52 protein-coding genes and 1 tRNA gene (2 of these 53 only partly in view) are annotated in these 56,313 nt (G+C 65.0%); 30 read left to right on the forward strand and 23 right to left on the reverse strand.

Annotated elements, in window-relative coordinates; all coding sequences use genetic code 11:
* A protein-coding gene (locus ACRWQA_RS21640) for a tripartite tricarboxylate transporter TctB family protein (RefSeq protein WP_434229009.1) crosses the window boundary here: on the forward strand, positions 1 to 337 show its 3' portion. The gene continues 149 nt to the left of window position 1, outside the view; 337 of the gene's 486 nt are visible here — the last part of the coding sequence; the start codon falls outside the window, past its left edge; its stop codon occupies positions 335 to 337.
* Between the two features lie 5 nt (positions 338 to 342).
* Entirely contained in the window at positions 343 to 1,869 is a 1,527-nt protein-coding gene (locus ACRWQA_RS21645) for a tripartite tricarboxylate transporter permease (protein ID WP_434229007.1), read from the forward strand.
* A 99-nt stretch (positions 1,870 to 1,968) separates the two neighbouring features.
* Here the strand turns inward: ACRWQA_RS21645 and ACRWQA_RS21650 are convergent, their stop codons facing one another.
* Positions 1,969 to 2,706: a FadR/GntR family transcriptional regulator gene (locus ACRWQA_RS21650; protein ID WP_263581772.1), complete on the reverse strand. Its 738-nt coding sequence runs from the start codon at positions 2,704 to 2,706 to the stop codon at positions 1,969 to 1,971.
* A 161-nt stretch (positions 2,707 to 2,867) separates the two neighbouring features.
* Here ACRWQA_RS21650 and ACRWQA_RS21655 point away from each other — a divergent pair, with 161 nt between their 5' ends.
* Positions 2,868 to 3,092: an amphi-Trp domain-containing protein gene (locus tag ACRWQA_RS21655; RefSeq protein ID WP_263581773.1), complete on the forward strand. Its 225-nt coding sequence runs from the start codon at positions 2,868 to 2,870 to the stop codon at positions 3,090 to 3,092.
* Positions 3,093 to 3,097: 5 nt separating this feature from the next.
* Here the strand turns inward: ACRWQA_RS21655 and ACRWQA_RS21660 are convergent.
* The 4 genes from ACRWQA_RS21660 to lhgO all read right to left on the reverse strand — a co-directional run bounded on the left by ACRWQA_RS21660 (position 3,098) and on the right by lhgO (position 6,503).
* Positions 3,098 to 3,174: transfer RNA gene (locus ACRWQA_RS21660), tRNA-Arg, on the reverse strand.
* A 126-nt stretch (positions 3,175 to 3,300) separates the two neighbouring features.
* Positions 3,301 to 4,422 (reverse strand): hypothetical protein, encoded by a 1,122-nt coding sequence (locus tag ACRWQA_RS21665; RefSeq protein ID WP_263581774.1) that lies wholly within the window; start codon positions 4,420 to 4,422, stop codon positions 3,301 to 3,303.
* On the reverse strand, positions 4,419 to 5,246 hold the full coding sequence (locus ACRWQA_RS21670; RefSeq protein ID WP_434229005.1) for a hypothetical protein: 828 nt from the start codon (positions 5,244 to 5,246) through the stop codon (positions 4,419 to 4,421). The genes ACRWQA_RS21665 and ACRWQA_RS21670 overlap by 4 nt, the downstream gene beginning before the upstream one ends.
* Before the next feature lie 57 nt (positions 5,247 to 5,303).
* Positions 5,304 to 6,503: an L-2-hydroxyglutarate oxidase gene (gene lhgO, locus ACRWQA_RS21675; protein WP_434229026.1), complete on the reverse strand. Its 1,200-nt coding sequence runs from the start codon at positions 6,501 to 6,503 to the stop codon at positions 5,304 to 5,306.
* 243 nt (positions 6,504 to 6,746) lie between these two features.
* Between lhgO and ACRWQA_RS21680 the strand changes: the two genes are divergently transcribed.
* Positions 6,747 to 7,640, forward strand: a complete 894-nt coding sequence (locus tag ACRWQA_RS21680; RefSeq protein WP_434229003.1) for a c-type cytochrome — start codon at positions 6,747 to 6,749, stop codon at positions 7,638 to 7,640.
* A gap of 88 nt (positions 7,641 to 7,728) precedes the next feature.
* On the opposite strand, the gene rep is transcribed toward ACRWQA_RS21680, so the two are convergent.
* From rep to pyrE, 4 genes are read right to left on the reverse strand one after another with little or no spacing between them, the layout of a single operon-like run.
* Positions 7,729 to 9,792: a DNA helicase Rep gene (gene rep, locus ACRWQA_RS21685; protein WP_434229001.1), complete on the reverse strand. Its 2,064-nt coding sequence runs from the start codon at positions 9,790 to 9,792 to the stop codon at positions 7,729 to 7,731.
* A 4-nt stretch (positions 9,793 to 9,796) separates the two neighbouring features.
* Complete coding sequence (gene trmL / locus ACRWQA_RS21690) at positions 9,797 to 10,270, reverse strand: tRNA (uridine(34)/cytosine(34)/5-carboxymethylaminomethyluridine(34)-2'-O)-methyltransferase TrmL (protein ID WP_263581778.1); 474 nt, start codon at positions 10,268 to 10,270, stop codon at positions 9,797 to 9,799.
* A 59-nt stretch (positions 10,271 to 10,329) separates the two neighbouring features.
* Entirely contained in the window at positions 10,330 to 10,896 is a 567-nt protein-coding gene (locus ACRWQA_RS21695; RefSeq protein ID WP_263581779.1) for a YfaZ family protein, read from the reverse strand.
* A 41-nt stretch (positions 10,897 to 10,937) separates the two neighbouring features.
* Positions 10,938 to 11,609 (reverse strand): orotate phosphoribosyltransferase, encoded by a 672-nt coding sequence (gene pyrE, locus ACRWQA_RS21700; RefSeq protein WP_263584036.1) that lies wholly within the window; start codon positions 11,607 to 11,609, stop codon positions 10,938 to 10,940.
* 143 nt (positions 11,610 to 11,752) lie between these two features.
* Between pyrE and ACRWQA_RS21705 the strand changes: the two genes are divergently transcribed.
* On the forward strand, positions 11,753 to 12,520 hold the full coding sequence (locus tag ACRWQA_RS21705; RefSeq protein WP_263581780.1) for an exodeoxyribonuclease III: 768 nt from the start codon (positions 11,753 to 11,755) through the stop codon (positions 12,518 to 12,520).
* Positions 12,521 to 12,608: 88 nt separating this feature from the next.
* Here the strand turns inward: ACRWQA_RS21705 and rph are convergent, their stop codons facing one another.
* Complete coding sequence (gene rph / locus ACRWQA_RS21710; RefSeq protein ID WP_263581781.1) at positions 12,609 to 13,346, reverse strand: ribonuclease PH; 738 nt, start codon at positions 13,344 to 13,346, stop codon at positions 12,609 to 12,611.
* A 189-nt stretch (positions 13,347 to 13,535) separates the two neighbouring features.
* On the opposite strand from rph, the gene ACRWQA_RS21715 reads away from it, so the two are divergent.
* From ACRWQA_RS21715 to ACRWQA_RS21770, 12 genes are all read left to right on the forward strand, one after another.
* Positions 13,536 to 14,414 carry a YicC/YloC family endoribonuclease gene (locus tag ACRWQA_RS21715; protein ID WP_263581782.1) on the forward strand — a complete coding sequence of 293 codons (879 nt, stop codon included), beginning with the start codon at positions 13,536 to 13,538 and terminating at the stop codon, positions 14,412 to 14,414.
* Positions 14,415 to 14,671: 257 nt separating this feature from the next.
* The gene (locus ACRWQA_RS21720; RefSeq protein WP_434228999.1) at positions 14,672 to 15,964 is read left to right on the forward strand and encodes a cation:proton antiporter; all 1,293 of its coding nucleotides are present in this window, start codon (positions 14,672 to 14,674) and stop codon (positions 15,962 to 15,964) included.
* 237 nt (positions 15,965 to 16,201) lie between these two features.
* Complete coding sequence (locus tag ACRWQA_RS21725) at positions 16,202 to 17,998, forward strand: transporter substrate-binding domain-containing protein (protein WP_263581784.1); 1,797 nt, start codon at positions 16,202 to 16,204, stop codon at positions 17,996 to 17,998.
* Positions 17,995 to 19,413, forward strand: coding sequence for a sigma-54-dependent transcriptional regulator (locus ACRWQA_RS21730; RefSeq protein ID WP_263581785.1), 1,419 nt, complete (start codon positions 17,995 to 17,997; stop codon positions 19,411 to 19,413). The genes ACRWQA_RS21725 and ACRWQA_RS21730 overlap by 4 nt, the downstream gene beginning before the upstream one ends.
* Positions 19,414 to 19,746: 333 nt before the next feature.
* Positions 19,747 to 21,222, forward strand: a complete 1,476-nt coding sequence (locus ACRWQA_RS21735) for an alanine/glycine:cation symporter family protein (RefSeq protein WP_434228997.1) — start codon at positions 19,747 to 19,749, stop codon at positions 21,220 to 21,222.
* 91 nt (positions 21,223 to 21,313) lie between these two features.
* A complete protein-coding gene (glsB, locus tag ACRWQA_RS21740; protein ID WP_263581787.1) occupies positions 21,314 to 22,228 on the forward strand; it encodes a glutaminase B in 915 nt (304 codons plus the stop codon).
* A 142-nt stretch (positions 22,229 to 22,370) separates the two neighbouring features.
* Positions 22,371 to 22,985 (forward strand): guanylate kinase, encoded by a 615-nt coding sequence (gmk, locus tag ACRWQA_RS21745; RefSeq protein ID WP_263581788.1) that lies wholly within the window; start codon positions 22,371 to 22,373, stop codon positions 22,983 to 22,985.
* Positions 22,986 to 23,148: 163 nt separating this feature from the next.
* Positions 23,149 to 23,409, forward strand: coding sequence for a DNA-directed RNA polymerase subunit omega (rpoZ, locus tag ACRWQA_RS21750; RefSeq protein WP_167112868.1), 261 nt, complete (start codon positions 23,149 to 23,151; stop codon positions 23,407 to 23,409).
* 22 nt (positions 23,410 to 23,431) lie between these two features.
* A complete protein-coding gene (locus ACRWQA_RS21755; RefSeq protein WP_263581789.1) occupies positions 23,432 to 25,567 on the forward strand; it encodes a RelA/SpoT family protein in 2,136 nt (711 codons plus the stop codon).
* An 89-nt stretch (positions 25,568 to 25,656) separates the two neighbouring features.
* Complete coding sequence (locus ACRWQA_RS21760; RefSeq protein WP_263581790.1) at positions 25,657 to 26,046, forward strand: RidA family protein; 390 nt, start codon at positions 25,657 to 25,659, stop codon at positions 26,044 to 26,046.
* A 59-nt stretch (positions 26,047 to 26,105) separates the two neighbouring features.
* On the forward strand, positions 26,106 to 26,618 hold the full coding sequence (gene thpR / locus ACRWQA_RS21765) for an RNA 2',3'-cyclic phosphodiesterase (RefSeq protein WP_263581791.1): 513 nt from the start codon (positions 26,106 to 26,108) through the stop codon (positions 26,616 to 26,618).
* A gap of 70 nt (positions 26,619 to 26,688) precedes the next feature.
* Positions 26,689 to 27,195 carry an acyloxyacyl hydrolase gene (locus tag ACRWQA_RS21770; RefSeq protein WP_263581792.1) on the forward strand — a complete coding sequence of 169 codons (507 nt, stop codon included), beginning with the start codon at positions 26,689 to 26,691 and terminating at the stop codon, positions 27,193 to 27,195.
* A gap of 85 nt (positions 27,196 to 27,280) precedes the next feature.
* Here ACRWQA_RS21770 and ACRWQA_RS21775 read toward each other — a convergent pair whose 3' ends face one another.
* Positions 27,281 to 28,153, reverse strand: a complete 873-nt coding sequence (locus ACRWQA_RS21775) for an NAD(P)H-binding protein (protein WP_263581793.1) — start codon at positions 28,151 to 28,153, stop codon at positions 27,281 to 27,283.
* Between the two features lie 76 nt (positions 28,154 to 28,229).
* On the opposite strand from ACRWQA_RS21775, the gene ACRWQA_RS21780 reads away from it, so the two are divergent.
* Complete coding sequence (locus ACRWQA_RS21780) at positions 28,230 to 29,150, forward strand: hydrogen peroxide-inducible genes activator (protein WP_263581794.1); 921 nt, start codon at positions 28,230 to 28,232, stop codon at positions 29,148 to 29,150.
* Positions 29,151 to 29,158: 8 nt separating this feature from the next.
* Complete coding sequence (recG, locus tag ACRWQA_RS21785; RefSeq protein WP_434228993.1) at positions 29,159 to 31,240, forward strand: ATP-dependent DNA helicase RecG; 2,082 nt, start codon at positions 29,159 to 29,161, stop codon at positions 31,238 to 31,240.
* 7 nt (positions 31,241 to 31,247) lie between these two features.
* On the opposite strand, the gene yccS is transcribed toward recG, so the two are convergent.
* On the reverse strand, positions 31,248 to 33,461 hold the full coding sequence (gene yccS, locus ACRWQA_RS21790; protein WP_434228991.1) for a YccS family putative transporter: 2,214 nt from the start codon (positions 33,459 to 33,461) through the stop codon (positions 31,248 to 31,250).
* A gap of 200 nt (positions 33,462 to 33,661) precedes the next feature.
* On the opposite strand from yccS, the gene ACRWQA_RS21795 reads away from it, so the two are divergent.
* The 5 genes from ACRWQA_RS21795 to ACRWQA_RS21815 all read left to right on the forward strand — a co-directional run bounded on the left by ACRWQA_RS21795 (position 33,662) and on the right by ACRWQA_RS21815 (position 38,677).
* On the forward strand, positions 33,662 to 34,483 hold the full coding sequence (locus ACRWQA_RS21795) for a DUF3100 domain-containing protein (RefSeq protein WP_263581797.1): 822 nt from the start codon (positions 33,662 to 33,664) through the stop codon (positions 34,481 to 34,483).
* Positions 34,470 to 34,970: a hypothetical protein gene (locus tag ACRWQA_RS21800; RefSeq protein WP_263581798.1), complete on the forward strand. Its 501-nt coding sequence runs from the start codon at positions 34,470 to 34,472 to the stop codon at positions 34,968 to 34,970. The genes ACRWQA_RS21795 and ACRWQA_RS21800 overlap by 14 nt, the downstream gene beginning before the upstream one ends.
* Positions 34,971 to 34,981: 11 nt before the next feature.
* Positions 34,982 to 36,142, forward strand: coding sequence for an amidohydrolase (locus tag ACRWQA_RS21805; protein ID WP_434228989.1), 1,161 nt, complete (start codon positions 34,982 to 34,984; stop codon positions 36,140 to 36,142).
* 100 nt (positions 36,143 to 36,242) lie between these two features.
* Complete coding sequence (locus tag ACRWQA_RS21810) at positions 36,243 to 37,130, forward strand: NAD(P)-dependent oxidoreductase (protein WP_434228987.1); 888 nt, start codon at positions 36,243 to 36,245, stop codon at positions 37,128 to 37,130.
* The gene (locus tag ACRWQA_RS21815; RefSeq protein ID WP_434228986.1) at positions 37,127 to 38,677 is read left to right on the forward strand and encodes an aldehyde dehydrogenase family protein; all 1,551 of its coding nucleotides are present in this window, start codon (positions 37,127 to 37,129) and stop codon (positions 38,675 to 38,677) included. Before ACRWQA_RS21810 ends, ACRWQA_RS21815 begins: the two co-directional genes overlap by 4 nt.
* A gap of 3 nt (positions 38,678 to 38,680) precedes the next feature.
* On the opposite strand, the gene ACRWQA_RS21820 is transcribed toward ACRWQA_RS21815, so the two are convergent.
* From ACRWQA_RS21820 to ACRWQA_RS21835, 4 genes are all read right to left on the reverse strand, one after another.
* A complete protein-coding gene (locus ACRWQA_RS21820; RefSeq protein ID WP_434228984.1) occupies positions 38,681 to 39,613 on the reverse strand; it encodes a LysR family transcriptional regulator in 933 nt (310 codons plus the stop codon).
* 55 nt (positions 39,614 to 39,668) lie between these two features.
* Positions 39,669 to 40,025, reverse strand: a complete 357-nt coding sequence (locus ACRWQA_RS21825; RefSeq protein WP_263581803.1) for a hypothetical protein — start codon at positions 40,023 to 40,025, stop codon at positions 39,669 to 39,671.
* A gap of 81 nt (positions 40,026 to 40,106) precedes the next feature.
* On the reverse strand, positions 40,107 to 40,385 hold the full coding sequence (locus ACRWQA_RS21830) for an HU family DNA-binding protein (RefSeq protein WP_010625919.1): 279 nt from the start codon (positions 40,383 to 40,385) through the stop codon (positions 40,107 to 40,109).
* A gap of 198 nt (positions 40,386 to 40,583) precedes the next feature.
* Complete coding sequence (locus ACRWQA_RS21835) at positions 40,584 to 41,744, reverse strand: FAD-dependent oxidoreductase (RefSeq protein WP_434228982.1); 1,161 nt, start codon at positions 41,742 to 41,744, stop codon at positions 40,584 to 40,586.
* Between the two features lie 111 nt (positions 41,745 to 41,855).
* Here ACRWQA_RS21835 and ACRWQA_RS21840 point away from each other — a divergent pair, with 111 nt between their 5' ends.
* The 5 genes from ACRWQA_RS21840 to ACRWQA_RS21860 all read left to right on the forward strand — a co-directional run bounded on the left by ACRWQA_RS21840 (position 41,856) and on the right by ACRWQA_RS21860 (position 46,216).
* On the forward strand, positions 41,856 to 42,413 hold the full coding sequence (locus ACRWQA_RS21840) for a chorismate--pyruvate lyase family protein (RefSeq protein WP_263581805.1): 558 nt from the start codon (positions 41,856 to 41,858) through the stop codon (positions 42,411 to 42,413).
* Positions 42,414 to 42,442: 29 nt separating this feature from the next.
* Entirely contained in the window at positions 42,443 to 43,336 is an 894-nt protein-coding gene (gene ubiA, locus ACRWQA_RS21845) for a 4-hydroxybenzoate octaprenyltransferase (protein ID WP_263581806.1), read from the forward strand.
* An 83-nt stretch (positions 43,337 to 43,419) separates the two neighbouring features.
* A complete protein-coding gene (gene phoB, locus ACRWQA_RS21850) occupies positions 43,420 to 44,109 on the forward strand; it encodes a phosphate regulon transcriptional regulator PhoB (protein WP_263581807.1) in 690 nt (229 codons plus the stop codon).
* Between the two features lies 1 nt (position 44,110).
* Positions 44,111 to 45,415, forward strand: a complete 1,305-nt coding sequence (gene phoR / locus ACRWQA_RS21855) for a phosphate regulon sensor histidine kinase PhoR (RefSeq protein WP_263581808.1) — start codon at positions 44,111 to 44,113, stop codon at positions 45,413 to 45,415.
* 180 nt (positions 45,416 to 45,595) lie between these two features.
* Positions 45,596 to 46,216 (forward strand): TetR/AcrR family transcriptional regulator, encoded by a 621-nt coding sequence (locus ACRWQA_RS21860; protein ID WP_263581809.1) that lies wholly within the window; start codon positions 45,596 to 45,598, stop codon positions 46,214 to 46,216.
* Between the two features lie 47 nt (positions 46,217 to 46,263).
* Here ACRWQA_RS21860 and preA read toward each other — a convergent pair whose 3' ends face one another.
* The 4 genes from preA to ACRWQA_RS21880 all read right to left on the reverse strand — a co-directional run bounded on the left by preA (position 46,264) and on the right by ACRWQA_RS21880 (position 51,374).
* A complete protein-coding gene (gene preA, locus ACRWQA_RS21865) occupies positions 46,264 to 47,592 on the reverse strand; it encodes an NAD-dependent dihydropyrimidine dehydrogenase subunit PreA (protein WP_434228978.1) in 1,329 nt (442 codons plus the stop codon).
* Entirely contained in the window at positions 47,589 to 48,968 is a 1,380-nt protein-coding gene (locus ACRWQA_RS21870; protein ID WP_434228976.1) for an NAD(P)-dependent oxidoreductase, read from the reverse strand. The genes preA and ACRWQA_RS21870 overlap by 4 nt, the downstream gene beginning before the upstream one ends.
* Before the next feature lie 70 nt (positions 48,969 to 49,038).
* Positions 49,039 to 50,481 (reverse strand): dihydropyrimidinase, encoded by a 1,443-nt coding sequence (gene hydA / locus ACRWQA_RS21875; protein WP_434228974.1) that lies wholly within the window; start codon positions 50,479 to 50,481, stop codon positions 49,039 to 49,041.
* Between the two features lie 26 nt (positions 50,482 to 50,507).
* Positions 50,508 to 51,374, reverse strand: a complete 867-nt coding sequence (locus ACRWQA_RS21880) for a nitrilase-related carbon-nitrogen hydrolase (protein WP_434228972.1) — start codon at positions 51,372 to 51,374, stop codon at positions 50,508 to 50,510.
* A gap of 584 nt (positions 51,375 to 51,958) precedes the next feature.
* Here ACRWQA_RS21880 and ACRWQA_RS21885 point away from each other — a divergent pair.
* Positions 51,959 to 53,467, forward strand: coding sequence for an NCS1 family nucleobase:cation symporter-1 (locus ACRWQA_RS21885; RefSeq protein WP_263581814.1), 1,509 nt, complete (start codon positions 51,959 to 51,961; stop codon positions 53,465 to 53,467).
* A 657-nt stretch (positions 53,468 to 54,124) separates the two neighbouring features.
* Here the strand turns inward: ACRWQA_RS21885 and ACRWQA_RS21890 are convergent.
* The 3 genes from ACRWQA_RS21890 to phoU form a co-directional block, all read right to left on the reverse strand.
* Positions 54,125 to 55,000, reverse strand: coding sequence for a type VI secretion system PAAR protein (locus ACRWQA_RS21890; protein WP_434228970.1), 876 nt, complete (start codon positions 54,998 to 55,000; stop codon positions 54,125 to 54,127).
* Positions 55,001 to 55,333: 333 nt separating this feature from the next.
* Positions 55,334 to 56,077 carry a sulfate transporter CysZ gene (gene cysZ, locus ACRWQA_RS21895; protein ID WP_434228968.1) on the reverse strand — a complete coding sequence of 248 codons (744 nt, stop codon included), beginning with the start codon at positions 56,075 to 56,077 and terminating at the stop codon, positions 55,334 to 55,336.
* Positions 56,078 to 56,095: 18 nt separating this feature from the next.
* Positions 56,096 to 56,313: the 3' end of a phosphate signaling complex protein PhoU gene (gene phoU, locus ACRWQA_RS21900; RefSeq protein WP_263581816.1), read on the reverse strand. 511 nt of this gene lie beyond the right edge of the window; only the last 218 of its 729 coding nucleotides appear in the window; the start codon falls outside the window, past its right edge; its stop codon occupies positions 56,096 to 56,098.

Genomic DNA, 56,313 nt, shown 5'->3' on the forward strand with positions numbered 1-56,313 from the left:
GCAGGGGCGTAGCGAAACCGGCAAGAGCACCACGGTCGAAACGCCCGCGGCCGACGAGACGCAAGCCGAGGCCGGGGTGCCGGCCCTCAATCGCTTCGGCGCGCTGTGGGTCACCGTGGCGACCGGCGCGTACATCGGCATCTTCTCGGTCATCGGCTATTTCACCTCCACGTTCCTCTACGTGCTGCTGCTGACGTTCCTGTTCGGCAATCCCCATCCCGGCACGGGCGGGCGCGCCTGGGCCGTCAAGATCCTCGCCGCCCTGCTCATTACTCTGCTCGGCTACACCCTGTTCGAACTCATCTTCCAGGTTCGCTTGCCCACCCTAGGGACGTGACGGTCATGGATTACTTCAGAGAACTCCTCAACGGATTCGCCACCCTGCTACAGCCCGAGGTGTTCGCCTACATGGTGGGCGGCTACCTGATCGGCACCTTCTTCGGCGCCGTGCCGGGGTTGACCTCGATGCTGGCCATCGCCCTGCTGCTGCCCCTGACCTACAGCCTCGACGTGACCTCGGCGCTCGTGGCCTGCGCCAGCATCTTCATGGCGGGCATGTGCAGCGGCAGCATCACCGCCACCACGATCAACATTCCCGGCGCCCCGGCCTCGATGATGACCGCGATCGAGGGTTATCCAATGCAGCAGCGCGGCGAGGGGGCCAAGGCCCTGGGGCACGCGGCCCTGGCCTCCATGATCGGCGGTGCCCTGGGCGCCATCCTGCTGATGGTGGTGGCGCCCATGGCAGCCGAAGCCGCGCTGCTGATCCGCACGCCGGGGAAATTCTCGTTGATCGCCTTCGCGCTGATCGTCATCGTCATTTCCCAGCGCGACTCCATCCCCAAGGGTCTGGTCGCCACGACGCTGGGGGTCATGGTCGCCACGGTGGGCATCGACGTGATGCAACCCGTACCGCGCTTCACCTTCGGCACCAGCACGCTGATGCAGGGCATCGACATCATGCCTCTGGTCATCGGCGCCTTCGCCATCAGCGAACTATTGGTGCAGGCACGCAAAGCCGAACGGCGTACCGTCGATGCCGATGCCATCAAGGCCGCAAAAATCCGCCGTCGGGATTTCATTCCGCCGCTCAGCGAAGTGCGCGAGATCGGCGTTTACCGCTATCTCAAGTCCGCCGTCATCGGCTACGCCATCGGCGTCCTGCCCGGCGCGGGCGGCTCGATGGCCGCTTTCGTCTCCTATGCCGAAGCCATGCGCAGCTCCAAGCATCCCGAACGCTACGGCAAGGGTTCGTGCGAAGGCATCGCCGCAGCCGAAGGAGCCAATAACTCGATGTGCAGCGGCGCCTTCGTGCCCATGCTCTCGTTCGGCATCCCCGGCGACCCCACCACGGCCATCGTGCTCGGGGTACTGGTGATCAACGGCCTGCAGCCGGGCCCCCAGTTCCTCGACGCCCAACTGCACCTGGTGGCCCCGATGTTCGCAGCCCTGCTCGTCAGCGCCCTGGTCCTCGTGCCGCTGACGCTCTACCTGCTGGGTCCCTACTTCGTACGTATCGTGTCGATTCGCCGTGACGTGCTGTATTCCAGCATCGCCGTCATCGCGCTGGTCGGCAGCTACGTGGCCACCTATTCCACTTTCCAGATGGCGTTGGCGCTGCTGTTCGGCGTGCTGGCCTACGTCCTGCGCCAGCACAAGTACCCCATCGCCTGCCTGCTGCTCGGCTTCGTGTTGGGTCCTGGCCTGGAGGAGTACTGTCGTCGGGCCCTGTCCATCAGCGACGGCAACCCGATGATCTTCCTTACCAGCTTCGACAGCCTCTTCTTCCTGCTGCTGACTGGGGTGTTCTACTACTTCATGGTGGTCCGCAAGCCCAAGACACCGGTCATAAAAGGCGTCACCAGCTGACGGCTTCCCCTTCCTACAGCGCCGGCTCCCCGGCGCTGTCTTTTCCCGTCACCACAGCCACTCGGCTCGACCGAGCGGTCCCGAGGCTTTCGCCAAGGTCTAGCTCTCCAGATAATTCCGGTAGAGATTCCACGAGCGGTTGAGATGCTGATACATGGTCTCCCTGGCCGCTTCCTCATCGCGAGACAGGATGGCCTCGAGAATGTAGCCGTGCTCCTCCTTGACCCGTCCGATGTAGCGCTCCGCAGCGGCCCGGTTGATGTCGACGGCCATCAGCTTGGCGCGAGGGATCATGCTCTGGCTGAGCTGGGCGTAGAGTTGCAGGAAAAAGGGGTTCTTCGCGGCCTTGAAGATGGCGTAGTGAAATTCGTAATCCTCCACGCGCGCCTGGGATTTCTCGGCATGCGCCTTGATGAAAGCGGCATGCTTGGCTTCCAGGTTGCGGCGGTCCTCTTCGTCGTAGCGCAAGGCGGCCAGCTCAGCTGCCGCCGGCTCCAGCGACAACCGGAGTTCGAGCACATGCAGAATGTCCTCGATCGTGGTGGGACTGATCCTCTCGGCCGGGCGAGCTTCGATGGCGGTGGCCCGCAGTACCGTCGTGCCCACTCCCCTTCGCGTCTCCACCAGACCCAGCGACTTCAGGTGCGTCACGGCTTCGCGAATTACCGTACGGCTGACACCGAACGAGTCGCACAGGCGCGCTTCGGTCGGCAGCTTGTCGCCGACCTTTATCTTTCCTTCCAGAATCAATGCTTCCAGCTTATCGGCGACATGCGTCGGGAGGCTTCCCTGCTTCGAGACCTTCTGTACGTTCAGATCTGAAATGTCGATTGTCATATGGTTACCCTGAGCATGGCCCCCTCTTTTCTTCCTCTATTTCTTTATACTACGCCAGCTTGGGCGCTAGGATGAGTCGAACGTATCGTGTGTCGATACTTGGTCATACATCATATTATTTTCCCTATTGCCATGCCATGCCCACGAGGCGAGAGGACCTCATGCCAACCAAGACAGAACGGGACGTCGAAAAGGGTTATTCCAAAGCCGAGTTCGTCGCGAAACTCAGGCGCCTGGCAGATACCATCGAAAAAGGCGGGCGCTTCGATATCCAGATAGCCGGTGAACGAATATACGTGCCAGCACGAGCCGAATTCACCATCGAACACGAGCGTTCGGATGACGAAGAGGAGATCGAGTTTCAGATCAAATGGAGGAGGGAATAATTTCTTGGCGCGCCCGGCAGGATTCGAACCTGCGACCTTTGGCTTCGGAGGCCAACACTCTATCCAACTGAGCTACGGGCGCTTATGCAAGATGACGCTGGAAGCCTTGCTGGCTCCCGTCTAGTGGCAGCACATGGCCACCGAGAAACGGCCAACATCGTAACCGTCAGCGCCCGCGCTGTCCAGCCTGGCAGCCTTCCCGCGAGACTCAGCGGCCAGGGTAGAAGATACGGTACGTCTGCGGCACCTCACCGACCGTCTCGGCGTCACGTGCCGCCTGCGCCAGGTAGCGCTCGAGCGCTTCGGCCCGGCGGGCCGTATCGGCTTCGAGCACATGGCGCACCTCGGCCCGGGCACGCGCCACTTCGCCGGTCAGTTCGGCTTCCATGGCGTCACGAAAGCGATGCTCTTCGGCCTTGAGCAAGGCGTATTCCGTGCCGACGAAGCCGGCCAGGGCCACTGCCGTGGCGGTGGCACCGGCCAGCAGTGCTGCGGGGCCGGTCGGGGAAGTGGCCACCGTGGCCGTCGCTCCGCTACCCAGCGAGCGCGTCGCATGACCGCCCAAGCGCGCCACGACCCGGCCGGCCACGGCTCTCGACCCCTGCATCGCCGCGCCCGCCATCAGCCGCTGGGCAAGCGCCCGGCTGACAGTCAAACCAAGAGCGCCCCCCGCAGCAGCCGTTCCCCAGCGCATCTCTTCCCGGCGGTCATGGAACGCATGCTGCAGAGCCAGATCGAGATCGATCTCGTGTATCTCCCGTGATGGGGTAACGTTCGCCTGCCGCTCGCCGTAGCGAGCATGGAGGGTCAGGGCGATGCCCTGCCCCAATCGCTGCTGGGCCTGCTCGAGACGCGTGGCGTAATCGGCTTCGAGCTCTTTCAGCGCGGCCTCGAAACCGCTGCGCTCGGCCAATCGCTCGGCCAGTTGCACCTCCAGCCATTCATCCACCCCACCCGTCAGCGTCATCGCCAGGCGCAGGTAGCTGCCTCGCGGCGAGAAGTGCCAATCGAGGTATTCCGGCACCGCGGCCTCGAGCGGAGCGAAGGCGGCGTCCAGGTGCGCATCGAGCCAGAGCTGCATCTCTTGGCGCAGCCTCAGGTCCAGGCCAGCGGCAAGCTCGCCCAGTTCCCGCCCCAGAGCGGCGTGGGTCTCGGCGTCAAGAGTCAGGGTCTCACCGTCGACCACGACCCGGAAGAGCGGTGCCTCACTGCGTGCCTGCAGCAGGTAGTAGGCCAGGACAAGGCCCAGCAGCAAAAGCGCTGCCAGCAGCGGACCCAGGATCCAGGCCACTACCGGCAGGCGCCTCAAGGTGTCGGTGCGTATCGTCATGTGGACTCCTCCCGCCCGCTCTCAGGCCGCTGCGTCAGCCGGCCACACAGGGCGTCGACGCCCACCAACAGCCTGACGAATGCCCAGGCGAAGGCGCTCTGCGACAGCAACAGAACCAGCCAGCCGATCAGCACCATCCAGTCATCGATCCCGGCGCGGGTGACGGCATTCTGCATGGCCCAGTACTGGGTCAGCTCCACGGCCTGGGCCAGGCGCTCGAAGAAGCCGAGCAACGTGCCACCCGAGGCGGTGGAGACATGCCGCAACAGGGCCTCTTCCCAGGCTAGCCCGACCAGATAGGGCTGTGGCAACCACAGCGCCAAAAACATCAGCAACAGTGCCAGCAGGCCACCGACGGGCCAGACCAGCAGGCGTCGGGTCAATGACGGGATGTAGGCGGCGACCACGTGCCGGGCCATGCGCCGGCGCAGGATGGCCTGAAGCCATCCCAGCGTCAGCGTCGCCAGCAGCAGTGCCAGCCAGGCGACCGGCGAGAGCAGGCGGAGCTGCACCAGCAGCAGTAGCGCCAGCAGCAGGCCCAGCAGTTGATGGCTCAAGATCATGAATAGCCCGCCCCGCAACCGACGGTGCCAGGGCGACGACGCATGCAGGTACTGACCCAGCCAGGCACCGCGCCGCAGTCGCGCGGCCTCGAAGCTGCCGGCGAAGATCAACTGACCGGCGAACGCCCAGGCCGGCAGCAACAGTACGCTGGCCAGCCCCGGTCCCAGCCGGGACCACGCCAGCAGCCCGACGACCGCCAGCGCGATGTGACCATGGCGATACAAGATGCCGCGCCAGGCGGCGTAACGCCGCTCGCTCATGGCCCCCTCATGCGCCTGGTGGGTGAACGCCACGGCCGTGACTACCGCCCGCGGTAATCACGTCTCCTGGATCATCTCGCCGACCTTCCCCAGGATGTGCCGGCCGATGGGCAGCGCCGAGGTGGCGGCCGGCGACGGCGCGTTGCAGACGTTGACCGTGCGCCGGGTATTGACGAACAGAAAGTCGTCGATCAGCCGGCCATCGCGGGAGACGGCCTGGGCGCGCACGCCGGCGGGCCACGGCTCGAGGTCGTCCAGCGTCAGGCTGGGGCAGTATTTGCGCACCTCTTCCAGATAGCCGCGACGCCACAGCGAATTCTTCATCTCGTGCAGGCCGGGTCGCAAATTGCGCCCCAGCACCTTGAGGATGCCGGGGTTGCTGAACATGCGCGCCATGTCGAGCAGTGAAGCGTCGCCCTTGCGATACCCCTCGCGCTTGAACGCCAGCACCGCATTGGGCCCCACGGTCACCGAACCGTCGATCATGCGCGTCAGATGCACCCCAAGGAACGGCATGGAAGGGTCGGGGATGGGATAGATGAGGTGCTTGACGATATCGCTGAGCCGGTCGGGCAGGCGGTAGTATTCGCCGCGGAAGGGGCAGATGGAGAAGCCGGGGTTTCGCCCCAGCAGGCGCACGACGCGGTCGGCCATCAGTCCCGAGCAGGTCACCAGGTAGCGGCTGTTGAACTCACCCTGGGAGGTATCGACGAGGACCTCCCCGGTACGCTCGGCGATCCCGGTGACCTCGTGGTCGTAGCGGATCTGGCCACCATGACGCTGGAACTCCTCGGCCATCGCCTCGGCCACCCGGGCATAGCTGACGATACCGCTGGAGGGGACGAAGATGGCACCGAGCCCGGTGATGTGGGGCTCGCGCTCTATCAGCTCCCCGGCAGAAAGCCACTCCCGCTCCAGTCCGTTGGCAGCGGTGCGCTCCCATAGCGCTTCCATGCGCTGCATCTCCTGCGGGTTGGTTGCCACCAATAGCTTGCCGCAGGCCTCGTAGGGAATGGCATGGCGGTCACAGAACTCCTTGGTAGCGCGATTACCCTCCAGGCAGAAGCGTGCCTTGAGGCTGCCGGGCGTATAGTAGACACCGGCATGAATCACGCCGCTGTTGTGGCCGCTCTGGTGCTGCGCGGGGCCGCTCTCCTTCTCAAGCAGCAGCATTTTCTTGTCGGGATAGCGCTCGATGAGTTGCATCGCGGTGGAAAGGCCGAGAATGCCGCCACCCAGAATGATGAAATCGTACACGCAGGCCTCGCGTCGCCAGTGGAACACACCGAAGTCAGCTACCACGATACTCGTCGGTCGCTGCGCTGGCCAGCCGGCCAGGGCCGCTGCGTTGACTCATGCCAAAGGCGTGGGCTGCGGCGTTTTCCAGCGCTTTGCTATATCGGTATACTAGCGCCCATTGTGTGTATCATGGCGCTCCGGCTGTCGCGTGCCGTCGTCGCCAACAGATTACGATTACAGGACCGTCGAGAGGTGGTGAGAGTGAAATCCAGCAAGCTGATCATGGGGTGTCTGGCCACCCTGGGCCTGGTCGCGGGCGCCGCGTCCGTTCAGGCCGAAGTGGACCGCGATGCCATTGCCGAGCGCCTGAAGCCGGTGGGTGAACTCTGCCTGCAGGGCGATGAGTGTGGCACGGCAGCAACCGCTGCGAGCGATTCGGGTAGCGGTGGCGAAGGCGCCGATGGCGAGGGCATCTACGGCCAGGTGTGCAGCGCATGCCATGACAGCGGCGCCGCCGGTGCGCCGGTACGCGGCGAGGAGGACGCCTGGGCCGACCGCGTCGACAAGGGCTGGGACACGCTGCTGGATCACGCCATCAACGGTTTCAACGCCATGCCGGCCCGCGGCGGCAACCCCAACCTCTCCGACGAGGAAGTCGCCGCCGCTACTGCGCACCTGGTGGATCCTGTGATGGACGTGCCGGAGCTGGGCGGTGATGAAGAAGCCGCATCCGACGAAGCCGCATCCGAGGACGAGGCTGCCGCCGATGGAGAGGCCGTGACCGAAGAAGGCGCCGTCGAAGAGGATGCCGAAGCCGCCGCGGTGGCGACCGAAGACGGAGCCGCGGATGAAGAGGCCGTCGAGGAAGCGTCTGCCGACGAAGAGGCCGCTGGCGACGAGCCGGCCCACGCCGGCATCGACGGCGAGGCGATCTACAACCAGGCCTGCATGGCATGCCACATGACCGGTGCCGCCGGTGCGCCGCGCCGCGGCGAAGCCGGCGAGTGGGAAGGGCGCATCGATCAGGATATCGAGACACTGTACGACCACGCCATCAACGGTGTCGGCGCCATGCCGCCCAAGGGTGGCAACATGGGTCTCTCGGACGACGAGGTGCGTGCCGCCGTGGACTTCCTGGTCGAGCCCGTCAAGTAACCCGTACGCGGGTCTGTAACCAAAGACGGGGCGCCTTTTGGCGCCCCGTCGGCGTTCATGTCTCATCCACCCGACACTCCGTCGGGATTTAACCCAGCAACGAGCGCAGCCCGGCGATGGCATCCTGCCCCCGCGCCTGCTTCTTCTCCGGATCCTCCTTGTCGGCGCGGCCTTCCCACTCCAGATCGTCCGGCGGCAGCTCGTCGAGGAAACGGCTCGGCGTGCAATCCATCAACTCGCCGAAGGCCTTGCGCTGGCGCGCCAGGGTCAGGGTCAGGGTCTGGCGCGCGCGGGTGATGCCGACATAGGCCAGGCGCCGCTCCTCCTCCACCGTGCCGGCCTCGATGGCGTTGCGGTGGGGCAGCAGCTCCTCCTCGAGGCCCATCAGGTAGACATGCGGGAACTCCAGCCCCTTGGAGGCATGCATGGTCAGCAGCTGCACCTTGTCGGTATCGTCCTCCTCGGCCTGCTGTTCCAGGATGTCGCGCAGCACCAGCCGCGAGATGGCCGCCTCCACATCGCCGGTCTCGGCGGCGTCTTCCGCTTCGATCTCCGCAGCTCTTTCCTCAGGATCATGTCTCATCGACTTCTCGAGCTGGTCGATCAGCGTCCAGACGTTGGCCATGCGCCGCTCGGCGATGGTGGGTGCGCTGGCGTTCTGGTAGAGCCACGCCTCGTAGTCCATCTCGTGCAGCATGCCGCGTATCGCGGCCAGCGAATTCCCCTCGTCCATGCGGCGGCGCACACCGTCGATGAAGTGGGTGAAGCGCCCCAGGCGCTCCACCGCCCGCGCCGGCAGCTGCTGCTCCAGGCCCAGCTCGTGGCAGGCGTCGAACAGCGAGGCGCCCCGCTCGGTGGCATAGTTGGCCAGCTTCTCCAGGGTGCCGGGGCCGATCTCGCGGCGCGGCACGTTGACGATGCGCAGGAAGGCGTTGTCGTCTGCCGGATTGATCAGCAGGCGCAGGTAGGCCATGGCGTCCTTGATCTCGTTACGCGAGAAGAAGGAGGTGCCGCCGGAGAGCTTGTAGGGGATCTGGTAGTGCTGGAGTTTCAACTCGAGCAGCCGGGCCTGGAAATTGCCACGGTAGAGCACGGCGAAGTCGCGCCACTCCGCGCGCTCCTTGATGCGCCGGGTGAGGATCTCGCTGGCCACCCGTTCGGCCTCGGCCTCCTCGTGGCGGTTGACCACCACACGGATCGGCGCGCCCCGCCCCATCTCCGACCACAGCGTTTTTTCATAGACGTGGGGATTGTTGGCGATCAGGGTATTGGCGGCGCGCAGGATGGTGCCGGTGGAGCGGTAGTTCTGCTCCAGCTTGATCACGTTGAGGCGCGGAAAGTCCTCGCCCAGGGTCACCAGGTTCTCGGGCCGCGCCCCACGCCAGGCGTAGATCGACTGGTCGTCGTCACCCACCACGGTGAACGTCTTGCGCTCCTCCATCAGCAGCTTGACCAGCAGGTACTGGGAAACGTTGGTGTCCTGGTACTCGTCGACCAGCATGTAGTGGATCTTGCGTCGCCAGCGCGCCAGCACTTCGGGATTGTCCTTGAGCAGCACCACCGGCAGCAGGATCAGGTCGTCGAAGTCCACCGCGTTGTAGGCCTTGAGGTGGCGCACGTAGGCCTCGTAGACCCGTGCGGCGTACTGCTCGTCCTCGTCCACGGCGTGGGACAGCGCCTGGCCCGGCAGCACCAGGTCGTTCTTCCATTCAGAGATCTGGTGCTGCACGGCGTTGATCTGCTCGGCGTCGACCTGGGCGTCCTTGTTCATCAGGTCGCGCAGCAGCGCCTTGGCGTCCTCGGGGTCGAACAGCGAGAAGCCCGGCTTGTAGCCCAGCGCCTTGAGTTCGCCGCGAATGATGTTGAGCCCCAGGGTGTGGAAGGTCGAGACGGTCAGCCCGTGCCCCTCCTTGCCCTTGAGCATCTGCCCCACGCGCTCCTTCATCTCGCGAGCGGCCTTGTTGGTGAAGGTGACGGCGGCGATACGGCGTGCGCTCATGCCGCACACCTGGACCAGGTAGGCGATCTTGGTGGTGATCACACTGGTCTTGCCCGAACCGGCGCCGGCCAGCACCAGGCAGGGGCCGTCGATATAGCGCACGGCTTCCTGCTGGCGCGGATTGAGCTTGGCGAGGCGTTGCTGAATGCTCATGGAATCACTCGGGCTGCGCCGCGCCGGCGAAGCCTAGCTGGCGCCAGGCCTCGAACACCAGGATGGCACAGGCGTTGGAGAGGTTGAGACTTCGGCTGTCCGCCAGCATGGGAATGCGCAGGCACTGCTCTGGCGGCAAGGCATCCAGCATGGCCTGAGGTAGGCCGCGAGTCTCGGGGCCGAACAGCAGGGCATCGCCGGGGCGATAGCTCGGCTCATGGTAGCCCGTTCGGCCTCGGGTCGATACGGCGAATACCCGCGAGGGTGTGACCGCATCGACGAAAGCCGGCCAACCGCGATGTACGCTGACGGCAGCCCACTCGTGATAGTCGAGCCCGGCGCGGCGCAGGCGTTTGTCGTCGAGCACGAAGCCCAGCGGCTCGATCAGGTGCAGGCGAAAGCCGCTGTTGGCACACAGGCGGATCAGGTTGCCGGTATTGGGCGGGATCTCGGGTTCGAAGAGTACGACATCGAGCATGGCGGCCTGCCTGGAAGCGCTGGCGGGCCCGCCAGGGCCCGCCGGTACAGCGAGGACGATCAGAAGCTCAGACGAACCCCGACCTGGGCGCCACGATCCAGGGTGCGGTTGCCGTGGCGGTTGTCGAAGTCGGCCGCCGCTTGACGCAGGCCGACGTAGCCGTCGACGTTGGGGGTAAAGGCATAGCGCGCGCGCACGCCTACCTCGTAGCCGTCGTCCAGATCACCGCTGGTCACCACGCCGGGGGTGTAGAAACCGTAGCCCCCCAGCGAGACGGCGGGTGCCTGCGGCAGGTAGACATAGCCGTAGCCGCCCAAGCCCAGGCCGCCGCCATCACCGTAGTCGGTGTCGAACTGGGTCCAGCGTGCGCCAATGCCCACATCGCGATCGCGGTTGCGCTGAACGCCCAGCAACTGGGCATGGTAGAGGGTGGCGTCCTCGCGATACTCGCTGTTGATCACGCCACCACCCAGGGCAACGCCCTGGGTGATCTCGCCGGCGGCTTCGAACTGCATGGCATCGGCGCCGAGGTTGAGATCCAGGCTGCCGGCGGCGTGGGCGCCGCTGGCGGCAAATACGATACCCGAAACCAGGGCGGCCCTGGCGAACTGTCCGAGCGGATTCATCGATGTCTCCTTGCTCACTGCGCGCATTACGTGACTGAACATCAATCGGCTGCGACGCCATAGCGCGCGCGATAGTCGCGAATGGCGGCCGCATGTCCTCGAAGCTCTTGGTTGGCTTGCTGCTCGAGGTAGGCCAGCACCATGTCCAGCGTGACGATGCTGATGACGGGCATGCCGTAGCGCGATTCGACCTCCTGAATGGCGCTCTGGCTTTTGATCTCACCCCCTTCCTGGCCGCGCTCCTGGCGATCCAGTGCGATCACCACACCTGCCGCCTCGGCGCCGGCGGCGTCGATCAGCGCCATCACCTCGCGAATGGCGGTACCCGCGGTGATCACGTCATCGATGATCAGGATGCGCCCGGCCAGCTCGGCACCGACGATGTTGCCGCCCTCGCCGTGGTCCTTCGCCTCCTTGCGATTGAAGGCAAACGGCAGGTCGCGGCCGTGATGTTCGGCCAGCGCCACCGCTGTCGTTGCCGCCAGCGGGATGCCCTTGTAGGCAGGGCCGAACAGCACGTCGCACGCCACACCGCTGGCTTCGATGGCATTGGCGTAGAAGCGCCCCAGCCGCGCCAGGGCGCCGCCGCTGCGAAACAGGCCGGCATTGAAGAAGTAGGGGCTGACACGACCCGACTTGAGGGTGAACTCGCCGAACTTCAGCACGCCTTGCTCGATGGCGAACTCGATGAACTCACGCTGATAGGCATGCATGCTGGCCGACACGGCGCTCCCCCTGCTATTCATAGGCTCCATGGAAGGAAATTGCGTGTAATACCACGAATATCCATGCGGGCCATTTACCCAAACGTCGAAACGTCGGGTATCATACACGCGCGACGTCAAAGGGACCATGTATGAAAATTGCCACCATCAATGTCAACGGAATCCGCGAGGCCGTCGGACGAGGTTTCCTCGACTGGCTGGCCGAGCAGGACGCCGATGTCGTCTGTGTCCAGAACCTCAAGGCCAAGAGCTTCGAGCTGGATGACAGCATTCTGTACCCGGAAGGCTACGAAGGCTACTTCCTCGATGCCGAGGAGGACGGCTTCTCCGGCGTGGGTATTTACTGCCGCAAGATCCCCAAGGCGATCATGTACGGTCTCGGCTTTCCGCAGTGCGATCACGAGGCGCGCTTCCTGCAGGCCGACTACGACCGCTTCAGCATCGCCAGCTTCCTGATGCCCGACGGCAGCGACTACGCCGCCAAGCAGGCCTTCATGGGCCAGTACCAGGAATACCTGAACAAGATGGCGCGCAAGCGGCGCGAGTACATCATCTGCGGCACCTGGCACATCGCCCACAAGACCGTCGATCTGGAGAACTGGGCCGACAACCAGACCACGCCGGGCTTCAAGCCCGAAGAGCGTGCCTGGATGGACCAGGTGTTCGGCCCCACCGGCTTCATCGACACCTTCCGCGAGATCAACCGCGACGCCGGCGAGTACACCTGGTGGCCCAAGCTCGACCAGGAAGTGCCGCGCTCACGCCAGGAAGGCTGGCGTATCGATTACCAGATCGTCGGGCCCAACCTGCGCCGCCACGTGGTCGACGCCTGGATCGACTACGACGCCACCTTCAGCGAGTTCGCCCCGCTGTTCGTCGAGTACGACCTGACGCTGTAAGCACACCCTTACGTCGCGGCCGGGCTTTGCCCGGAACGCACTGCGCCGGCCTAGTGCCGGCGCAATGCTTTAGGAATACTACGAGTGTTCAGCGACGAATGCCCAGCGCCTCGCGCTGGTGCTCGAAGAGCTGGGCGCCGGCATTTTCGGCCAGTTCCAGCATGGCGTTGAGCTGTTCCCGCGAGAACACACCCGCCTCGGCGGTGCCCTGCACCTCGATCAGTCCGCCCGATTCGGCCATGACCACGTTCATGTCGGTGTCGGCGCCGCTGTCCTCGGGGTAGTCGAGGTCGACCACCGCCATGCCCTTGTAGAGCCCCACCGAGACCGAGCTGACCAGCTGCACGAAGGGGTCGCCCTTGATCATCTTCTTGCGCTGCAGGTAACGGATGGCATCCACCAGAGCCACGCAGCCGCCGGTGATAGAGGCGGTGCGGGTGCCGCCGTCGGCCTGAATCACGTCGCAATCCACGGTAATGGTGAATTCGCCCAGCTTCTTGAGGTTGATCGAAGCGCGCAGCGAACGGCCGATAAGACGCTGGATCTCAAGCGTGCGCCCGCCCTGCTTGCCGCGGGCCGCCTCGCGGCCGCCGCGGGTGTGGGTGGCGCGCGGCAGCATGCCGTACTCGGCGGTGACCCAGCCCTGGCCCTTGCCACGCAGCCAGCGCGGCACGCCGGCCTCGACGCTGGCGTTGCACAGCACCTTGGTATCGCCGAACTCCACCAGCACCGAGCCTTCGGCATGACGGGTGTAATCGCGGGTCAGGCGAATCTCGCGGGACTGGTCGGGGCGACGCCCGCTGGGGCGCTTGAGTTCGGAAGCCATGGTACCTCTCGGATGCAGAAACGAACTGAATGACGCCCCGACACGACAAGCCGAGCCGGCCATGCGCGTCCCTGGCGTCGAATGGCTGGCCATTCTACACGGTTGGGCCAAGGAATCGGTTAAACTCCTTGTCCCGCCTGTCGTCGGACAGTGCCGGCCGCGGCGCCGCCAACCGAACGAGGAGTCACCATGGTTGATCACAGCAAGGTTCACAGCATGACCGCCTTTGCCCGCCAGAGCCGTGAAGGCGATTGGGGTAGTCTGCAATTGGAGCTGCGCTCGGTGAACCAGCGCTACCTGGAACCCTTCTTCCGGCTACCCGAGGCCCTGCGCGACCTCGAACCGGCCTTTCGCGAGGCGCTGCGTACGCGCCTCGCGCGGGGCAAGGTCGAGTGCCACCTGCGCTTCGAACCTACCGACATCAGCGAAACCCTGGCCGTCAACCACAGCCGGCTGGTCGCCCTGGCCGAGGCGCTGGGCGAGATCCGCGAAATGCTACCCCAGGTCGCCATGCCCGACGCGCTCTCGCTGCTGGACCATCCCGGCGTGCTCGAGGCCCAGGGCGTCGACCTGGACGAAGTGAAGGCGGAGGCCACGGCGCTGTTCGAGGCCGCCCTCGACGAGCTGATCGAGGCCCGCGCCCGCGAGGGCGACAAGCTCGCGGCGCTGATCCGCGAGCGACTGGCCGGCGTGCGCGAACAGGTCGTCGAGGTGCGCCGCCTGATGCCCCAGATCCTCGAGCGCCAGCGCGCCCTGCTGCTGGAGCGGCTCGAGGCGGTCAAGACCGAGCTCGACCCCCAGCGGCTGGAGGCCGAGCTGGTGCTGCTGGCACAGAAAGCCGACGTCGACGAGGAACTCGACCGCCTCGAGACCCATGTCGGCGAGGTGGCACGCCAGCTCGACCAGAGGGGCCCCAAGGGGCGCCGCCTCGACTTCCTGATGCAGGAACTCAACCGCGAGGCCAACACCCTCTCCTCCAAGTCGGCGGTGGCCAGCACCACGCGCTGCGCAGTGGAACTCAAGGTGCTGATCGAGCAGATGAGGGAACAGATCCAGAATATCGAGTGATACCCGGACCTTTCCGGCCGCGAACCAAGGCGCACCAGAATGCGGCCAACGACGCCTTGCCTGATCGGTTACCCCTGGTCGCTGCCTTGCTCGCCAGGACCAGGGGACCCGGACAGCGGCCCCTGCCGGTGCGTGGCATCGTGTTCCCCTACTGACGGCGGGGAAGGCTGGCTTACCTGCTAGACTGAATCTGCGCTTGGTGAAAGGCCGACTTCGCGGCCAAGCTGCGTCGCCTGGCTGATGACAACGAGTCACCTATGACAACCGCCACCTGGTTTATCTTAATAGGTTCGCTGCTGCTGGTAGTGGGCTTGACTTTCTCCTATCTCAAGAGCGTTCCCGCCACCTCTGCCATTGTATATCTTCTGATCGGATTCGTTGTGGGGCCCATGGGCTTCAACTTGTTTCATTTCAATCCGTTGGAAGAGTCGGCTCTGTTGGAGCTTCTGACCGAAATCGCCGTACTCATTTCCTTGTACTGCGCTGGCGTGAAAATGCCGGCGCCGGTGACCCTGAAGCGATGGCGAACTCCCCTGCAACTGGCGGTGGTCTCGATGGTGCTGACCGTCGGGCTTGTGACGCTGTTCGGCTACTACTGGCTCGCTCTCCCCCTCGGGGCAGCCGTGTTGCTGGGTGCCGTGGTGGCCCCGACCGACCCTGTACTGGCCACCGAGGTGCAGGTGCGTCACGCCGACGATACTGACCAACTCCGCTTTTCCTTGACCTGCGAGGCAGGAATGAACGACGGCAGCGCCTTCCCGTTCGTGATGCTCGGCCTGGGCTTGCTGGGCCTGCACGACCTTGGCGACGCCGGCTGGCGGTGGCTGGTAGTGGATGTACTGTGGGCAAGCGGTGCCGGTATCGGCATCGGTATCTTGGCGGGCGTTGGCGTCGGTTGGCTGGTAAACGCGATGCGCACCCGATTTGCGGACACGGCCTTTCTGGAAAGTTTTCTTGGCCTGGGATTGATCGCGTTCGCCTACGGAATCAGCTTGCTGGTGGATGCCTGGGGCTTCCTGGCCGTCTTTAGTGCAGCCGTGGCTCTGCGCCATACCGAATTGAAATTGGCCGGCCTCCAGCAAGGCTATTCGGCTCCGGTCGAGACACCCCTGGAGGGTGGGCCACGAGCGATAGCACACGTGCACGTTAGCGAAAGCTCTCTAGTATTCAACGAGCACCTCGAACGGCTGGCAGAAATCGTGCTGGTCTTACTGCTCGGCGGCTCACTCTTCTGGGATTCGTGGAGTTGGCGAGCCGTGGGCTTCGCGGCATTTGTGTTTTTTATCGCCCGCCCCGTCAGTGTGCATCTCGGCGTACTGGGAAGCAGGGCGCCTAAGCGAATGCGCAACCTCATGGGCTGGTTTGGTGTTCGTGGTATTGGCTCGCTGTACTATCTTATGTACGCCATCCAGCATGGGCTGCCAGAGGAAATCGCGCTGGAGTTGATACACCTGATCCTCGTAGTGATTGCCCTGTCGATTCTGGTTCACGGGGTCAGCGTAAAGCCTACCATTGCGCGTTATTGGCGTTCGCGGAATCCTAGGGAATAGCCCGAAAAACCAGCCTTGCAGTAGATAGCCCTGCGGCTGCGCCTCAGCAAAATGCCGTCAATCCTTTCTATCGCTACTTTCTTGCCTGACTTTGACAGCGCCGCGCAACCCAGCCAAATGGGAGTACGCTGGGGAGCAAAGCCACATCCGCCTGCTGGCTTTCTAGCAAGCGGTTGATTGGATTATGGGAATTTCTCATGCACTATTTTCAGATTCAGGGTATCGAGTAGCGTATCAATGAAGGCGAACCGGGCCGAGCCCTCAAGCAATCGCCTTCCCGCCGTGGTGCGGTGGGCGGGGCGCGTGGCGCTGGCCGCCTGTCTCAGCGTACCCGTGGCGGGCTGGGGGCAGGCGGCTTCTCCCGCCCCAAGCCCGGCCGACGGCGAAACAATCGTCGTCGGTGGCGATCACTATCACCCCCCTTACGAGTTCCTCGACGAGGACGGCGAGCCGGCCGGCTACAACGTCGAGCTGACCCAGGCCATCGCCGAAGTGATGGGCATCGAGGTGCGCATCGAGCTGAAGCCGTGGAGCGAGGTGCGCCGCGGGCTGGAGCAGGGCGAGATCGACATTCTGCAGGGCATGTCCTATTCCGAGGCGCGTACCGCACGCTTCGATTTCGCGCCGCCCCACGCCATCGTCCATCAGTCGATCTTCGCCCGCCGCGGCGACCCGGTGGTGGAGGTCGAGGAGCTGCGCGGCAAAGAGGTAATCGTCCAGCGCGGCGACATCATGCACGACTACCTGATCGAGCATGACATCGGTGCGGTGGTGATCCCCGTGGATACCCACGCCGATGCGCTGCGGGCCCTGGCCGCCGGCCAGCACGACTACGCCCTGGTCGCCAACCTGCCGGCGCTCTACCTCAGCCGCGAACTGGGGCTGACCAACCTGGTGCCGGTGGCGCGTCCTTTTTCGCTGCGCTACGGCTATGCGGTGCGCCAGGGCGATGCCAACCTGCTGGCCAAGTTCAGCGAGGGGCTGGCCATCCTCAAGAACACCGGCCGCCACCAGGCGATCTACGACAAGTGGCTGGGCCCTCTGGAGGGCCGCGAAGGCATTCCCTGGCAGAAGATCGGCCAGGTGGGCGCGGCGCTTTCCGCGCTGCTGTTGCTGATTTTGGGCGCCATCGTGATCTGGAACCGCATGCTCAAGCGCGAGGTGGCGGCACGCACCGCGGAGCTGCGCCAGCATCAGCAGCAACTGATCCAGGCCGACAAGATGGCCTCGCTCGGTGTCCTCGTCTCGGGCGTGGCCCACGAGATCAACAACCCCAGCAGCCTGCTGCTGCTGAACCTGCCGGTGCTGCGCGATGCCTGGGCCGACGCCGAGCCGATCCTCGAGGCGCACTACCGCACCCACGGTGACTTCACGTTCGGCGGGTTGCCCTATTCGCGCATGCGCGAGGAGATCCCCGGCATGATCGATGACATGCAGGAGGGCACCCGGCGCATCAAGCGCATCGTCGGCGACCTCAAGGACTTCGCCCGCCAGGGCGGCGACGAACTGGGCGAGAGCTTCGATCTCAATGCCGTGGTAGCCACCGCCGTGCGCCTGGTCGACAACTCGATCCGCCAGGCGACCAGCCGCTTCGAGACGCACTACGCCGAGAATCTTCCGCCGATTTCGGGCAACGCCCAGCGTATCGAGCAGGTGGTGATCAACCTGGTACTCAATGCCTGCCAGGCCCTCGAACAGCCCGCCCAGGGCATCCGCCTGACCACACGTCACGATCGCGCCGCGGGCAAGGTCGTGCTGGAGGTACGTGACGAGGGCCGGGGTATCGCGCCCGAGGCCATGCACCGGCTGACGGACCCCTTCTTCACTACCCGGCGCGAGTGTGGTGGCACCGGCCTGGGCCTCTCCGTTTCCGCCGGCATCGTCGGCGAACACCAGGGCAGCCTGACCTTCGACTCACACCCCGGCCAGGGCACCCGCGCGACCTTGTCGCTGCCGGTCGCGAAAGCCGCGACACCCACCGCGGCCGTTCCGAGCGGTGCCACCGGCCGACAGCAAGAGCCCGACACGCCATGACGCAGACCCTCTATCCGGCCTTCGGCGTCCTGCTCGTCGACGACGAGCCTTCGTTCCTGCGCAGCCTGAGCATTACCCTAGAGCGCAGCGGGGGGATCAACCATATCCACCGTTGCCAGGACAGCCGCGAAGTCATGGAAATCCTGGGGCGAGAGGAAATCGGCCTGGTGACGCTCGACCTGACCATGCCCCATGTCTCGGGCGAGCAGCTGCTGGCACGCATCGTCGAGGAGTACCCCGACATCGGCGTCATCGTGGTAAGCGGGTTGAATCAGGTGGAGACCGCCGTCAACTGCATCAAGCTCGGCGCCTTCGATTACTTCGTCAAGACCGACGAGGAAAGCCGGCTGGTGGAGGGCATCCGCCGCGCCATCCGGCTTCAGGAGTTGCGCCAGGAGAACCAGGCGTTGCGCCGCCGAGTACTCGACGACACCCTGGAACGGCCCGAGGCCTTCGCCCATATCGTCACCGCCGACAAGGGTATGCGCGCGGTCTTCCAGTACCTGGAGTCGGTGTCGCTGACCCAGCAGCCGATCCTGATCTCCGGCGAGAGCGGCGTGGGCAAGGAGCTGATCGCACGGGCGGCCCATACCCTGAGCGGCCGCCAGGGCCCGCTGGTATGCGTCAATGTGGCGGGTCTGGACGACAACGTCTTCGCCGATACGCTGTTCGGTCATCAGCGCGGCGCCTTCACCGGCGCAGAGCAGCCACGGGCCGGCATGATCGAGCAGGCGGCGGGCGGCACCCTGCTGCTCGACGAGATCGGCGACCTCAGTCTGGCGTCGCAGGTGAAGCTGCTGCGCCTGCTCCAGGAGGGAGAGTACTATCCGCTGGGCAGCGATCGGCCCAAGCGCCTCCAGGCCCGCGTGATGGTGGCGACGCACCACGACCTGGCCGAAAAGCAGCGGATGGGAAGCTTTCGCAAGGACCTCTACTACCGCTTGCGCACGCATCAGGTCCACATCCCCCCGCTGCGCCAGCGCAAGCAGGACATTGCGCTGCTGCTGGACCACTTCCTCGCCGAGGCGGCCGAGGAGCTCGGCAAGAGCAAGCCGAGCTATCCCCCGGAGTTGGCGTTGCTGCTGGGCAACTATGCCTTCCCCGGCAACGTGCGCGAACTGCGTGCCATGGCGTTCGATGCCATGAGCCAACATCGCAGCCGCACGCTCTCCATGGACGCTTTCAAGCGCGCCATCGACCAGGCATCCGGAGGCGGCCTCCCCTCGCCCCAGCGTCAGCGAGCCGTCTTCGCCCCCGACGAGCCGCTACCCACGCTGGACGAAGTCGCCGACCTGCTGGTGGAAGAGGCGCTGCAACGCGCCGAGGGCAACCAGTCCATGGCCTCGCGCTGGCTGGGTATCTCGCAGCCGGCCCTGAGCAAGCGGCTGAAGAAACGCCGCAGTGAAGGGCCATAACCTGGGTTATAGCGATAACCCAGGTTATAGGCGAGGCAACCTGTTGAAATTAAGTGATTTTCTATTTTCCTGTTGTATCGAGACATGCCAGTGGTTATACCGCTTGATTTTTTACTCGCCCGGCAAGACTCGACTTAACTTAATAAAAACAACAAGTTGAACTAATTCTTATACTGGCATGGACCTTGCGTTGATAACCCGGCCTGCTTTACGGCGGGCCATGTCGACAAACGCAAGCAAGAGGTTCGCTCCCATGCCAAGAACAATGACTCCCGCTGCCGCTACACGGCCTGCAACGCCCACCCCGCTCACCATCGCCCGGGGGAAAGCATGATGCTGGATCTGATCAACGATTTTCTCTGGAGCAAGGTGCTCATCGCCCTGCTGATCGCAGTCGGCATCGGCTTCACCGTGAGATCCCGCTTCGTCCAGTTCCGCTATTTCGCCCGCATGTTCCGCATTCTCGGCGCCAGCCAGGCGTTCAAGCGCGACAAGCACGGCCACCTGAGTTCCTTCCAGGCCCTGCTGCTCTCGGTGGCGGGGCGCGTCGGTGGCGGCAACATCGCCGGTGTCGCGGTGGCGATCACCCTGGGCGGCCCCGGTGCGATATTCTGGATGTGGGTAGTCGGCCTGATGGGCATGGCCACCAGCTTCCTCGAGTGCACCCTCGCCCAGGCCTACAAGACGGCCCAGCCTGACGGAACCTATCGTGGCGGCCCGGCCTACTACATCGCCCACGGCCTCGGCCGCCGCTGGAAGTGGCTTGCCGGCGTCTACTCGGTTCTGCTGCTGGTCACCTTCGGCTTCGGCTTCACGGCGCTGCAGTCCTATGCCGTGGCTACCTCCTTCGATGACGCCTTCGGCGTCCCGGTTCTCTACACCGGCCTGGGCATGGCCGTGATCGTCGGCCTGATCATCTTCGGCGGCATCAAGCGTATCGCCCGCGTCACCGAAGTGCTGGTACCGGTAATGGCCATCGGCTACCTGCTGATCGCCATCGTGGTGCTGGGCATGAACCTGCCGCGCATTCCCGAGGTCATCATGCTGATCGTCAATAGTGCCTTCGGTCTCGAGCAAGCCGTGGGCGGCGGCATCGGCGCCGCCATCATGATGGGCGTCAAGCGCGGGCTGTTCTCCAACGAGGCAGGACTCGGCAGCGCACCCAACGTCGCCGCGGTCGCCTATGTGCCGCACCCCGTGAACCAGGGCATCGTCCAGGCCTTCTCGGTCTTCATCGATACCCTGATCCTGTGCTCCTGCACGGCCTTCATCATCCTGCTCAGCGGCGCCTACGACCCTGCCGGCGGTGCCGAGATCGAGGGCGTGGCACTGACCCAGGTCTCGTTGGCCGACCATGTGGGCGAATGGGGGCGCAGCTTCGTCAGCGTCGCGCTGCTGCTGTTCGGCTTCAGCACCATCCTCTACAACTACTACCTGGGCGAGAACAGCCTCAACTTCTTCAGCGAGAGCAACCTCACGCTGTTCAATGTCTTTCGCGTCGCCGTCATCGTCCTGTGCGGCTGGGGGGCGATGACCGACCTGGGCACGGTGTTCGCCTTCGCCGACGTGACCATGGGCTTCCTGGCCCTGGCCAACCTGATCGCCCTGCTCATGCTGTTCAAGCCGGGCCTGCGCATCCTGCGCGACTTCGACGACCAGATCCATGCCGGCATTCGCCATCCCGTGTTCGATGCCGAGAAGTTCGCCGACCTGGATGTCGATCCCGCCGCCTGGGAGATCGAGCCCGAGGACCTCGAGCGGCTCAAGCGCTACGGAGAGGCGGCGTCGCCCAGCCAGCCGGCGAAATAGCCACATGCAGCACTTTCTGTCGCAGCACTCCGCCGGCCTCGATGCATCGAGGCCGGCTCAGGCCATGCGAGCCCGGCCGGAGGAGACGGACATGCAGAGCTGGATAGAAAGTATCCATGCCCGAGCGCGAACGCGGCTCGGCAGCGGTCGTGTCGCCAGCTATATCCCGGCGCTGGCCCAGCAGGATCCCGAACGGCTCGGCATCGCCGTGTATACCAACGGCGGTGAGCTGTACACCGCCGGCGACGCCGGGATCCCCTTCTCGATCCAGAGCATCGCCAAGGTGCTGCTGCTCACCCTTGCCCTGCGTACCCACGGCGAGGTGCTGTGGCAGCGGGTGGGCCTGAATCCCTCGGGCATGCCGTTCAACTCCCTGGCTCAGCTCGAAGCCGAGCAGGGCAAGCCACGCAACCCCTTCATCAATGCCGGCGCCATCGTGGTGACGGATCGTCTGGTCAGCGCCTTCGCCACGCCGGACAAGCACTTGCAGGACGTCGCCAGGCGGCTGTCGGGAAACGCCTCGATCCTGATCGACGATCATGTGCTGACCTCGGAGTGGCAGCACCGTTCGCGCAATGCCGCCGCAGCCTACCTGATGAAGGCATTCGATAACCTCGACAATGAGGTCGACGAGGTACTCCACACCTACTTCTCCTGCTGCGCCCTGGCCATGAGCTGCACGGACCTGGCCGTCGCCCTGAACTTCCTGGCTGCCGACGGCCACGCCCGGGCCACGGGCGAGCGCTTCGTCTCGCCAGGTCTGACGCGACGGATCAATGCGATCATGACCACCTGCGGCATGTATGACGCGGCCGGCGACTTCGCCTATCGCGTCGGCCTGCCGGCCAAGAGCGGCGTCGGCGGGGGTATCGTCGCGGTGGTGCCGGGCAGGATGACCGTCTGCGCCTGGTCGCCGGCGCTCGACGAGAACGGCAACTCGGTTGCCGCCCAGCATGCTCTGGAGCTGTTTGCCGAGGAATTCGATTCACACCAGATGGCAACGTGAGGCGCCTGGCCCGCTGCGTCGGCCACAGCCCATGACGCGCCCACGGCCGGGCGGGTATACTGTTCCGCTCGAATGCGCAGCCATGGCGCTCGCGCCCCCCTTGCCTCGTGCGAGCGGGGGCATTTGCGATCCGGAGCCCGATATGTCCCAAGGTACGCTTTTCATCATTTCCGCGCCCTCCGGCGCCGGCAAGACCACCCTGGTGCGCGAACTGATCGAGAGCCTCGACGGCATCCAGGTCTCGGTGTCGCATACCACCCGGGCCCGGCGGCGTGGCGAGGTGGACGGCGTCAACTACCACTTCGTTGAGGTCGCCGAGTTCGAAGCGATGATCGCGCGCGGCGAGTTCTTCGAGCACGCCCGGGTGTTCGACAACTTCTACGGCACCGCGCGGCCGGCGGTAGAGGCACTCCTCGAGGCCGGCCAGGACGTGATCCTCGAGATCGACTGGCAGGGTGCGCGCCAGGTTCGCGAACGGATGCCCGATGCGGTATCGATCTTCATACTGCCGCCCTCGCGCGACGAGCTGGAGCGGCGCCTGTCCAGCCGCGGCACCGACGAGCACGCCACCATCGCCCGGCGCATGCGCGATGCGGTGAGCGAGATGTCGCACTACGACGAATACGACTACCTGGTGATCAACGATGACTTCACCACCGCCCTGCGCGAGCTGCAGTCGCTGGTGATCAGCCGGCGCCTGAGCCTGGCCCGGGTGCAGGAGGCGCATGGTCCGCTACTGTCGGCGCTTTTGTCCTAATAGCCACGGGCGCTTGTCATAACCAGTCGCAGGCACTTGTCCTGACCTCCAGCCGCCGGCGCTTGTCACAACCGCCGGGCGTCGAGTAATCTAGACTGTCCTGTTCCATCCTGGATGGCCGTGATTTGGCGGGCATCCCCAAACGCTTTCGGGAAGACCCCATATGGCGCGTGTCACCGTCGAAGATTGTCTGGATAACGTCGAAAATCGCTTCAAGCTGGTGATGATCTCCACCCAGCGCGCTCGTCAGCTCTCGCGTGGTTCGCGCGACGCCCAGCTGCCGTGGGAAAACGACAAGCCCACCGTGATGGCCCTGCGCGAGATTGCCGCCGGGCTGGTCGACCATACCGTGCTGGACGAGCCGATCGAGGCACCTGTCAGGATTCGCCGCGAAGGCGAACCGGGCATGTCCTTCGAGGAGTAAGGCTGTCACCCAAGGCGCGCTAATGTTCACCATCGACGACCTGGCCGACAGACTCGGCGGCTACCTTCCTCCCGACGAGATCCAGCAGGTCAAGCGCGCCTTCTACTACGCCGAGCAGGCCCATGACGGCCAACGTCGCCGTTCGGGCGAGCCCTATGTGACCCATCCGCTCGCCGTGGCCAATATCCTCGCCAACATGCACATGGACCATCAGAGCCTGATGTCGGCCATGCTGCACGACGTGATCGAGGATACCGGTGTCTCCAAGGAGGCACTTGCCGAGCAGTTCGGCAAGCCGGTGGCGGAGCTAGTCGATGGCGTCTCGAAGCTGACCCAGATTACCTTCGAGGACAAGGCCGTCGCCCAGGCCGAGAACTTCCAGAAGATGGTGCTGGCGATGTCGCGCGACATCCGCGTCATCATCGTCAAGCTCGCCGACCGCCTGCACAACATGCGCACCCTCGGCGCCCTGCGCCCCGAGAAGAAGCGCCGCATCGCCCGCGAGACGCTGGAGATCTACGCCCGCATCGCCAGCCGCCTGGGCATCAACACCATCCGCGTGGAGCTCGAGGATCTCTCGTTCCAGGCGCTGCATCCCATGCGCGCCGAGCGCATCAAGCGCGCCGTCTCCAGCGCTCGCGGTCACCGCCGTTCGGCGATTCGCCAGATTCAGAATGCGCTGCAGAAGAGTCTCGACGACGAAAACCTGCCTGGCACCGTGGTGGGTCGCCAGAAGCATCTGCTGTCGATCTACAAGAAGATGCGCGACCAGCGCAAGCCGTTCGCCGAGATCATGGACGTGTTCGGCTTTCGCATCCTCACCGAGGACGTGGATAGCTGCTATCGCATCCTCGGCGTGGTGCACAACCTCTACAAGCCGGTGCCGGGGCGCTTCAAGGACTACATCGCCATCCCCAAGGCCAACGGTTACCAGAGCCTGCACACCACCCTGTTCGGCCGCGGCGGCATGCCCATCGAGGTGCAGATCCGCACCCGCGAGATGGAGGCCATGGCCAACAACGGCATCGCCGCCCACTGGCTCTACAAGGCCGGCCAGACCGATCATCCCATCGCCGAGGGCAGCCACGCCCGCGCCCGGGAATGGGTCAAGGGGCTGCTCGAGATGCAGCGCCACGCCGGCGACTCGCTGGAATTCATCGAACACGTCAAGAACGACCTGTTTCCCGACGACATCTACGTCTTCACGCCGCGCGGCGACATCATGGAACTGCCCCAGGGCGCCACTGTGATCGACTTCGCCTACGCCGTGCATACCGACATCGGCAACAGCTGCATCGCCTGTCGCATCGACCGCCATCTGGCACCGCTCTCCACCCGCCTGGAGAGCGGCCAGACGCTGGAGATCATCACCGCGCCGGGCGCGCGCCCCAACCTGGCCTGGCTCAACTTCGTGATCACCGCCAAGGCGCGCTCGGCCATCCGGCATGCACTCAAGCACCAACAGCACACCGAGGCGGTACAGCTCGGCCGACGCCTGCTCAACAAGGCCCTGGCCGATTTCGAGACCAGCCTGGAGGAGCTGCCGGAGACCGTGTTGCCGGAGCTGCTGAATGAACTCTCGCTGAAGGGCGAGGAGAGCCTGCTGGAATCGATCGGCCTCGGCACGCGGGTGGCCCATGTGGTGGCGCGGCGCCTGGTCGATCTGCTGCATGGCGACATGACCACCGCCAGCGAGCGAGTACTCGCCGCCCAGGGCCCCATCATGATCAGTGGCGCCGAAGGCATGGTGATAAAGTTCGCCCGCTGCTGCCACCCCCTGCCCGGCGACCCGGTGGTCGGTCACCTGTCGGTGGGCAAGGGCATCGTGGTGCACCGCACCGAGTGTCGCAATCTCGATGAACTCAAGGGCGACCCCGACAAGCTGTTTGCCCTGGAGTGGTCCAACGAGGTCAGTGAGGACTTCCCGGTGGCCCTGCGCATCGAGATCGAGAGCCGCCGCGGACTGGTGTCCGAACTCGCCAGCCTGGTCACCGATGCCGACGCCAACATCGAACGCATCGGTATCGAGGAGCGCGACGCCCGGCTCTCCATCGTGCACCTGACCCTGGCGGTGCGCGACCGCGTTCACCTCGCTCGCATCATCAAACGCATCCGCAATCTGTCCCACGTCGGCAAGATCACCCGCGTCGGCAATTGAACCCGTTTCGGCCCGTTCGCCGCCGACCGCGGCGGACGGGCCTTTCATTGACCCTTGCGACACAACGCGAACATCACAAGGAGAGCATCATGAGCAACAAGGCCGTCATCAATACCGAAAAGGCGCCCGCCGCCATCGGCCCCTACTCCCAGGCCATCAAGGCCGGCAATACCGTCTACCTTTCCGGCCAGATCCCGCTGGACCCGGCCACCATGGAACTCGTCTCCGACGACTTCGAGGCCCAGGCCCGCCAGGTCTTCACCAACCTCAAGGCGGTGTGCGAGGAAGCGGCCGGCTCACTGGGCGAGATCGTCAAGATCAACCTCTACCTGGTCGACCTGGGCAATTTCGCCATCGTCAACCAGGTGATGGAGGAGTTCTTCGATAAGCCCTACCCGGCCCGCGCCGCGGTGGGCGTCAAGGCGCTGCCCAAGGGCGCTCAGTTCGAGGCCGAAGCTGTAATGGTCATCGGCGACTAGAAAAGGCGGACTCGCTACTGCGCTCGAGATCCTTTTCGGCTTTAATTGGGTTCGACCCTATGCGACTCTTCCTGGCCCTGACCCCACCGCCCGAGCTGCGAGAGCGGCTCGGCGAGCTGGCGGATGTCGCCCACGCGCGCTGCGGCGGTCGGCGCATGCCCGAGGAGAGCCTGCACCTGACGCTAGCCTTTCTCGGCAACGTGGAGGAGGTGAGAGCGGCCGAACTGGTCGCCTGGGTGCAGGGCCTTGCCATCGAGCCCGGCGAGTGGCGTCTCGACCGCTGGGGCTGCTTCCGGCGTCCCGGCATCGTCTGGGTCGGTGGCCACGCAGTCGATCCAACCTTGGTACGGCTGCAGGCCCGGCTCTGGGGCACCCTCGAGCCGCTCGGCTTCGGCACATGCCCCGCCAGGTTCGTCCCGCATGTCACCCTGCTGCGACGCGCGGCCTCACTCCATTTGGAAGACCTTCCCTCCATTGACCTGTCATGGTCTTATAATCAGCTTGAGCTGATTGAATCGATTACCGACGAGCGAGGTGGCCGCTACCGGAGCCTGGCCGTTTCGCAGAGCTGAACTTCAAGGATGAAGGTGCGCCCTTTGTTGGCTGACCAGTCAACGGCACACGAGAAGAAGGAGAAAAGACGTGCTTAGAGCAAGGACCCTGTTGGCTGGTCTCGGCGCCAGTCTGGCAATGGCCGTCAGCCAGACCGCCCTGGCCGACCTCTACGTGGCAGGCGGCATCACCAGCGAATCGGCCGCCGCCGGCCGCATCGAACTCGACACCCTGATCAGCCTCGAACGCCTGCATCCGCAGCTCGACCTGCGCCTGGCCACCGGCCTGCTGCTGCTAGAAGGTGACGAAAGCGACGAGAACGCGGCCTGGCTGCTCACCCCCATGCTGCGCTACACCTTCGCCGGAAAACGCGAGGTCTATCTCGAGGGTGGTATCGGTGCCGCGGTATTTCTCGACGCGCGGATCGGCTCACGCGACCTTTCCACGGCGTTCCAGTTCCAGGATCGCATCGCGCTTGGCGGAAGAGTGGGTCCTGGCGAGCTTTCGTTGGAGTTCACGCACTACTCCAACGCCGGCATCAAGGACCCCAACGAGGGCATCGAGGTGCTCGCCCTGGGCTATCGTCTGCCGCTGTGAACGCCGGCGGAGGGAATCCGCCGGCGGCAGGAGCAGCCCGAACCGGACAGGCGAGGCGATCTCCCCTTCGCCCGTCGCGTCCGGATCAGACCGGCTCGGCCAGGAAGCCACCCTCCTTCATGACATGGGCATAGCCTTCCCGATAACTGGGGTAGCGGAAGGCATAGCCCGTCTCGCGCAGGCGCGAGTTGTCGCAGCGCTTGCTCGCGCGCTTGCGCAGCGGCGCCTGAATCACCTCGGTGGGTTCGACCTTGAGCTGGCCGGCAAGCCAAAGCATGACGTCGTGGAGCGGCTCCGGCGCGCAGTCGCTGGCCAGGTAGAGGTCGTCGAGCGGCTTGTCCGCCATATCGAGGCCGATAAGGTGGGACAGCACGCCAGCGCAATCGTCGCGGTGAATGCGATTGGAGTACATGGGCGGGGCCTTGGGCGCGATACGGCCCTCCTGCACCTGACGGATCAGGCGGTCCCTGCCCGGACCGTAGATGCCTGAGAATCGCACCGTGGTACCGGCCAGTGCGCTCTCGAGCAGAGCCTGCTCGGCCTCGCGCATCACCGTCGCGGAGAAACCGGTCGCTTCCGCGGGGCTCTCCTCGTCGACTCGCTCGCCCTCCTTCTGCGCGTATACACTGGTGGAAGAGACGAAGAACAAGCGCTTCGGCGCCGTCTTGCGCCCCCCATAGGTGCGCAGCACCGCCTTGAGACCGTCGCTATAGGCCGCCCGATAGGCCGCCTCGTCGAAGCGGTCGGCGCTGAGGATGTAGACCACGTAATCGGCATCGGGCAGCGCGGACAGCGCGTCCTCGTCGACAAGGTCGAGCGCCAGCGGCTCGATGCCGGAGCCCTCCAGTGCCGCCACGCTGCGGCGGGCACCGATCACATGGTGCCCGGCCTCCAGCAGGTTCCTGCCGAGCACCATCCCGATGTCACCACAGCCAAGAATCAGTATTGTCTTCTTCAACTTTCTCTCGCCCCCTGATAAAAAGTCCCTATTGAAAGTCATCTATCGTCCGAGAGGATGCCCAAGGGCACCAGACATGACTCTAACAGAACTTCGGTACATCGTAACCTTGGCGCAGGAACGCCACTTCGGCAGGGCGGCTGAACGCTGCTTCGTCTCCCAGCCCACGCTGTCGGTAGCGGTCAAGAAGCTCGAGGAGGAACTTGGCGTGGCACTGTTCGAGCGCTCCAAGTCGACCGTCCAGGTGACCCCGCTTGGCGAGAAGATCGTCGAGCAGGCCCAGCGCGTGCTGGAACAGAGCAGCGTGATCAAGGAGCTGGCCAACTCCGGCAAGGACCAGTTGGCCAGCCCGCTGCGCATCGGCGCCATCTACACCATCGGTCCCTACCTGTTTCCGCACCTGGTGCCCGCACTGACACGCAGCGCCCCGCAGATGCCGCTCTACATCGAGGAGGGCTTCACCGCCAACCTGCGACGCAAGCTGCGCAGCGGCGAACTCGATGCCATCATCATCGCACTGCCCTTCACCGAGACCGACGTGGTCAGCAAGGCCCTCTACGAGGAGGAGTTCGAGGTACTGATGCCGGCCGACCACGCCTGGGCCCAGCGCGAATGCATCGAGAAGGAGGACCTGCTCAAGGAGCGCCTGCTGCTGCTGGGCGAGGGCCATTGCTTCCGCGACCAGATCCTCGAGGCCTGCCCCGCCATCAGCCATCAGCTCAACAGCCCGAGCAATACCCTGACCGCCGAAGGCGGTTCACTGGAGACGATCCGTCACATGGTCGCCTCCAAGCTCGGCATCACCGTGCTGCCGCGTTCGGCCATCGGCACCGTGCACTATGAAAGCGGGCTGCTTACCAGTCGGCCGTTCAAGTCGCCGGCGCCCTCACGCACCGTGGCGATCGCCTGGCGCGCCAGCTTTCCGCGCCCCAAGGCGATCGACGCGGTCACCGATGCCATCCAGCAGTGTCACGAGGCGCTTCCGGAACCGGCATGAGCAGTGACATGAACGCTCTCGACGCGCCGGTCACCTCCCTGAAGGGCGTCGGGGAAGCGGTCGCAGTGAAGCTGGCGCGCCTGCGCGTGAAGAGCGTGGCCGACCTGCTGTTTCATTTGCCGCTGCGCTACCAGGACCGCACCCGGATCACGCCGATCGGCACCCTGCGTGCCGGACACGAAGCGGTGGTGGAGGGCGAGGTTTCGGCCAGCGACGTGGTCAAGGGGCGCCGACGCAGCCTGCTGGTGCGCCTGCGCGACGGTTCGGGCATCCTCAGCCTGCGCTTCTTCCACTTCTCCCCGGCCCAGCAGCAGCAGTTCCGCCCCGGCACCCGGGTACGCTGCTTCGGCGAGGCCCGCGCCGGTGCCACCGGGCTCGAGATCTACCACCCCGAGTATCGCCTGCTCAGCGCCGATGCGCCGCCGGTGGAAGACCACCTGACGCCGATCTATCCCACCACCGAGGGATTGCATCAGGCGCGGCTACGGGCGCTGATCGAGCAGGCCCTGGCCCGACTCGACGAGGCCCCCGAGGCACTGCCCGACTGGATCGGCGAGACATTGCGCGCGCGCTTCGGCCTGCCGGAGCTGCACCACTGCGTGCACGTGCTGCATCAGCCGCCCCCCGATGCCGACCCCGAACGGCTGGCGAGCGGCCAACACCCGGCCACCCGCCGCCTGGCGCTGGAGGAACTGCTGGCCCACCGTCTTAGCCTGCAGCAGGTACGCCAGCAGATCCAGCAGGACGGCGCCCCGGCGCTGCCCAGCGGGCGCGGCCTGCAGGCACGCTTCCTCACCCAGTTGCCGTTCTCGCTGACCGGCGCCCAACGCCGCGTGCTCGACGAGATCGGCGCGGACCTGGCACGCGAGGTGCCCATGCTGCGCCTGGTGCAGGGCGACGTGGGTTCGGGCAAGACGGTAGTGGCTGCCATGGCGGCGCTGTCGGCCATCGCCGGCGACTGCCAGGCGGCGATGATGGCACCCACCGAGATACTCGCCGAGCAGCACTACCGTACGCTCAAGGCGTGGTTCGCGCCGCTCGGCATCGAAGTGGCGTGGCTGGCCGGCAAGCTCAAGGGCAAGACGCGTCTCGACACCAAGGCGGCCATCCTGGACGGCCGCGCGCGCATGGTGGTCGGCACTCACGCCTTGTTCCAAGGCGACGTGCACTTCCAGCGCCTGGGGCTAGCCATCGTCGACGAACAGCACCGCTTCGGCGTGCACCAGCGCCTGGCGCTGCGCGAGAAGGGCGAAGCCGGCGGGCTCACGCCGCACCAACTGGTGATGACCGCCACGCCGATCCCGCGCACCTTGGCGATGAGCGCCTACGCCGACCTCGACGTCTCGATCATCGACGAGCTGCCGCCCGGGCGTACCCCGGTGAAGACGGTGGTGGTGCCCGACGAGCGCCGCCCCGAGGTGGTGGCGCGCATTCGCCATGCCTGCGCCGAGGGCCGCCAGGCCTACTGGGTCTGTACCCTGATCGAAGAGTCGGACGCGCTGCAGTGTCAGGCCGCCGAGGCGACCCGCGACGAGCTTACCGAGGCGCTGCCGGAGCTCGCCATCGGCCTGGTCCACGGACGCATGAAACCGGCCGAGAAGGCTGCGGTGATGGATGACTTCAAGTCAGGCGAGCTCGACCTGCTGGTGGCCACCACGGTGATCGAGGTGGGCGTCGACGTCCCCAATGCCAGCCTGATGATCATCGAGAACCCGGAACGCCTGGGGCTTTCGCAGCTGCACCAGTTGCGTGGTCGGGTTGGCCGCGGCACCAGCGAGAGCTTTTGCGTGCTGCTCTACCACGGGCCGCTATCGGCCCATTCCCGCGAGCGCCTGGCGGTGATGCGCGAGACCAACGACGGTTTCCGTATCGCCGAGAAGGATCTCGAGCTGCGCGGTCCCGGCGAAGTGCTCGGCACCCGCCAGACCGGCCTCGCCCAGATGAAGATCGCCGACCTGGAGCGCGACACCGACCTGCTGGAGCGCGTCGCACCGCTGGCCGAGGCGCTGCTGGCCAGCCACCCCGAGGCCAGCCGACCGCTGATCCGGCGCTGGTTGGGCGAGGAAGCCGGGCGCTACGGGCAGGTGTAGCGAAGGCTCAGCCAGTGCCCACCGTGGCAGCGGTTTCATGGCGGTCATCGCTCACCGCGATCAGGCGCTCGGCGGCTTCGGTCAGTGCTCCCAGCTGCTGGGCGATCAACAGCAATTGCGTATGCATGGGCCGGTAGCCCTCCTCCTCCCACTCCGGCGGCTTGCCTTCGAGCCGCGCCACCAACGTCTCTCGCGCTTCCTCCAGCCCGGCGGTCGGTACGCGTCGGGTGAGATGGTCCGCCAGCATCGCCAGGTAGTCGGCGATGCGCTGCCCCTCGGGCAGCAGCCGGGCATCGTGCGCCTCCTCACCGAGCCGATGCCGATGGGATCCCAGTGCCGAAAGGTAGCTCAGCAGCGTATGCGACAGCACCAGGAAGCGGAAGCCGTCATCGGCGACACGCCTGCGATAGGGCTCGGGCTCCTGCAGCACATTGGCCAGCAGGGTGGACAGCGCCGCATCGGCGTTGTGCGCGTTGCGCCGTGCCAGGCGGTAGGCGAGGTCATCCTGCTTGCCGCTGGCGTACTGGTGCAGGATCTCTTCCAGATAGCGACGATTGGCCCCGAGCGCGTTGGCCGCCTCGCGATGCAGCCGGCGCCCCTGCCAGTCGGGCAGGATGAAGAACACCGCCGCGCCGGCGATCAGCGCGCCGAGCAGGGTGTCGAAAAGCCGCGGCCAGATCAGGTCGAAGCCGTCGCCAACCTGATTGAAGCTGCACAGCACCAGCAGGGTGATGGCGGCGGTGGCAATGACATAGTGCTTCTCACGCGTGGCGAAGAAGGTCACGCCGGCGATCACCGCGATCAGGATCTGCAACAGGGCACTGGGGAACAGCGTGATCGACGCCCAGCCGACCAGCAGCCCCAGCACGGTACCGGCGATGCGCTGGGTCATGAAGCGCCGGGTGGCGGCGAAGTTTGGGCGGCAGACGAACAGCGTGGTGAGCAGGATCCAGAAACCCTGGGTGGGATGGATCAGCTGGAGCAGGCCGTATCCCGCCAGCAGCGCAATGGGCAGGCGAATGGCATGACGAAAGGTGGGCGAGCCTACCGTCAGGTTGAGCCGCACTCGCTCCCAGGCCTCCTTCACGCTTTCGGGCGAGCGGTCGAACAGCGCCGCATCGCTCGGGTCGTCGCCGGCATCGGGGTTGTATCCCGTGGCCAGCCGCTCCTCGAGGGTGGCGAGGTTGTCGGCCAGGGCGTTGAGCGGGTACATCAGCTCGCGCCATGCCGGATTGCGCATGGCCCGCAGGTGGTCGATGGAGGCGCGCAGGTCGGCGAGTGCCTGCTCGCTCTGGTCGTGTTCGAAGGGGCGGTTGAGCAGCAACGCCTTGCCCAGCCGCTTGCAGGCCTGGCCCTGCTGGTCGAGCAGGCGCTGGCAGCGAAACAGCACATCGTGGTGGAAGAACGCCTCGGTCAGCCGGGCATAGGGGTAGTGCGTGGAGCTGGCGCGCTCATGGATCTCCTGGGCTATGAAGTAGATGCGCAGGTAGCGATTGAGCTTGCCCTCGCCGCGTTGCCCCTCAAGCCGGCGGAAGATCATCTCCTTGGCCTGGTTGAGCGCCGTCACCACCCTGCCGTTCTGTCGCGCCAGCGCCAGGCGGCGCGCCTCGATATCGACGCCGCGCAGCGGTTCGAACAGCGTCGCCTTGAGGATCAGGTAGTTGCCCAGCTCGCGATAAAGCTGGGCCATGCTCTGCTTGACCGGCTGGCGTGAAAAGAGCGCACACCAGATCACCGAAATCACGCCATACCAGGCCGCCCCCGAGAGGATCAGCAGCGTCTGCTCCCAGTCGCCCGCCTGCGGCACGCCGCCGTGATGCTCGATATTGATCATGGTATAGATCGACAGGATCAGCGTGCCGGAGGCGATGGTGGCATAGCGTTGTCCCACGGCGCCGAGCATGATCAGCACGAAGGTCGCCACGCCCAGCCCCAGGGCAAACAGCCACGGCCAAGGAAACAGCCAGCGCACGACGAGCGCCGCGGCGGCGAAGCAGACCAGCGTGACCGCAAGCGCCTGCAGGCGGCCCTGCCAGCTGTCGTCGGTCTCCGACAGCGCGCTGGCGATGATGCCCAGGAACAGCGGGATCACCAAGGTGATGTCGGCCAGCGCCCAGCTCAGCAGCAGCGCCCCGCTGAAGGCGAGGAAGACCCGCAGGCTGTAGGCGAACTTGTCCAGCGTCCACAGACGCCGCAGTGAGAGCGATAGCGAGGTCGGCATGGGGCTCTTGGGCGTTATCGTTGATGGTCATTCTAACTCATTAGACTTTCGTATAGATCAACGATGTCGTCAGGTGCGCATCGACTCTTCAGCCCTGACACTGCAGCGTGTAGCAATAAAGAGAACACGCAGCGCCTACCATTGGAACACGCTCCTTTTCGATACTCGAAGAGTCCCATACCACGACAAGGACAAAACCAATGGACATGAAACTGCTACTCGACTGGCGCCTGCACCTGACGGTGGTCCTGGCGTCGCTGCTTGCCGAGTGGATCGGCATACAGCGCATCCCTCTTGGCCCCGGCACGTTATTGCTGCTGCCGCTGTTCTACGCCTTCATCGTCGGCGTGTTGCTCAACCCGCACCTCTTCTCGGGCATGCAGCGCATCATTCCCAAACGGGTCAGCAACGCTGCCGGCCCGCTGATCATGATCTCCATCCTGCCCTTCATCGCCAAGTTCGGCTCCACCATCGGCCCCGCCATCGAACAGATCGTCGCCGCAGGACCGGCGCTGATCCTGCAGGAGCTGGGCAACCTCGGCACCATGCTGCTGGCGCTACCTTTTGCCGTGCTGGTATTGCGCATGGGCCGCGAGGCCATCGGTGCCACCTACTCCATCGCCCGCGAACCCAACATTGCCATCATCTCCGACAAGTACGGACTGAGAAGCCCCGAGGGCATCGGCATCATGGGCGTCTACGTGGTAGGCACCATGTTCGGCACCCTCTACTTCGCGCTGATGGCCGGCTACCTCGCCTCGCTGGACATCCTCGACATCCGTGCCCTGGCCATGGCCTGCGGCGTGGGCAGCGGCAGCATGGTGGCGGCCTGTTCCGGCGCCCTGGCCGAGGCAGCCCCCCACCTGCGCGACGAGCTGCTCGCCTTCTCCGGTGCCAGCAACCTGCTGACCTACGCCACTGGCCTCTACGTTTCCCTGTTCATCGCCCTTCCCGTTGCCGAATGGCTCTACAAGCGCCTGGGTGGCGCCGTACTCAAGGAGGCCCGCCATGAAAACCTCTGATACCGCCACACCGACCGGCGGCTTCGACGCCGCAGCATTGCAGGAGCTGCGTCCCGAGCAGCAGCTCGGCAAGACCGCCCTGCTGCTGGCCGTGGTGTGCGTGGCCGCCTGGATCGCCAACGTCGTGAACGGCGCCCCGCTGCATCAGGCGCTACCGGGCATGGCCATCCTCTACGGCATGGTCATGATCGGCCTGGTCATCGGCCGCTTCGCGCCGTTCTACCTGCCCAGCGTGGCCTGGGTCTCGCTGGTCAGCATCGCCCTGACGCTGCCCTTCTTCCCCGGCAGCGCCTGGATCGTCGAGCGCCTCGCCCACGTCAACTTCCTTGCCGTGGTGACCCCCGTGCTGGCCTATGCCGGCCTGGCACTGACCGGCCGCGAGTTCACCATGTTCCGCCAGACCGGTTGGAAGCTGGTCATCGTCTCGCTGCTGGTGTTCACCGGCACCTTCGTCGCCTCGGCATTCATCGCCCACCTGATCCTCTAAGGAGCCCGTTCATGGATGACAGCCTACTGCCGACCCAGGAGCGCCTCACGGCCTGGCGCCGCGATTTCCATCGCCACCCGGAGACCGCCTTCGAGGAGCATCGCACCGCCGGGCGCATCGCCGAGCTGCTGCGCCAGGCCGGCCTCGAGGTCGTCACCGGGCTGGGTGGCGGCACGGGTGTCGTGGCGATGCTCGACGGCAGGCGCGGCCCCGGGCGCGCCATCGGGCTGCGCGCCGACATCGATGCGCTCGACGTGGCGGAGGCCAACGAGTTCGCCTACGCCTCCCAGGTACCGGGCAAGATGCACGCCTGCGGCCACGATGGGCATACCACCATGCTGCTGGGGGCGGCCTGCGCGCTGGCCGCCGACCCCGACTTCGCCGGACGGGTCTACTTCATCTTCCAGCCGGCGGAAGAGAGCGAAGGCGGCGGCCGTGTAATGGTCGAGGAAGGGCTCTTCGAGCGCTTTCCCATGCAGGCCGTGTATGGCCTGCACAACTGGCCGGGGCTGGCCGTGGGCGAGGCGGCGGTGCACGACGGCGCGGTGATGGCGGCCTTCGACGTCTTCACCCTCAAGCTCACCGGACGCGGCTGCCACGCTGCCATGCCTCACCTGGGCAGCGACACCATCCTGGCCGCCTGTCAGCTGGCCAGCCAGCTGCAGGGGCTGATCAGCCGCGAGACGCCACCGCACCAGAGCGCAGTGCTGAGCATCACCCAGTTCCATGCCGGCGACGCCTTCAACGTGATCCCGGAAACGGTGGAGCTGCGCGGCACGCTGCGCTGCTTCGATGCCGAGCTGCGCGCCTACCTGCAGCGACGCTTCCGTGAGGCCGTCGATTCGCTGGCCGGCTTCCACGGCCTTGCGGTCGAGCTCGCCTACGAGCCGCGCTACCCCGCCACGATCAATACTTCGGCGCATGCGGCACGCTGCGCCGAAGTGCTCGAGGCGCTGCCGGGTCTCACCCGGGTGCACCGCGATCTGCCGCCGAGCATGGCCTCGGAGGACTTCGCCTTCATGCTGGAAGCATGCCCCGGTGCCTACATCTGGCTCGGCAACGGCGTGGAGAGCGCGGCGCTGCACAACCCGCGCTACGACTTCAACGATGCCATCGCCCCGCTCGGCGTGGCCTATTGGCAGGCCCTGGTCAGGACCCTGCTCGACGACTGATGGCGGTACTTCCCCGCATTGTCTGGATAGGCCGCTGCGCTGCAGCGGCCCGGACACATGTACCCGCCAAACGACATCTACCGTCTTCAGAGGAACGACAATGAGAATCTGCGTTATCGGCCTCGGCCAGATGGGCGGCAACATGGCCCTCACCCTCAAAGCCACCGGCTTCGACGTAACCGGCAGCGACCTGTTCGAGAACGCCCGCCAGCGCCTGGCCGCCCAGGGACTGCCCGTGGCTGCCCCCGACGAACTGCCGCCCAGCGACGTCTACCTGCTGTCGCTGCCCACCTCGGCCCAGGTGCGGGAGGTGATCGAGACCGCCCCGGGCCTGCTCGGCCTTGCCCCCGCCGGCAGCGTGATCGTCGATACCTCGACCTCCGACCCGGTGATCAGCCGTGAGCTCGCCGCCAAGGTGCTGGCTGCCGGCCTCGAATGGCTCGACGCCCCGGTCAGCGGTGGCCCCAGGGGGGCCGCCAACGGCAAGCTAGGCATGCTGCTCGGCGGCGAAGCAGCGACCATCGAGCGCCTGGCGCCGATGCTCGAGGCGATGTCGGCCAGATACACCCATGTCGGCGGCCCGGGCAGCGGTCACGTGGTCAAGCTGGCCAACAACTACCTCTGCGCCGCGCACCTGCTGACCACCGCCGAGGCGGTCGCCATGGCCGCCCGCGCCGGTGTCGACCCCACGGCTTGCCTGGCCGGGCTCAACAGCGGCTCGGGGCGCAGCGCGGTGAGCGAGGTCAACTTCCCTGAGTGGATTCTCTCGGGGCGCTTCGACTCCGGCTTCACTACCGGCCTGATGCGCAAGGACCTGCGCCTGGCCCGTAACGCCGCCGAGCGCCTGGGCATGGCGCCAGGGCTGCTCGCCGCCGTGGTCGAGGCGTGGCATGCCGACCCGGAGCGTCCCGCCGACGGCGACGACTTCAATCGCATCGCCGGTGCGCTGCTGGACACCGTCAGCCCCACCGAGGAGACCGAGCAATGAACCGACTCACCCGCCAAGCCCGCGAACGCTTCGACGCCCTGCTCGACCACTTCGGCTTGAACGGCGAGGTGCCGCACTCCAACTGGATCGACGGGGCGCCCTGCCCGGGCGAGGGCGAGACGATAACCCTGGTCGACCCGGCCACCGGCGAGGCGCTGGTCGACTACCGCGATGCCGGTCCGGTCCTGGTCGGGCGTGCCATCGACGCCGCCACCCGGGCGCAAGCGGAATGGATGGCCCTCACCGCCAGCGAGCGCGGCCGGCGCATGAATGCCGCCGTGCGCGGTCTCGAAGGCCATGAGGAGGCCCTGGCCCAGCTCGAGAGTGTCATCGCCGGCAAGCCGATCCGCGACTGCCGCGGTGAGGTGGGCAAGGTGCGCGAGATGTTCGAGTACTACGCCGGCTGGTGCGACAAACAGCACGGCGAGGTGATCCCGGTACCCACCACGCACCTCAACTACGTGCGCCACGTGCCCTACGGCGTGGTCGGCCAGATCACGCCGTGGAACGCACCGATGTTCACCTGCGCCTGGCAGCTCGCCCCGGCCATCGCCGCCGGCAACGGCGCGGTGCTCAAGCCCTCCGAACTCACGCCCTTCACCTCGGTGGTGATCGCCAGGCTGCTGGAACAAGGCGGCTTGCCCCGAGGCTTGATCAACATCGTCAACGGGCTGGGGCCGAGTACCGGTGCGGCGCTTACCGGGAGTGAAGGCATCGGCAAGCTGGTGTTCGTCGGCTCGCCCCAGAGCGGGCGCATGATCGCCGAGGCCGGCGCCCGGCGGCTGGTGCCGAGCGTGCTGGAGCTGGGCGGCAAGTCGGCCAACATCGTCTTCGCCGATGCCCGACTCGATGCCGCCGTGGCCGGCGCCCAGGCGGCGATCTTCGCCGCGGCGGGGCAGAGCTGCGTGGCGGGCTCGCGGCTGCTCGTCCAGCGAGAGGTGTTCGAAGAGGTGACCGAGCGCCTAGCGCGCGCCGCCGCCGAGATCGACGTCGGGCTACCGGACGACGAGGCAACGCGCATGGGACCGCTGCAGAACGCCCGCCAGTATGCCCATGTGATGCGCATGATCGACGATGCCGTGGCCGCCGGCGCCCGCGTCATCGCTGGTGGTAGCCGCCCGGCGGGGCTGCCCAATGAAGCGCAGGGCTATTTTCTGGCCCCCACCGTGTTGGTCGACGTCACTCCGGAAATGGAAATCGCCCGCGAGGAGGTGTTTGGCCCGGTGCTGGTGGTGATGCCGTTCGATGACGAAGAGGAGGCCGTACGCCTGGCCAACGCCACCCGCTTCGGCCTCGCCGGCGCGGTATGGACCCAGGACCCCGCACGCGCTCACCGCGTGGCCGGCCGGCTGCGTGCCGGCACGGTGTGGATCAACGGCTACAAGGCGATCAGCGTGATGTCGCCCTTCGGCGGCTTCGGTGACAGCGGCTTCGGCCGCTCCAGCGGCATCGACGGCCTGCGCGAGTACACCCTGCCCCAGAGCGTGTGGGTGGAGACCGCCACCGAGGCCAGCGTGGCGTTGGGTTACGGCAGCGGAGTGGGCTGAGCATCAGGGCACTTGGGCCGATGCCCCACCTCCCTGGAACGCCTGCATCCAGTGCTGGAGGTGGCGCAGCAGCAGCACGCTGGCCTTGGGCTGCTGACGCCCGATGCGGGTGACCATGTGCGCCTGGGAACGCTGGAACAAGGGGTCGTCGACACTGCGTGCCACCAGGCGCCCTTCGGCCAGGTCGCCGGCGACGGCGAAGGCCGGCAGCAGGGTGATGCCCATGCCGCTTCGCACGTACTGGGCGAGAATGGCCATGGAATTGGTGTTCATGGCCATGCGCGGGCGCAGCCGCGCCTGGTGAAACGCCTCGTCCACCATCTGCCGCACCTGGTGGCTGGGATCCCACATCGCCATCGGCTCTTCGCTCAACTGAACCAAGGTGAGGGGCTCGGCCTGCGCGGCCAGCACATGGTCGGGTGGCAGGATGGCCATCAACGGCTGAGGACTCGATACCCAGAAGCGCAGCTGATGATGCGTGCGCTCATGGAACATCAGGCCGATATGAGCCTGCTCGTCGATGATCGCCTCGATGATGCCCGAGGTGCCGGCCAGGTGGATGTCGATCTGGATACCGGTATAGCGCTCGGTGAACTCGCGCAGCGGCTTGGCGACCAGGTCGGCGACGAAGCCTTCTCCCACCACCAGCGACACGGTGCCGGTCTCCAGCCGCTGATAGGCTTCGAGGGAGGCAATGAAGCTCTCGTCCAGGGCGCCGCGACGCTCGCAGTACTCCAGCAGCATCTCGCCGACCGGCGTGGGCCGGATGCCGGTGCGCTTGCGCTCCAGCAGCGTGGCCCCCAGGGCATCTTCCAGTAGATTGAGCTGCCGGCTTACCGCCGACGGTGCAATATCGAGACGGGCGGCAGCCTGACGCACCGAACCCGATTCCAGGGTGACTCTGAAGTAGACCAGCCGCTGGTGGGGAATATCCACGTCTTGTCACGCCATCAAGAAGGGCCGGGAACAGAAGCTGCGCACGTAGGGAAACTTAAAGCTGCTTGAGCAGTTTCTGCAGTTTCTTGAGATCGCTCGAGTCACCGACCAGGCGCACCTTGCCGGATATCATTCCATCGAGAAAGGCCTGCTGGGTCGGCTTGCGCAGCACACGAATGGCAGAGGCCTCGTCGTCGAAGCGCAGCTCCAGGTCGAGGTCCACCGGCAGCCCCGCGCCAACCTCGATGACATCGGGCGACATGCGGAAGTGGCGTGCGATGGAGAGATCCTCGGTGGCGATGCCCCAATCGAGGCGGCGCACCTCGGAGAGCGCCTGGCGGAAACCCGGCTTTCGCCGCAGGGCACGCTTGAGCATCAAACCCAGCAGCCACAGCATCAATCGCAGCTTCATGTCGAGTCCGATTCGAGCGAGGGAGAGAGGTATCGCGGCCTGACGGGCAGGCCGCGCCACGAGAGGATCCGATACTCCGAATCAGCCCTTGCCGACGGCGTCCTTGAGGCCCTTGCCCGGCTTGAAGGCAACAGTCTTGCTGGCGGGAATGGCCAGCGGTTGGCCGGTCTGGGGGTTCTTGCCGGTACGGGCTGCACGCTCGCGCACGGTGAAGGTACCAAACCCGATCAATGAAACATCCTGCCCCTGGGCCACACTGCCGGTGATCTCGTCGAGGATGACGTTGAGCACCTGGCTGGCCTTGTCTTTCGAAAGTTCCGCACGCTCGGCAATTGCCGCAGCTAATTCTGGCTTACGCATACTACAGCCCTCCTGGTATTGGCTATGTCCCGACAACGCTGTCGGTAAGTTGTTATTCATCAATGTAAAGCTCGAGCCGCCTGTCACTTCCCCGGGAGAGCCCGTTCCCCTTGCGTGGGTTCGTCCCTTGCTCTTGAAGCGCCAAGCACGATGACCGCCGTGAACCAAGCCGATAAACCGGCCGGAACGGTGACGTCACTAGCCTAGCAACGGCGGCGCCGCTCGCGCCAGCTCAACTTTCCGCTTCACGCAGGCTCCTGTCAACGCAAAGCCGATCAAACGTTCGTCTTGATCCTCGGCAAAAGCGCTCAGGTCGTAGCCTTCTCCCTCGATTCGCCAGCGGGCGGGCGCCGTCAGGGGCGGTAGCGCTACCACCGGCAGCAGCGGTGTCTTCACCAGCACCGGCCAGGCGCCGTAGCTCACCTCGGTGGGCATACCGTTGAGTGTTCGTGCCAGCGTCTTGGCGCTGGCCTGCAGCGGCTGGACGTACATGGCGTTGACCCCGGCCACACAGGCCACGTCGCCCAAGGCATGGATAGCTGGCGCCGAGGTCGTCAGATAACGATCGACCTGGATGCCGGCTTCCCCCACCGTCAGACCGGCCGTCCGGGCCAGTTCGCTACGCGGGCGCAGTCCCGTGGCTACCAAGATCAGGTCGGCCTCGAGCCGTTCGCCGTCATCGAGGGTCACGCCGACATCGCTGCCGACCGACTCCAGCCGCTTCAGGCCGCGACCCAGGTACAGCGCCATGCCCGCTGCGCTGAACGCCTCTCCCAGCGCCCGGCCCAGCGGCTCCGGCAGCAGCCGCGGCAAGGGCGCATGCTCCGGCGCCACCAGGCTTACCGCATGGCCGCCCGCTATCAGGTCATTGGCGAATTCGCAGCCCACCAGGCCGGCGCCGACGATCGTCACCCGGGCCCGCCGGCCGAACGCTTCCAGGGCGGCATGGAAGGCACGATAGTCGTCGAGATCGTTGATGGTGAAGACGCGCCCGGCAAGCGCTTCGGGTATAGCAAAGGGCACCGCTGGCGCGGCACCGGTGGCCAGCACCAGCTCGCCCCATGCCAGGCGCTCCTCGCCGATGTGCAAGCAGCGCCCGGTCGGGTCGATGGCATCGACATGGGTGCGGGTTCGCACCACCGCGCCCAACTGATCGGCCACTTCCAGCGCCGAGCGTGCCGCCAGTCGCTCCGGGGGCAGGTGCTTGGCGAAGCCGGTGGAGAGCAGGGGCTTGGAGTAGTCGTCGCCGCTGTCGGCAGTGATCAGGGTGACGGGACGTTCGGCATCCAGCGCACGCAGCTGCTTGAGCAGCCCGATGCCCGCCATGCCGGAGCCGATGATGGTAAGAGGTGCGGTCATGGGGCTCCTCGCTGGGGCTGAGCCGCGACCGAATGGCGCGGCCAAGCACGGGGAATCGTGTCAGAACCGCATGTTACACTATGCGCCCCTAGTTCGACCCGGAGAGTGCCGGTGACCCGGAACCGCACGGAGCGCCACGCCGATTCCCCTCTTTCTGTCACCTGGCACCCCCTGGCCGCGGGTCGGCCGGCGATGAGCCCGGCGTGGTGGGCCTGGGTGGCCACGCGGGATTCGCTCACCGCGCGCTTGATCGAGGCCGGTGACGGCCGCCCCTTCCGCGTGCGCCTGCTCGGCCAGCGCCTGGGCAAGCCGCGACTCGACGAAGCCCAGGCCTTGAAACTGCCCCTCAACCGCCTCGCCTGGCTGCGGGAAGTGGCGCTGTGTCTTGACGAGCGGCCCTGGGTAGTGGCTCGTTCGGTGGCACCGCTGGCCCAGATGCGTGGGCAGCGCCTCGAACGGCTCGGCGAGCGCTCATTGGGTAGTTGGTTGTTCCGCCAGCCCGACCTGGTGCGCAGTCCCATCGAGGTCACGGCCGCTTCGGCGCCCTTCCATCGCCTGACCGGCCCCTGGGGGCGGCGTTCGGTGTTCCGCCACGGCCGCTTCGCCGTGCTGGTGCAGGAGTTCTTCCTGGGTGAGATGGCGGATGAATTGGGCTTGCCATCGCGCTAGGATGATCGCCATCGAATGAGGAGACACCGATGGATCGCTCTCTGATGCGCCCCAAGGGGCTTGCCCGCCTGCCCGACTTCCTGCACCTGATGCGGCTGGATCGCCCCATCGGTACCTGGCTGTTGATGTGGCCCACGCTGTGGGCGCTGTGGGTAGCCTCGGCAGGGCTTCCCGAACGGCACCTGCTGCTGATCTTCGTTGCCGGTGTCTACCTGATGCGCGCGGCGGGTTGCGTGATCAACGACTACGCCGACCGCCACTTCGATGGCCATGTCGAGCGTACCAGGAACCGGCCGCTGGCCACTGGGCGCATCAGCGAACAAGAGGCCAAGTTCCTGTTCGCCAGCCTGGTCGCGGCAGCCTTCGTGCTGGTGCTGTTCACCAATCTGTTCACCATCCTGCTCTCCCTGGTGGGCGTGGCGCTGGCCTTCATCTATCCCTTCATGAAGCGCTACACCCACCTGCCGCAAGCCTTCCTCGGCGCGGCCTTCTCCTGGGCGATTCCCATGGCCTTCGGTGCCGTGCTCGGCCATGTGCCGCTGGAGGCCTGGCTGCTGTTCGCCGCCAATGTGGCCTGGACGGTGGCTTACGATACCGAGTACGCCATGGTCGATCGCGACGACGATCTCAAGATCGGCATCAAGTCCACCGCGGTGCTGCTGGGCCGCGCCGACCGCGCCGCCATCGGCCTGCTGCAACTAGCGACGCTCTCACTGCTGGGCTGGGTCGGGCTGCGCCTGGAACTCGGCGTGTTCTTCTGGCTGGGCCTGGCGGGCATGACCGCCACCTTCATTTATCAGCATTTTCTGATACGTGAGCGCAAGCGCGAACGCTGCTTCCAGGCCTTTCTCAACAACCACTGGTCGGGGCTGCTGGCGTTCGCCGGCATTGCCCTGAGCCTGTGGCCCGTCACTGGCGCCTGAAGCCGCTGGCGACGGTGTCATCCAACTGTCATGATGACGTGGTGAGATCGTCACCGACCCGTCACTGACCGCGAGGCTTCGGGATGACCGCCAAGACCGTACTGATCGTCGATGACGAAGCGCCGATCCGTGAAATGATCGCGGTGGCGCTGGAGATGGCCGACTATCGCGTGCTGGAGGCCGCCAACGCGCAGAGCGCCCACAGCATGATCGTCGATAACCAGCCCGACCTGCTGCTGCTCGACTGGATGATGCCCGGCACCAGCGGCATAGAACTGGCGCGCCGGCTGAAGCGCGAGGAAGCCACCCGCGAGCTGCCGATCATCATGCTCACCGCCAAAAGCGAAGAGGACAACAAGATCCAGGGCCTCGAGGCCGGCGCCGACGACTACATCACCAAGCCCTTCTCGCCCCGTGAGCTGGTGGCCCGGCTCAAGGCGGTGCTGCGCCGTACCACGCCCAAGGGGGTCGAGGAGCCGGTGGAAGTGGACGGCTTGATGCTCGACCCGGTCAGCCACCGCGTCAGCGCCGGTGGCAAGGCAGTGGAGATGGGCCCCACCGAGTACCGCCTGCTGCAATTCTTCATGACCCACCAGGAGCGCGCCTACACGCGTAGCCAGTTGCTCGACCAGGTATGGGGCGGCAACGTCTACGTCGAGGAGCGCACCGTGGACGTGCACATCCGCCGCCTGCGCAAGGCGCTGGGCGATGCCCACCAGCATCTGGTCCAGACCGTGCGCGGCACCGGCTACCGATTCTCCAACAAGGGCTGACGTGCGCCCCTGGAGCCATGAACTCTGGCGCATCGGCCTGCTTGCCGCTGCCGGCAGCCTGGTCGGCTGGCTGTTTTCGGCCCCGGGGCTCGGGCTCGCCGCAGGGCTCGCCCTGCGCCTCACCTATCACCTGCGCCAGTTGCACGCCCTGCGCCGCTGGCTGACACGCAACCCGCACAGCGAGCCGCCCGCGGCCACCGGCCTGTGGGGCGAGCTGTTCGATCGCCTCTATCGCTACCAGAAGGGCCAGCGCCATACCCAGCATCGCCTGCAGGCGACCCTCAAGCGCATCCAGGAATCCTCGGAGGCGATGCGTGACAGCGTGGTAATGCTCGACCAGCATGGCGACCTTGAGTGGTGGAACAGCGCTGCCGAGCGCATGCTGGGGCTCAAGGCCGCGCACGACCGCGGCCAGCACATCACCAACCTGGTGCGTGACCCCCGCTTCGTCACCTATTTCAACGCCCGCGACTACCGCGAGCCACTGACGTTGACCTCGCCGGTCGACGAACGCAAGGTGCTGCAGTTCCAGATCACCCTCTACGGCGACGATGAGCGCCTGGTGATGGCACGCGACATCACCCGCCTGCACCGTTTGGAAGAAATGCGCCGCGACTTCGTCGCCAACGTCTCCCACGAGCTGAGGACCCCGCTGACCGTGCTGGCGGGCTATCTCGAGACCTATTCCGACGCCGTCGACCGCCTGCCGCCGCGCCTGGCCCAGGGGCTGACCCGCATGCAGGAACAGACCACCCGCATGCAGAACCTGGTCAACGACCTGTTGCTGCTGTCGCGCCTGGAGATCGACCAGGGCGGCGAGGACCATCTGCCATTGGCCGTACCGGCGCTGCTCGAGGAGGTGCGCCAGGATGCCGAGGCGCTGTCGGCGGGACGCCAGCTGGTCCGTGTCGAGATCGAGGAGGAGCGGCAGCTGCTCGGCAGCGATTCGGAGATCCATAGTGCGCTGTCCAATCTGGCCTCCAACGCGGTGCGCTACACTCCCGAGGGCAGCCACATCGTGCTGCGCTGGAAACCGCACCCCAAGGGCGCCTGCCTGGAAGTGGAGGATGACGGCGAGGGCATCGACCCGGTTCACATTCCACGCCTCACCGAACGCTTCTACCGGGTCGACAAGGGGCGCAGCAGCGAAAGCGGCGGCACCGGGCTGGGACTGGCCATCGTCAAGCACGTACTGCTGCGCCACGACGCCTATCTCGAGATCGACTCCCACCCCGGCCACGGCGCCCTGTTCCGCTGCGTATTCCCCGCCTCCCGCCTGGCGGCGGCCGAGATGGCCACTGGCTGAGCCTTACCTTCCAGATGCAAGGCCCGACACGAAAGCACGAGGCTGCGCAGCTGTCGCTGCCCTTCGTTCTTGTGTATGATTTGTATTAGCAGATTGTTTTTTAACCATTTTTTTAAATCGTGCCAAACCGTGACCTGCCGACCACACCGACAGGCGCGAGGCGACGCAAGGTATCCTTGAATGGCAAGAAAACAGGACGAGATCAGGCGCCAGAACAGGGAAAGAATCTTGCTTGCCGCCGAGTGCGTCTTCGCGGAAAAAGGCTATGCCGGGGCCTCGATGGGCGATATCGCCAAGCTCGCCGAGCTGCCCAAGTCCAACGTGCACTACTACTTCTCCACCAAGGAGGAGCTCTATCGCGAGGTGCTGCTGGAGCTGCTCGAGGTGTGGAAACAGGATGCACTCTGCTTCGAACTCTACGACGATCCGCGCATCGTGCTCGCCACCTATATTCGGGCCAAGATGCAGCATTCCCGCAGCCGCGCTCACGGCTCCAAGGTCTGGGCAGCCGAGGTGATGCAGGGCGCGCCCATACTCAAGGAAGAGCTGCGCGAGAATCTCTACGAGTGGGCCAAGCTCAAGGAAGCCAAGATCCGTGAATGGATCGCGAACGAGCGCATCCTGCCGGTGGAGCCTTCCTACCTGCTCTACATGATCTGGGCCTCGACCCAGCACTATGCCGACTTCGATTACCAGATCGCCCTGCTCAACGACGACCACCCCCTCGATGACCTGCAGTTCGAGAAGGCGGTACAGTCGGTCACCGGCGTCATCCTGCGCGGTATCGGCCTCTCCCCCTGAAGGCCGAGGGCAAGGCGACACCTCCCGAAGAGGTGTCGCCGACGACGCTACAAGGCACTGGCGGCTCTTTTGCGGAACGGGTTGCGCGGATCCTCCTCCCAGCTCATGTAGGGCTTGCCCGTTTGCTGCGGCAGCATGCTGATGCAGTCCTGCACCGGACAGGTGATCTGGCACAGGTTGCAGCCCACGCACTCTTCCTCGATCACTTCGTAGCGCCGCGCACCGCCGACATCGACCAGCTTGGCGATCGACTGGTGCGATGTGTCCTCACAGGCGATATAACAACGCCCGCACTGGATGCACTTGTCCTGGTCGATATGCGCGATGGTCTTGAAGTTCATGTCGAGGTGCTTCCAGTCGGTAGTGTTGCCCACCGCCCGGCCGGAGAACGCCTCGATCGAGTCGTAGCCCTTCTCGGCCATCCAGCGCGACAGGCCGTCCTTCATCTCCTCGACGATGCGAAAGCCATGCAGCATGGCGGCGGTGCACACCTGCACGCTGCCGGCACCCAGCGCGATGAACTCCGCCGCGTCACGCCAGTTGGACACCCCCCCGATGCCGGAAATCGGCAGGCTGCGAGTGGGCGCGTCGCGGGCGATCTCGGCGACCATGTTCATGGCGATGGGCTTGACTGCGCTGCCGCAGTAGCCACCGTGGGTGCTCTGGCTACCGACGGTGGGGCGGGCCACCATGGCATCCAGGTCGAGGCTGGTGATGGAGTTGATGGTGTTGATCAACGATACCGCATCGGCGCCACCACGCAGGGCGGCCTGGGCGGGGGCACGAATGTCGGTGATATTGGGAGTCAACTTCACGATCACCGGCCTGGAGTAGTACTGCTTGCACCAACGCGTGACCTTCTCGATCAGGTCCGGGTTCTGGCCCACGGCGGCGCCCATGCCGCGCTCCGGCATGCCGTGGGGGCAGCCCAGGTTGAGCTCGATGCCGTCGGCACCGGTGGCCTCGACTAGCGGCAGGATGTGCCGCCACGCGGCCTCCTCGCAGGGCACCATGAGCGACACGATCAGCGCGCGGTCGGGCCAGGCCTTCTTGACCTCGGTGATCTCACGCAGATTGATGGCAAGCGAGCGGTCGGTGATCAGCTCGATGTTGTTGAAGCCGAGCACCTCGCGGTTCTTGCCGAAATGGGCCGAGTAGCGTGACGAGACGTTGACCGCGGGCGGATCCTCACCGAGGGTCTTCCACACCACGCCGCCCCAGCCCGCCTCATAGGCGCGCACGACGTTGTAGGCCTTGTCGGTAGGCGGGGCAGACGCCAGCCAGAAGGGATTCGGCGCCCGGATGCCGGCGAAGTCGACGGAGAGGTCGACCCCATTGACGAGCTCGCGGCTCGACTCATTGGTGAATGCGCTCATGCGGCCTCCTGCTGGATCATCAGGGCCTGGTGGATGGCGCGTGCGGCAAGCTTGCCGTGCTGCACCGCCTGTACGGTGAGATCCTGCCCCGGGGCGATGCAGTCGCCACCGGCATAGACGCCGGGGAGGGAGGTCTGGAAGTCGTCGCCGACCTGGATTCGCTCGCCGTCGCGAGCCAGGCCCGCCGCCAGCGGGTCGCCGAGGCTGGCGTCGTCGAAGCCCTGGCCGATGGCCTTGAAGATGGCATCGGCAGCGATATCGAAGGTTTCACCGCTGCCCATCAGGCGACCGGCCTGGTCGCGCGTCTTCTCGAAGCGCATGCCGGCTACCCGTCCATCGCCATCGAGCAATACCTCCAAGGGCCTGGCCCAGGTCAGCATGCGCACGCCGTTGGCCTTGGCGATCTCCTGCTCGTGGCCGGTGGCCGACATCGCCTCGGCGCCCCGCCGATAGACCAGCGTGACCTCCTCGGCACCCAGCCGGGCCATCTGGGTCGCCATGTCGATGGCGGTATTGCCGGCGCCGATCACGACGCAACGACGCGCCAATGGCAGCTCGGCCAGATCGCCGGCCTGACGCAACTCGCGAATATAGTCGACGGCAGGCATCAGCCCCGGGGCCGATTCGCCGGTCAGGCCCAGCTCGCGGCTGGCGCCGAGCCCCAGGCCGAGGAAGACCGCATCGAAGTCGTCTCGCAGCTGCGCAAGCTCCAGCTCGCGCCCCAGCCGCTGGCCATGGCGAATCTCGATGCCACCGATGCCGAGCAGGAACTCGACCTCGCGGCGGGCGAAATCGTCGGTCATCTTGTAGCGGGCGATGCCGTACTCATTGAGCCCGCCGGGCTTCGCCTCGGCCTCGAAGATCGTCACCCGGTGCCCGAGCATCGCCAGGCGATGGGCACAGGAGAGCCCCGCCGGGCCGGCGCCGACCACCGCCACATGGCGGCCGCTGTCGGCGGCACGCCGGAACGGATGCCCGTCGAAGCGCATATGATCAGTGGCATAGCGCTGCAGCAGCCCGATCAGCACCGGCTGGCACTCTTCGTGGTGATTGCGCACGCAGCTCTGCTCGCAGAGGATCTCGGTGGGGCAGACCCGCGCACAGCTGCCGCCCAGGATGTTCTGCTCGAGGATGGTGTGAGCGGCACCGTTGATGTTGCCCTCGCCGATCTGGCGGATGAAGCGCGGGATGTCGATGTCCGACGGACAGGCCTCGATGCAGGGGGCATCGAAGCAGTACAGACAGCGTTGGCTCTCGATCTGCGCCTGGCGTTCGCTGAGCGGCGAATGCAGGTCACTGAAGCCCTTGGCGAGCCGGGTCGCGTCATAGGCCGGGTCTTCACCGACCCGGGGCAGGTGATTCAAGGAGTGGGTCACGGTCGTTACCTCGTTGTTCTTGGCTGTATGTCACCGGACTGAGCGCCGCCGGTCACGGCGTCCTTAGTCCTTAGTCGCGCTTTACCGCCTGCGGTGCGTGGAGTTCGGCGCGACGCTTGAGCAGGTCGAAGACACCGGGGTAGGCCGGGCGCTCCAGGTAACGGCCGGCACCGCGTTCGGCGCGCAGCTCCCCGTCGCGCCATACCCACTTGCCCTGGCTCACGGTGTGACGGGGTATGCCGCGCACTGTCTTGCCCTCGAAGATATTGAAGTCGACGTTCTGGTGATGGGTCTCAGCCGAGATGGTGCGAGTGCCGCTGGGATCCCACACCACCAGGTCGGCATCGGCACCGACCTGTATCGAGCCCTTGCGCGGGTAGAGGTTGAAGATACGGGCAGTGTTGGTAGAGGTCAGCGCCACGAAGTCGTGCATCGACAGCTTGCCGCTGTTGACCCCTTCCTCCCACAGCACCGCCATACGGTCCTCGACGCCAGCGGTACCGTTGGGAATCTTGGTGAAGTCGTCCTTCCCGGCGGCCTTCTGTTCGGCGCAGAAGCAGCAGTGATCGGTGGCGGTGGTCTGCAGATTGCCCGACTGCAGGCCATGCCATAGCGCCTCCTGATGCCCCTTGGGACGGAACGGCGGGCTCATCACGTGGGCCGCGGCGCGCCCCCAGTCGGTGTCCTGGTAGACGCTGTCGTCGAGCACCAGGTGGCCGGTCAGACATTCGCCATAGACCGGATGGCCCTGCTGCCGGGCGTAGGCGATCTCGTCGACGGCATCGCGGGTCGAGACATGCACCAGGTAGATAGGTGCCCCGAGCGTACTGGCGATGCGAATGGCGCGGCTCGCCGCCTCGCCCTCGACCTGTGGCGGCCGCGACAGCGGGTGCGCCTCGGGCCCGGTCATCCCCTCGGCCAGCAGCTTCTGCTGCATGTGGTAGACCAGTTCGCCGTTCTCGGCGTGCACCGTGGGTATCGCGCCAAGCTCCAGGCAGCGCGAAAAGCTCTGCACCAGGATATCGTCGGTAGCCATGATGGCGCCCTTGTACGCCATGAAATGCTTGAAGCTGTTTACACCGTGCTCACGCACCAGGGTGCCCATCTCCTCGCTCACGCTGTCGTCCCACCAGGTGATGGCGACGTGGAAGGCGTAGTCGGCGGCAGCCTTCTCGGCCCAGCCGCGCCAGGTGCCGAACGCCTCCATCAGCGACTGACCGGGGTTGGGGATCACGAAATCGATGATCGAGGTGGTACCGCCGGCCAGCGCCGCGGCCGTGCCGGTGTAGAAGTCCTCGCTGGCGACGGTGCCCATGAAGGGCAACTGCATGTGCGTGTGCGGATCGATGCCGCCCGGCATGACATACATGCCGTCGGCGTCGATCACCTCACCGCCGGCGGGAGCGTCGAGCCCAAGGCCGATGGCCTGGATCTTGCCGTCGGCACACAGGATATCGGCCCGGTAGCTATCGCTATGGGTGACCACGGTTCCGCCACGAATCAAGAGGCTCATGTCGCGTTTCTCCTTCGTTGTTGTCTTCATTCGCCGTCGGTGAGACGCCCATAGGCCTCCGGGCGACGGTCGCGGAAGAACTGCCAGTTGTTGCGTATCTCACGCACCATCGCGAGATCGATCTCATGGACCAGCAGTTCGTCCGCCTTGTCGCTTGCCTGGGCCTCGATCTGCCCGCGCGGATTGACGATGTAGGAACTGCCGTAGAATTCGCCGATGTTCCACGGCGCCTCGGTGCCGACCCGGTTGATGGCGGCGATGAAGCAGCCGTTGGCGGCGGCGGAAGCGGGCTGCTCGAGCTCCCAGAGGTACTGGGAGAGCCCGGCCACGGTAGCCGAGGGATTGAAGATCACTTCGGCACCGTTGAGCGCCAGTGCCCGCCAGCCCTCGGGGAAATGACGGTCGTAGCAGATGTAGACGCCGATCTTGCCGTAGGCGGTATCGAAAACCGGCCAGTCCGACTTGCCCGGCTTGAAGAAGTACTTCTCCCAGAAGCCGGCAACTTGGGGAATGTGGGTCTTGTGATACTTGCCCAGGTAGCTGCCATCGGCATCGAACACGGCAGCGGTGTTGTAGTAGATGCCGGTCACGGTCTCCTCATAGATCGGTACGACCATCACCATGCGATGCTCGGCAGCCAGTTTCTGCATCATCCGGCAGGTGGGGCCGTCCGGTACCCGTTCGGCGGCTGCATACCACTTCGGGTCCTGGCTGGGACAGAAATAGGGCTGGTTGAACACTTCCTGAAAGCAGAGTACCTGCACGCCGGCCTGGGCGGCCTGCTCGATCAGCGGCAGGTGTGCTTCGTTCATGGCATCGCGGATCGCCGAGGGTTCCAGATCGGTACTGGTCTTGAGGCCCATCTGAATCAGGCCGATCGTCATCTTCTGCATGGAGTTCGATCTCATTGTGATTGTTTTCATCCTGCGCCTTCCACGCGGGCACGGGCAATTTCAAAAAGCTGACTCAATAGACAGCTTTTTGAAATTAGTTGCTCTAACACGGGATAGCAAGGCGCAAACGTTGAATTCATCACGGCCCGGCTCAAACGCTTGTAGAACAAGGCAAATTTATCGCGTCATCAGTCGTTTACACCAAAGTGGGGGAGGCATGCACCAACTCTGAATCCATGCAGACTTCTATATTTGGTTTTAATATCAATATGTTATAATTTTAACACAGTGATTAAAATTAGCCTGTTAAGGAATCTTGAACCAAATTGGAAAGTGTCTAGTCTGTCATGTGGCGCTTCCACGGGAGTCGATGATTCCTCAGAATTCTTTGTCCGCCTCGCTCTATATATTGCTGTCTATGGAGTCAGCTTTCAAAAACATAAACTTAACACTCGAAGAAAGCCTCAAGCTGGACAATTCGGCGTGGGAGCCAGCCAACCGAATGGCAATGGGCACAGTTATTGCTACTTGCCAGCAAGACCAACACAACAATGAGCTCATGCACCGAGTGACGGAGAACAACAATGACCCAGTCATCGAGGATGTTGGACAGGAAGGGCCTGATCGAACTCGAGGTAGGCGACGACTTACGCAGCAGTCCACGGTTCAATGACGACATCGCACCCACCAAGGCCAGCGAAAGGACCTGGTCGAAATGGAACATCGCCGCGCTCTGGGTCGGGATGTCGATCTGCGTGCCCACCTATACCCTGGGCGGCGTTCTGACCGCCTATTTCGGGCTCAGCGTGGGCGAGGCGCTGTTGGCGATACTGCTTGCCAACGTGATCGTGCTGATTCCGCTGACGCTGAACGCCTTTCCCGGGACCAAGTTCGGCATCCCCTTCCCGGTGGTACTGCGCTCTTCGTTCGGCATCCTCGGCTCCAACGTACCCTGCCTGATTCGCGCCCTGGTCGGCTGCGGCTGGTTCGGCATCCAGACCATGTTCGGCGGCCTGGCCATCCATCTGCTGCTCGCTGCGCTCTTCCCACCCTGGCAAGCGCTGGGGGGCGTGGGCGAGGTCATCGGCTTCTTCGTCTTCGGCGCAATGAACCTCTACGTGGTGATCCGCGGGGCGGAATCGATCAAGTGGCTGGAGACACTGGCCGCTCCCCTGCTGCTGGCGGTTGGCATCGGGCTGATGTTCTGGGCCTGGCCGCACATGTCGATGACCGAGCTGCTGGCACAGCCTCCCTCGCGTCCGGAAGGCGCTTCGGTCGTCGGCTACTTTCTTGCCGGCCTGACGGCCATGGTGGGCTTCTGGGCCACGCTGTCGCTCAACATTCCCGACTTCAGTCGTTTCGCCAGAAGCCAGAAGGATCAGATCGTGGGTCAGGTGCTGGGGCTGCCCCTGACCATGTTCTTCTTCGCCGCCCTCGGCGTGGTGATGACGGCCGCCTCGGAGTCTCTGGTCGGTCGAACCATAGCTGACCCGGTCAACCTCATCGGCATGATCGACAATCCATTCTGGGTCGGCATCGCGATGGTGCTGATCATCGTGGCTACGATCTCGACCAACACGGCAGCCAACATCGTCTCCCCCACCAACGATTTCCAGAACGTGGCCCCCAAGCTGGTCGACCATACGCGCGGCGTGCTGATCACCGGCCTTGTGGGCGTGCTTCTGATGGGCTACGACCTGCTGCAAAAGGCGGGAGTGATCGGCGCCGGCGTCTCGCTAGAGCAGATGTACTCGAACTGGCTGCTCGGCTATTCCAGCCTGTTGGGCCCCATCGCGGGTGTCATGGCGGTGGATTATTTCCTGATCAAGCGCCAGCGACTCGACGTGCCGAGCCTCTACCAGGACGGCCGGGCCTATCCCGCCTTCAACCTGGCCGGCTTCATCGCCTTCGGCGTTCCCGTCTCGCTGACCCTGCTGTCACTGGCCACCGGCACCATGAACTGGTTCTACGACTATGGCTGGTTCACCGGCTCGCTGCTGGGTGCCGTACTCTACTACGTCACCAGCCTGATGCTGACTCCCGCCGGTCGGGCCGTACCTGTGACCGCCATCGATATGGAGCGTCACCTGTGAGGCGCATGAGAACGCTCGGCTAGCAGCCCCTCAAATCGCGGCGATGTCACGCTCGCCGCGATAGTGGCGGTCCCACATCAGCACGGCGCCGGCAACGGCGCCCCGTTCCGCTGCGTGTTCCCCGCCTGGCGGCGCTGAGGCCATACCCCGCTGAGGAGAGACCGATTCATCCTTGGCAGCTCAAGTTTTATTTACTCGAGATACGCTTCGCCCTATAGAACCAACCATCGAAAAAGAACCACAGCTCGTCACCCACTACCTCGAAGTGATAGCTAGGCCCCTCTTCCCTTGAGGGTGTGACACCAAGTACTTTGATAGCGTCTCTATCGATGCCAAACCCATAAAAATCCCCCCTTCTTTCTGTTGGCGCTTGAACCTCCCCCTCTTCCTGCGAGGTGGGATAGCAGTTCACCTCATAGACAGGCTCGCTATAGCGCTCATCATTCCAAAGAGCGAACTGGCTTTCGGATACCAAGATCCTCGCTTCTATTTTCGCCATGGCCTCGGCACGGGGAGTCTGACCTCCCCGATAAGGGATGACCTCAACGGTATTGTATTCGCCACTCACTTCCCGCCAGCTTGGGCAAGAACAGCCTGCGAAGGCTGCCGCCGAGGAAGCGAATAAATATCCTGATAGAACAAACAAAAGGCATCGCCTCACCATCTTTCGTAAACTCCTTTTGTGTACATTTCCCACTCGGCAGCACGGCGATTTATCAGGCCACGATTGAGCACGCCCTGGGATTTATTCCAAGCTTTCCAGGCTTCTTCGAGAGTGGGATATGGTGTTACCGCCTCAGGATCATTGATCAATTTGACTGCCGATGACGATGTGAATGCACCTACACCAATATTGTACGCCAGCATGACGGCAGCATCGAATTGGTGCTGCATCAATGGTGTCTCAATTGCTCGATTCACTGCCTGCACGAAAGGAGCCAGATCTTCTTCGAAGAGGCGCTCGGCCTGCTCGTGATCTATCCCCTCTTGATATAAGGGCCACTCAGGCTCGTAAATAAGATGGCCATATCCAATCGTTGCCCCTTCTACCCACGAAGTAATCTCACGCCCGGTCTGATCATCATAAGGCACTAAATGAAGCTGCTCGACATCCTTCAACCACTGCTTTCCGGCCCCGCTCATGGCAAGGCCTGCTGGCTGCGTTTCAGCGGACGGAGAAACAGAAGCTTGTGCAGCGGTAGAGACCCGTGCTGTCGCCGAGAAAAAGTACGAATCAGCCCCCGACTCACCGCCTACTGCGCTGGCCCCACCTATCACCACGCCACCACAGCTCACTGCGTGACCGGTGAGTGCCGCCGGTTTGCCGTCGATCAGAATGGTACCCGAGCCTTCGGCAATGACACGCGGATGAGAGGGATGCTTGGGCTTGTCGTGTGGCGCCAGAGGGTCGCCCAATCTCGCCACCGGCTTACCGTCGATCAGCACGGTCGGGCTGCCGGCCGTGACCGGTGTCGGCGGGAAACCGTCATGGTCGGTGCCAATGTCGCCTACGAGTACGAGTTTGCGTCCCATCCATCGTCCTCTTAAGTGACGGCCGGGACTAGGGCCGATCCTGCAGGCGCCTCGAATCGGGAGTGGCGCCGTCGATAAGGTTGCCCTGAGTCTGGCCTTCGATTTGGTAAACATGAAGCAGTATTGAGCTGCTCCTTACGGGATTAACGAATATCCCGATGGATAGACCAACGAAGGCAAGTAATGCGCCAAATTCCTAGAAATTGACCTTGAATCAGTGAAATATAATTTTACTGATCCTTAAAATTAACTTTAATTGGGTAAGATATTGCCCAAGCCAGGCAAGAAATTGCCTGCTGGGCAAATAATTGCCTGATGAAAACCAACCGTTTCCTAAAGAAGCGTGCGCGGCAGGGAGTCGTCACGCTCGCCGCGATAGTGGCGGTCCCACATCAGCACGGCGCCGGCAACGGCGCCGGGCAGCAGGAACAGGTTGGCCAGCGGGATCCAGGTGATCAACGTCACCCAGCCGCCGAAGGTGAGGGTCTGCCAGGCGTGCGAGGAGAGCCGACGGCGCATATCGGCGAAGCTAACCTTGTTGTTGTCCATGGGGTAGTCGAGGTAGGTGATCGCCATGATCCAGGCCGAGAACAGTGCCCACAGGAAGGGGGCGACGACATTGAGCGCGGGTATCCAACTGATGACGAACAGCGCCAGCGCCCGCGGCAGGATGTAGCCGAGCTTGACCAGTTCGCGCCCCATCGCATCCACCGCGGTGCGGGCCAGGCCGCGGTCGTCCAGCGGCGGCCGGCCGGTGGCCTGCACCTCCACCTTGGCCGCCAGGAAGCCGTAGAAGGGCGCGGCAATCAGGTGGGTCACCAGGGTGAAGGTGAAGAACACGATCAGCACCAGGCTCGCCACGAACAGCGGCCAGATCAGCCACTCCAGCCAGCCGAGCCAGGCCGGCACCATGGCCATCCAGCTATCCAACCAGCCGCCGAAGTGGCTGACCACGTAGTAGAGCATGGTCGAATAGACCGCCAGGTTGACGGCGATCGGGGCGTAGACGTAGCGGCGCAGGCCGCGGCCGTAGACCAGCCGCGTGCCGCGGTTGAGTGCCGTCAAGGCGTTCAGCATCGGGGTCCTCTGCGTGGGTTATTCCTTGCGCGTCAGGGCGTCCTCGTCGATCTGGGCCGGGTCCATGTGACGGATGTCGAGCCCCTTGACCAGGTAGATGACGTATTCGGCGAGATTGTCGGCATGATCGCCGACCCGCTCCAGTGCGCGCAAGATCCACATCACGTTGAGCACCGGGCCGATGGCTCGACTGTCCTCCATCATGAAGGTCATCAGCGAGCGCATGGCGCTGCCGT

The organism is Billgrantia sp. C5P2 (assembly GCF_051062895.2).

What these genes read in the sequence shown, in the direction of transcription:
- ACRWQA_RS21825 (WP_263581803.1), bottom strand. Translation starts at nt 40,025, where the DNA reads ATGAAGCTGCGATTGATGCTGTGGCTGCTGGGTTTGATGCTCAAGCGT.
- ACRWQA_RS21760 (WP_263581790.1), top strand. Translation starts at nt 25,657, where the DNA reads ATGAGCAACAAGGCCGTCATCAATACCGAAAAGGCGCCCGCCGCCATC.
- ACRWQA_RS21650 (WP_263581772.1), bottom strand. Translation starts at nt 2,706, where the DNA reads ATGACAATCGACATTTCAGATCTGAACGTACAGAAGGTCTCGAAGCAG.
- ACRWQA_RS21800 (WP_263581798.1), top strand. Translation starts at nt 34,470, where the DNA reads ATGAAAACCTCTGATACCGCCACACCGACCGGCGGCTTCGACGCCGCA.
- ACRWQA_RS21885 (WP_263581814.1), top strand. Translation starts at nt 51,959, where the DNA reads ATGACCCAGTCATCGAGGATGTTGGACAGGAAGGGCCTGATCGAACTC.
- ACRWQA_RS21890 (WP_434228970.1), bottom strand. Translation starts at nt 55,000, where the DNA reads ATGGGACGCAAACTCGTACTCGTAGGCGACATTGGCACCGACCATGAC.
- ACRWQA_RS21645 (WP_434229007.1), top strand. Translation starts at nt 343, where the DNA reads ATGGATTACTTCAGAGAACTCCTCAACGGATTCGCCACCCTGCTACAG.
- phoB (WP_263581807.1), top strand. Translation starts at nt 43,420, where the DNA reads ATGACCGCCAAGACCGTACTGATCGTCGATGACGAAGCGCCGATCCGT.
- trmL (WP_263581778.1), bottom strand. Translation starts at nt 10,270, where the DNA reads ATGCTCGATGTCGTACTCTTCGAACCCGAGATCCCGCCCAATACCGGC.
- preA (WP_434228978.1), bottom strand. Translation starts at nt 47,592, where the DNA reads ATGAGCGCATTCACCAATGAGTCGAGCCGCGAGCTCGTCAATGGGGTC.
- rep (WP_434229001.1), bottom strand. Translation starts at nt 9,792, where the DNA reads ATGAGCATTCAGCAACGCCTCGCCAAGCTCAATCCGCGCCAGCAGGAA.
- recG (WP_434228993.1), top strand. Translation starts at nt 29,159, where the DNA reads ATGAACGCTCTCGACGCGCCGGTCACCTCCCTGAAGGGCGTCGGGGAA.
- ACRWQA_RS21705 (WP_263581780.1), top strand. Translation starts at nt 11,753, where the DNA reads ATGAAAATTGCCACCATCAATGTCAACGGAATCCGCGAGGCCGTCGGA.
- ACRWQA_RS21795 (WP_263581797.1), top strand. Translation starts at nt 33,662, where the DNA reads ATGGACATGAAACTGCTACTCGACTGGCGCCTGCACCTGACGGTGGTC.
- rph (WP_263581781.1), bottom strand. Translation starts at nt 13,346, where the DNA reads ATGGCTTCCGAACTCAAGCGCCCCAGCGGGCGTCGCCCCGACCAGTCC.
- ACRWQA_RS21810 (WP_434228987.1), top strand. Translation starts at nt 36,243, where the DNA reads ATGAGAATCTGCGTTATCGGCCTCGGCCAGATGGGCGGCAACATGGCC.
- ACRWQA_RS21805 (WP_434228989.1), top strand. Translation starts at nt 34,982, where the DNA reads ATGGATGACAGCCTACTGCCGACCCAGGAGCGCCTCACGGCCTGGCGC.
- ACRWQA_RS21665 (WP_263581774.1), bottom strand. Translation starts at nt 4,422, where the DNA reads ATGACGATACGCACCGACACCTTGAGGCGCCTGCCGGTAGTGGCCTGG.
- ACRWQA_RS21725 (WP_263581784.1), top strand. Translation starts at nt 16,202, where the DNA reads ATGAAGGCGAACCGGGCCGAGCCCTCAAGCAATCGCCTTCCCGCCGTG.
- yccS (WP_434228991.1), bottom strand. Translation starts at nt 33,461, where the DNA reads ATGCCGACCTCGCTATCGCTCTCACTGCGGCGTCTGTGGACGCTGGAC.
- hydA (WP_434228974.1), bottom strand. Translation starts at nt 50,481, where the DNA reads ATGAGCCTCTTGATTCGTGGCGGAACCGTGGTCACCCATAGCGATAGC.
- ACRWQA_RS21860 (WP_263581809.1), top strand. Translation starts at nt 45,596, where the DNA reads ATGGCAAGAAAACAGGACGAGATCAGGCGCCAGAACAGGGAAAGAATC.
- ACRWQA_RS21780 (WP_263581794.1), top strand. Translation starts at nt 28,230, where the DNA reads ATGACTCTAACAGAACTTCGGTACATCGTAACCTTGGCGCAGGAACGC.
- ACRWQA_RS21670 (WP_434229005.1), bottom strand. Translation starts at nt 5,246, where the DNA reads ATGAGCGAGCGGCGTTACGCCGCCTGGCGCGGCATCTTGTATCGCCAT.
- gmk (WP_263581788.1), top strand. Translation starts at nt 22,371, where the DNA reads ATGTCCCAAGGTACGCTTTTCATCATTTCCGCGCCCTCCGGCGCCGGC.
- ACRWQA_RS21655 (WP_263581773.1), top strand. Translation starts at nt 2,868, where the DNA reads ATGCCAACCAAGACAGAACGGGACGTCGAAAAGGGTTATTCCAAAGCC.
- ACRWQA_RS21730 (WP_263581785.1), top strand. Translation starts at nt 17,995, where the DNA reads ATGACGCAGACCCTCTATCCGGCCTTCGGCGTCCTGCTCGTCGACGAC.
- rpoZ (WP_167112868.1), top strand. Translation starts at nt 23,149, where the DNA reads ATGGCGCGTGTCACCGTCGAAGATTGTCTGGATAACGTCGAAAATCGC.
- ACRWQA_RS21830 (WP_010625919.1), bottom strand. Translation starts at nt 40,385, where the DNA reads ATGCGTAAGCCAGAATTAGCTGCGGCAATTGCCGAGCGTGCGGAACTT.
- ACRWQA_RS21755 (WP_263581789.1), top strand. Translation starts at nt 23,432, where the DNA reads ATGTTCACCATCGACGACCTGGCCGACAGACTCGGCGGCTACCTTCCT.
- ACRWQA_RS21880 (WP_434228972.1), bottom strand. Translation starts at nt 51,374, where the DNA reads ATGCAGAAGATGACGATCGGCCTGATTCAGATGGGCCTCAAGACCAGT.
- ACRWQA_RS21815 (WP_434228986.1), top strand. Translation starts at nt 37,127, where the DNA reads ATGAACCGACTCACCCGCCAAGCCCGCGAACGCTTCGACGCCCTGCTC.
- ACRWQA_RS21835 (WP_434228982.1), bottom strand. Translation starts at nt 41,744, where the DNA reads ATGACCGCACCTCTTACCATCATCGGCTCCGGCATGGCGGGCATCGGG.
- ACRWQA_RS21695 (WP_263581779.1), bottom strand. Translation starts at nt 10,896, where the DNA reads ATGAATCCGCTCGGACAGTTCGCCAGGGCCGCCCTGGTTTCGGGTATC.
- ACRWQA_RS21735 (WP_434228997.1), top strand. Translation starts at nt 19,747, where the DNA reads ATGCTGGATCTGATCAACGATTTTCTCTGGAGCAAGGTGCTCATCGCC.
- glsB (WP_263581787.1), top strand. Translation starts at nt 21,314, where the DNA reads ATGCAGAGCTGGATAGAAAGTATCCATGCCCGAGCGCGAACGCGGCTC.
- pyrE (WP_263584036.1), bottom strand. Translation starts at nt 11,609, where the DNA reads ATGCATGCCTATCAGCGTGAGTTCATCGAGTTCGCCATCGAGCAAGGC.
- ubiA (WP_263581806.1), top strand. Translation starts at nt 42,443, where the DNA reads ATGGATCGCTCTCTGATGCGCCCCAAGGGGCTTGCCCGCCTGCCCGAC.
- ACRWQA_RS21720 (WP_434228999.1), top strand. Translation starts at nt 14,672, where the DNA reads ATGACAACCGCCACCTGGTTTATCTTAATAGGTTCGCTGCTGCTGGTA.
- thpR (WP_263581791.1), top strand. Translation starts at nt 26,106, where the DNA reads ATGCGACTCTTCCTGGCCCTGACCCCACCGCCCGAGCTGCGAGAGCGG.
- ACRWQA_RS21715 (WP_263581782.1), top strand. Translation starts at nt 13,536, where the DNA reads ATGGTTGATCACAGCAAGGTTCACAGCATGACCGCCTTTGCCCGCCAG.
- cysZ (WP_434228968.1), bottom strand. Translation starts at nt 56,077, where the DNA reads ATGCTGAACGCCTTGACGGCACTCAACCGCGGCACGCGGCTGGTCTAC.